The sequence below is a fragment of the Microbacterium enclense genome (assembly GCF_004022425.1).
Classification (GTDB): domain Bacteria; phylum Actinomycetota; class Actinomycetes; order Actinomycetales; family Microbacteriaceae; genus Microbacterium; species Microbacterium enclense_A.
In genome coordinates this window covers 1-56,861 of sequence record NZ_RBZY01000013.1, presented here as the reverse complement: position 1 = coordinate 56,861, position 56,861 = coordinate 1, and the positions used below count along the sequence as shown (strand labels likewise).

The window sequence follows — 56,861 nt, the reverse complement described above, 5'->3', positions numbered from 1 at the left end:
ACGCCGTCTGCACGAAGTACGCCCCCACTGCCACGGCGGCGAGGAGCGCCACGACGCACAGCAGCGTCAGCCACTCGAAGTTTCCGGCCTGAATGCGGCTGATGATGACCTTGGCGAGGGTGGCCACGAAACCGTAGATCACGCCCGCCGCCATGATGTAGAACAGCGCTTGCGCGCGACGCCGCACGAGGAACCAGAACGCCCCGAACACGACGACGACGACGGCCAGGATGCCGAGGATGATCAGCAGCTCGCGCGACGTCACGGCGTGCTCGGTGGCGAAGAACGCGGCGATCGTGACGAAGATGAAGATGCCGCCGACGCAGGCGGCGATCGCGATGAGCGACTGTCGCGTGGGTTTGAGCCGCGAGACGCGGGCATTGAGGATCGTCGTGATGACGAGGGCGATCGCGCCGAGCGGCTGCACGAGGATCAGCGGGGCGACCGAGAGCGCCGCGAGCTGGCAGACGATGGCGAGGCCGAGCATCACCGTGCCGGCGACCCAGGAAGGCCGGGTCAGCAGCGAGGTCAGCTGGGAGCGGGAGAGTCCGCCGGTCGTCTTTCCCGACAGGCGCTCGACCTTCTGCACACCGCGGTGCTGGTACTGCGCCCCGAACGACATGAACACGGCACCGAGCAGCGCGAGCGGGATGCCGAGCAGGATACGGGGATCGCGGAAGACACCGACGAGCTGGTCGATACCGTCGGTGAGGGACACATCGAGCGGGATCACCCTCCGACGATAGCCGCCGCGTCCCCGCATAGGCTGGTGACGTGGCCGTTCTTCCCATCCGCATCATGGGCGATCCCGTCTTGCACGCCCCCGCCGCCCGCGTCGACGAGATCACCGACGACATCCGTACCCTGGTCGCCGACATGTTCGAGACGATGGATGCCGCCCCCGGCGTCGGTCTCGCGGCCCCCCAGGTCGGGGTGGGTCTGCGGATCTTCACGTACAGCTACGAGGACGACGAGGGCCAGCCGTGGCGCGGCGTCGTCGTGAACCCGGAGTTGTGGATCCGTCCGATCGAACCCGGCTTCCCCGATCCGGACGACGAATCCGAGGGATGCCTGTCGTTCCCCGGCGAACGGTTCCCGCTGCGTCGGTCGGAGTCGGCATTGCTGACGGGCGTCGATCTCGACGGCGAGCCCGTCCGCATCGAGGTGTCGGGCTGGCGCGCGCGCATCCTCCAGCACGAGTTCGACCACCTCGACGGCGTGCTCTACGTCGATCGCCTCGACGAGGACGACAGCCGGGTCGTCGCGAAGATCGCCAAGAAGCGCAAGTGGGGCGTGCCCGGAAGCTCCTGGATGCCGGGAGTCGACGACATCGAGGCGTGACGCGCCTCGTCTCTGAAGGTTCACGTCGACCTCCTGGCATCCGCCGTCGATCCGCGGTAGGCACAGTGTCGGGGGTAGTCATGGACAGGCGCATCGTCGGTTGGCTGTCGATCTCGGCCGGAGCGGTCGTGTTCGTGGCATCCGTGGTCGCGCTGCCGTCCGGGGGCATGGCGAGTTCATACGCGGTCATCGGCATCGCGGCGGCGCTGGGAGCGGCGGTTTTCGGTTCGGCCGTCGTCCTGCGTGCCGCGAGCACCGCGCTATCGGCCACGAACGATCCGGACGCGGCACGACGGAGTGCTCGCCGCCTGAGCTGGATGCTCGCCGCCTATGGCTTCCTCGTTCCGATCGCCCTGCTCATCGGTGTCGGCCCCACGGTGATCAGCGGGGTACCGCTCCGAACGTCGCAATACGTCATGCTCGCCGCTGGGGCGGTCGCGCTGGCCGGGGGCATCACCCTCGTCATCGCGCTCTCGCGCTCCCGCGGGGGCGCGATCGTCGACCCCGAGCCCGCACCCGTCTCTGTGCCGTCAGGCGATCAGTGGCTCATCGTCACTCCCCGCGATCCCGGTGCAATGGTGCTCTACGGTATGTCCTCGGTCGTCCTTGCCCTCCTCGTGTCGTTCTCGTCGTTGCGGCTTCTCGTCGTCGCGATCGACAGCGGCCCTGCCGGGTGGGCGATCGCACTGGTGGTGATGGTCGTGCTCCTCGTCGTCGCCGTCTGGTGGTTGCGGCGCCGGTTTCCCCAGGTGAGTGTCAATCCGGGAAAAGGTGTCGTCCGTGCGGGTGCGCGGGAAGTCCCGGTGGATCAGTTGACTGCGGCGCGCCTCGTCGCATCGGTTGTCTGGCCGGGCGGCCCGCGGACCCTCTTCCTCACCCTGGAGGGACCGGACGGCTTCGAAGCGCCGTTGTTGCTGCGCCGCGGTGGCCGGCTCGCGATGACCGACGCACAGCGGGGCGCCGCCGTCGCCGCCGTACGGGCAGCGCCCATCCGGCTGCCGCACGCGCGAGAAGACCCGCAGGGCAAGTTCTCGCGCGTGACGCACCCGTCTCACGTGGACGCGGAGCAGGCAGCGCTGTTGGTCGAGAGTCCTCCGCGTGACGGTGACGAGCTGCCGGTCTCGATGGCGTGAAACGCCACGCGCCTCAGTAGAGTCCGCGACTCTGCAACTCCTGCTGCAGGATCGGCGCCAGCCGCTCGGCGAAGGCCGGGGTGAGGTGCGTCTCGTCGTATCGCACGGGCGTGTCTCCTGCGAAAGCGGGACAGACGCTCTCCCAGCAGGTGAACGGGAGCGCGCTGATGGCGGTGTTCCCGGTGGCCGCCGCTTCGGCCTCGGTGGCGGTCTCCATCTGGGTCCACACGTTGTCGACGGCGGCGAGGCACGCGGACGGCCCGGTCACCGGCGAATAGCACCGATCGAGGTCGGCCCCGTGCGGTGGCGGTGACAGGAACACGGTCCGCCCGGCCGGGGCCCATCCGCCGACCTCGGCGAACGTCGCGGCGGCCAGGCGCGCCGCGTCGAGCGACTCCCCCGCGACCGAGCGCCCCAGGGTGAACGCGTTCGAGACGATGACGAGGTCGGCGGGTTCGGCCGCGATCATCGCCCGCACCTGCTCCTTGCGCGAGTCGCAGGCGGCGGCCACGGCGGGATCGCGGCTCTCGATCGAGACGTCGGTGAAACGGCATCCGTACATCCCGACGGTGGTGGCGCGCCACGCTCCCCCGCTCTGCTCGGCGAGGGCGGCCAGGGTCGGGGCGTACGACATCGCGCTGGAGTCGCCGACGAGGTACACGTGACGGGATGCCGCGGGGTCGCCGAACGTGCACCGGACGGGGTCGGGTGCGGTCTCGGGGGTGAAGCAGTCGTGGGCCCGGTTGTCGGACGACGACGCGCGGATCGCCTCGTCGAGGCCGGGGTGCAGCTCGGGCCAGGAGTCTGCCGACACCGCGGCCGCGAGTTGCGCCTGCAGCGTGGGCAAGGCATCCGCCACCTCCGCGGGATCGGGAGCCGCCACGGAGGTGGTGCCGGGGAGGTGCAGGACGGGAGCGCCGTAGGCGACGAACACCGCGAGCACGGTGGCACCCGCGCCGATCGTGAGGACGGCGGCGGCGAGACCCATTCGGGCGGCGAACCGCTCCCGCCAGGCGATCCAGGCGCCGGGGCGGGCGTTCGTGGCGTCGGGGCGGGCGGGCGGCGCGTCGAGGTGGGCGTCCGGCGCGCGCTTCGGCGCGGGCGGCGTCGAACCGGCCGGCGGCTCGGGTGGCAGCGCGACCGTGGGGAGCGGATCCGGCGCGGTGACGAGGGCCTCGGCGTTCCGCGGACGCGCTCCGGGGTAGTAGCGCTGGCCCGGAACCCAGCCGGCGGGCCGGGATCCCGTGGCCGCGAGCCGTGGCGGGGGCGCCACCGCCGCGACAGGTGGGGACGCCCCCGCCTCGGCCGCCGTCGGCAGTGGATCCGCGTCGGGCTGCGGGGGCGTCGGTCGCCGCGACAACCACGGAGACCGGTGGAGGGGCTGCTCGACACCGAGGTACGTCGCGATTGTGAGCACCGCCGTCACGAGCAGGACGATCGGGGTCCACGCGGGTCCGGACGGGAGCAGGACCTCGGCGAACACGATGACGGGCAGATGCCACAGGTACAGCGAGTACGAGAGCGTGCCGACGGCGACGCTGAGCGGGTTCGTCAGAGGGAAAAGATGACGGTGGCGGGGATCCCCCGCGACACCCCCGGCGATGACGAGCGCCGCCGACGCCACGGGGAGCGCCGCCCACGGTGCGGGGAACGGCGAGGTCGGTTCGATGAGGGCGAAGGATGCCACGACACCGGCGAGCCCGGCCCAGCCGCACAGGCCGCCGAGAAGGACCGGCATCCGTCCGAGGATCGGTGCCGCGGCGGCGAGGACCGCGCCGACGGCGAGCTCGCCCACGCGGGCCAGGGTCGAGAAGTAGGCGCCCGTCGGATCGTCCGCGGTGAGGTGCACGGCGGCAACGGCGGAGCCTGCGACAAGTGCGACCGCCAGCAGGCCCGCCGTCGCGCGTCCCGCGGCGCCGCGCCGCATCGGTACCGGGAGCAGAGCGACCGCCGCGAGCAAGAGTAGCGGCCAGACCAGCGAGAACTGCTCTTCGATCGAGAGCGACCAGAAGTGCTGGAGGGGCGACACCTCTGTCGACGAGAAGTAGTCGCGTCCTTGAAGGCCGAACCGCCAGTTGGAAGCCATCCCGAGCGCCGATAGCGCGTCGATGAGCGTCTGCTCGGCGCGCGCCCGGTGGAAGACGGTGAAGCCCACGGCGACGACCGCGGACAGCACGAGCAGCGCGGCGGGGAGGAGCCGTCGAACGCGGCGCGCGAAGAACTCCCGCAGGTCGACGGTCCCGGTGGTGGAGAGGTCGCGCAGCAGGATCCCGGTCACGAGGAACCCCGAGATGACGAAGAACACGTCGACGCCCGCGAATCCTCCCGTCGGCCACCCGGTGGTGTGGCTCGCGACCACGCCGAGCACGGCGAGAGCGCGCAGCCCCTGGAGATCCAGGCGCACGGGGGTGGGAACGCGGGGCACGGCGGCTTCCTCTCCCGCCGTCGGGCACGGCGAAGAGAGCTTAGTGGAATCGCTCCCATCCGCGCGGTCCGCGGGGCTCGGTCACTCCACGTCGAAGCTGTGGATGCCGAGGGCCTCGCTCAGCGCCTCGCTCGCGTGGCGACCGCGCACGCTCGTCCCCTGCGAGTCGAGCGGGGGGCTGATGACGGCGGCGCCGAGGCGTCCGGGCGCGGCCAGGACGATGGCGCCGGACACGCTCGACTTCGCCGGGATGCCGACGGCCCGCATCCATCGACCCGAACCGTCGTAGACCCCGCAGGTCGCCATCACCGACACGACATCGCGTGCCACACGGGTGGGGACCGCTCGCTCGCCCGTGCGCGGATTGACACCGCCGCACGCGAGCGTCGCGCCCATGAGCGCCAGAGTCTCGGCATCCACGAGCGTCGCGCAGGCCCGGGCGTACACCGAGACGGCGTCGTCGGCACCGACCGCCATGGTCCCCTCGGCGCGCATGAGGTGCGCGAGAGCATGGTTGCGGTCGCCGAGCAGGTGTTCGTTGTGGGCGATCTCCTCGTCGACATCGAGGTCGCGCCCGGCGAAAGAGGCGAGCCCCCGCGCGATGCGGGCGGCACGGGCGTCGGGATCCGTGCCCTCGACGAGCGACGCCGTCAGCAACGCGCCGGCGTTGACCATCGGGTTCGGTGGGCGTCCGGTTCCGCTCTCGAGCTTGATGGCGTCGAACGCCTCGCCGGTCGGCTCGATCCCGACGCGGTCGAGAGCCTCGCCGTCGGTATCGAGAAGCGCCAGGGCGAACAGGAAGGGCTTGACCGCGGACTGCAGGCTGAAGGCCACGTCGCTCTGAGCGCTCGAGCGCACCTCACCGTCGGGCAGGGCGAGAGCGACCGCGCACAGATCGGGGTCGGCATCGGCGAGCTGCGGGATGCTGTCGTCGACCTCGCCGTCCGTCTCGGGGAGCACACGCGCGCGAAGGGCGTCGAGATCGTACGAGCGGGGGTCGGAGCGGGATGCCATGCCCCCAGCCTCGCAGTGCGGGCGCGGGAGGCGGATGGGATTGCGTTTCCGCCGGCTGTGCGCGTGGTCGGCGAGTCGTCGAAAGTTTCGCCGACGCGCGCTACGATCACCGCATGAGCGCCGCCACCGACGGGCCCCGCGTCCGCCTCGCCGACATCGCCACCGAGGCCGGAGTCTCGGTCGCGACCATCTCCAAGGTGCTGAACGGCCACGCGGACATCTCCCCCGCGACGCGCTCCCGCGTCGACGCGCTGCTCACCGCGCGCGGCTACACACGACGCGCCGCCGGCGAGAAGCCGCGCGGTGACCTGATCGAACTCGTGTTCCATGAGTTCGAGGCGAGCTGGTCGATGGAGATCATCGCGGGCGTCGAGGAGGTGGCGAAGGCGCACGGCCTCGCGGTCGTCGTGACCGAGAGCGGCGGTGTCCACTCCCTCGGGGAGGATTGGCTGGAGGGGGCTCTTCGCCGCCGCCCCGCCGGGATCGTGCTCGTTTCCTCGGCCCTCGGGGAGCGTCAGCGTTTGCGGCTCGCGACCCGTGGCATCCCCCTCGTGATCGTCGACTCCGCCGGCGACCCGCCCGCGGACATCCCCTCGGTCGGCTCGGCGAACTGGTCCGGCGGTCTGGCCGCGACGCGCCACCTCATCGAGCTCGGACACCGCAGGATCGCGGCGATCACCGGCCCCGGCGACATGCTGTGCTCGCTCGCGCGCCTCGACGGCTACCGCACGGCGATGGCGAGCGCCGGCCTCGACGTCGACCCGCGGTGGGTGCGGTTCGGCACGTTCTACGTCGAGGGCGGGCGCGACGCCGCGCGCGACCTCCTCGAGCTCGAGGACCGCCCCACGGCGATCTTCGCGGGCAACGACCTCCAGGCGCTCGGGGTGTACGACGCGGCGCGCGAGCTCGGCCTGCGGCTGCCGGACGAGCTGTCGGTCGTCGGCTACGACGACATCGCGCCCGCGCGCTGGGTCAGTCCTGCTCTGACGACCGTGCACCAGCCGCTGCGGCGGATGGGTGCGGAGGCGACGCGGATGGTCCTGGACACGGGCGTGCGCAGCTCCGCGGGTGTCGTCCCGCGAATGGATCTGGCGACCCACCTGGTGGTGCGCGGCAGCACGGCATCGCCGCGCTGAGGAGCGTCGGCGGGTCCGCGACGAGCGTGGGAGCGCACCCACGGAACTTTCGTGGTGCTTTCGTAACGTTTGCGTAACCACCCGTCCCGCGAGCCCGCGTCCAGCGCATAAGTTGTCTGCCACAACGAAACCGCGCAAAGGAGCGCTCGTGCACAGACGCATATCCCCTCTGGTCTCCCTCGCCGCCGTGGGAGCCCTCATCCTCGGCGGCGCCGCCCCCGCGGTCGCCGCCCCGACCACCATCAGCTCCGTGGACTTCGAAGACGGCACCACCGGTGCCTGGACGCGAAGCGGCGGGACCGACAGCACCCTGCGCGTCATCGATCTCGACGGCGGGAAGGTGCTCGAGGTCATCGACCGCGACGCCGACTACGTCGGCATCCAGACGCCGTCCGGCATCTTCGAGGCAGAGCAGACCTACGACTTCTCGCTCCGGATCCGCCTCGCCCCGGGCACGCCCGACACCAGCGCGCGCCTGGTGATGAAGCCGTCGTACACCTGGATCGGCAACACGCCCGTGACGGCCTCGAGCTGGACCACGATCACCGGCTCGTACACCGCCGCCGCGGGCGACGCCTCCGGACTGCAGGCCTACATCGGGACGTCCGACATCGCCGGCACGCCCGCCTACAGCTACTACATCGACGACATCGTCGTGACCACCGAGGCGGCGAGCGGGGGCGGCGAAGAGCCGGGCGCCCCGCAACCCGGCGACGTGCTCATCGACACGGACTTCGACTCCGGCGATCTCGACGGCTGGACCGCTCGCGCGGGATCGGACACCTCCGACCCGCAGATCACCATCGTCGATGGAGGTGCCGACGGCACGGCCGCCGCGGCGCAGGTCGGTCAGCGCACTCACGAGGGCGACGGCGTCCAGCGGGATATCACGGGGCTCCTCGAGCCCGGTAAGACCTACGCCCTGAGCGCTGCCGTGCGCTTCGCACCGGGGTCCGCGCCGGGTCAGGGACTCACCCTTTCGGCGCGCACGGTGTCGGGTGGCACGCAGAACTTCTCCAACCTCCTGCAGATCGAGAACGCCACCGCTTCGGGCTGGACGACGGTTCGCGGCGAGTTCACCGTCCCGACCTACGACTCGGCGGCGGAGATCTACGTCGAAGCCCGCTACAACAGCGGTAACACGTCGACGTTCCTCGTGGACCAGGTCCAGGTCTCGGTGCCGGAGGCGGCGCAGGTCGACACCGGGCTCACGCCGGTTCAGGACACCGTCGACTTCCCCCTCGGCGTCGCGATCGACTCGCGCGAGACCACGGGCGCAGCCTCCGACCTGCTGCTGCATCATTTCGGACAGATCACGCCCGAGAACCACATGAAGGTCGAGGCCTGGTACACGGGTCCGGGACAGTTCACGCGCAACGCCGAGGCGACCGCGCTGCTCGACTACGCGCAGGCGGAGGACCTCCGACTGTACGGGCACGTCCTGGTCTGGCACTCGCAGACCCCGGCATGGTTCTTCCAGGACGACGGTGGTCGGGAATTGACCGCGTCGGATGCCGACAAGCAGCTGCTGCGCGACCGGCTCCGCACGCACATCTTCGACGTCGCGGCATCCATCGCCGACGACTACGGGCTGTACGGATCCGACACGAACCCGCTCGTCGCGTGGGATGTGGTCAACGAGGTGATCTCCGACCAGGCGACGCCCGACGGACTCCGCACCAGCCGGTGGTACCAAGTGCTGGGCGAGGAGTTCATCCGCCTCGCGTTCCAGTACGCCGACGACGCGTTCAACGACGAGTACGCCGCTGCCGGGACCGACCGTCCGGTGAAGCTCTTCATCAACGACTACAACACCGAGATCGACGCGAAGGGCGCGCAGTACGCCGCTCTCGTGGAGCGGCTGCTCGACGCCGACGTTCCGATCGACGGTGTCGGTCACCAGTTCCACACCTCGATCAACACGCCCATCTCGGCGTTGCGGGGCGCGCTGGAGCGCTTCGAAGGGTTCGGACTCCTCCAAGCGATCACGGAACTCGACGTCACCATCAACCCCGCCGACGACCCCAACCGGGTGCGGCAGGGCTACTACTACCGGGACGTCTTCGACCTGATGCGGGAGTATCACGCGGCGGCTCCCGCGGCCGAGAAGATCTACTCGGCCACGATCTGGGGGCTCACCGATACGCGATCGTGGCGAGCAGAGCAGCAGCCGCTGCTGTTCACCGGCGGATTCGAGCCCAAGCCGGCGTACTACGGCGCGATAGACGACAGCTCGGGCCTGCCGTCGCTGATCACGACCGCGAACGTGTTCGAGGGTGACGTGCAGCCCGGGGCCGGCTTCACCGACGCCGCGGAATGGCGCAACCTGCCGTTCAACCCGCTGACGGCGAACGCCGGCGGCTGGCAGGCACGGTGGAACCCCGACCACCTCGCGGTCATCGTGCGCTCGACGGCGACGCCGGACCGCGTGGCCTTCACCTACCGCGGCCAGGAGTACTTCTTCGCTCCGGATGCCGCGGGCTCGGTGCCGGGCGCACAGGCGGTCGTCGATGGCGAGACGTACACGCTCGCCCATCTCCCGCACTCCGACGTTGCGGCCGGCCAGGGTGCCGACTTCGACGTGCGTGTGCTGACCGGTGACCAGGTCGTCGGGGCATGGAACTCGCCGGGCGCCACCGGGCGTCTGTCGTTCCTCGAGCCGCTGTCGTTCGTCCGCGTCCCGGAGCTGACGGCACCGACGGTGGACGGACAGATGGATGCCACCTGGGCCGACGTCCCCGCGGTGACCACCGGTCGCACGGTCGAGGGGTCTGCCGAGGGCGCGAGCGCGGAGGTGCGCACGCTCTGGGAGGACAACACGTTGTACGTGCTGTTCGACGTGACCGACGCGGTGATCGACCTCTCGGCGAGCGACCCGTGGCAGCAGGACAGCGTCGAGCTGTTCCTCGACCTCGGAAACACGAAGGCGGGGACCTACGGTCCCAACGACACGCAGATCCGCATCTCGGCCGACAACGTGCTGTCGTTCGGCTCGGGCAACACCGCGACGCAGCAGGCGCGGGTCGCGGCCAGCGCGACCGCGCGCACCGACACGGGGTACCGCGTCGAAGTCGCGATCGATCTGGTCGGGCAGTCTGGTGGGCAGAGCAACGTTCCCCTCGGTGGCGTCGACACCGTTCACGGCATCGACTTCCAGGTCAACGACGGCCGACCTGCGGGCCGGTTCGCGGTGAAGACCTGGGCCGATCCCACCGGTACGGGGTACCAGAACACTGCTCGCTGGGGCGTCGCCGAGTTCGTCGCCGCTGCGACCGACCCCGGCACCGATCCGGGAACCGACCCCGGGATGGATCCGGGGACCGACCCCGGCCCCGGTACGGACCCGGGGACCGACCCCGGCACGGAGCCGGGCACCGATCAGGGCACGCCGATCCCCGGCACGGCGAGCGGTCCGCTGCCGCCCTCCCGCGGCTCGGCGGATGCTCTGGCCACCACCGGCGGCACGGCATCGCTGGGTGCGCTCGTGCTGGGGGGTCTGCTGCTGCTGAGCGGCGCGGCTGTCGCCGTCCGCCGACGGAGTCAGCGCGCCTGATCCATCGAGTCGGGATCCGAAGGACGGGGGCGGCTGCGCACGCGGTCGCCCCCGTTCACGCGTCGTGTCCGCGGCGTTCAACCGCGTACGTCGCGGGAGCCGTCTTCGGGGAAAAGGTAAGGCCCGGGGTGGAAGCCCGGGCCTAGGGTGAGAGCCGCGTTAGATGGACGCGGGTCTCTCGCTCCCCGGCTTGGACTCGAACCAAGAACCTATCGGTTAACAGCCGATTGCTCTGCCAATTGAGCTACCGAGGATCATGCCCACCTGGCGGAGGGCAACCAGACGATACTAACAGCACCGCGGCGCAGCGAGAAAATCAGCCGGCCGAAATCCGTCGGTCGGGCGCGCCGTCGGGAGTCCACTGCAGACCGTCCGTGCCGTGGCCGAACGCGACGACGTGTCCTCCGCGGAGCACCAGCACATCGGCATCCAGATCCCGGGGCGCGTCGGCGTCGTTCGTCACCACGAGGGATGCCATCCCGCGCTCATCGCGGCGGCGCGTGAGGGCGTCACGCACCGCCTGCCGCACCTCGACGTCGAGGTTCGCGTACAGGTCGTCGGCCACGAACAGGCGCGGCTCCAGCACGAGGGCGCGGGCGAGGGCGACGCGCTGCCGCATCCCCGCGCTCAGCTCGTACGGGTACTTGGGAGCCGATCCGAGCGGCAACTCCATCTCGTCGAGCAGTGTCGCCACCCGCACCGCGAGAGCACGTGTGTTCACGCGGCGATCGCGCGCGGTGATCGGCTCGGAGATGACGTCGTGCACGGTCAACCGTGCCGGCAGGTTCGCCCCGGCCCCCTGGGGGAGGTAACCGGTGTGGAAGGTCCACTCGCGCACGGCGCGGCCCGGGTGCCGGGCCGAGATGCCGTGGACGCGCGCGTCTCCCCCGACGACCGACAGACCCTCGTCGGGGCGACCGGCTAGGAGCGAGGCGAGCGACGTCTTGCCGGAGCCCGTGGGACCCATGACGACGACGCTGTGCGCCGCGGCGAGGGTGAACGCGACGCCGTCGATCACCCGCACACCGTTGCGGGCGAGGGAGAGGTCGTCGGCGCGGATGGCGACGGCGGTGTCGAGGGTCCGGGGCATGTGGACATCCTCCCCGACGAAACGTGCCGACGCCACCCGATCGCGCTGCGACGTGTCAGGACGGGGTCAACCGTTGCCGGTCGGCATCCAATTCCCGCAGTCTGAGCCGCAATCGGCGTCCTTCTTCCGAATCGGCGGGCACGCGCTGGATCCCCCGCAGCAGCTCGTCCTTCTCGCGCTGCAACTCGCGGACCAGGATCCCCCGCGCGAGGTCGTTCGCCGAGGCGACCGCGCCTTCTTCGTTGCGGGCGGGGAAATCGGCGGTCAGCAGTTCGACGGCGAGCGTCCGGAAAGGCTCGCGCACCGCCTCGACGGCGGTCACGGCCCAGCCGGGTTGGGACAGATCGGTGGATGCCAGAGTGCTTCGGACCGCCTCGATGGCGGGGTGTCCGAATGAGGTCTGCAGGGCACGATGGAACAGGTCGGGTTCGATCCGGTGTCCGTATTGCAGGAACGCCATCATGGCCCCGCGTTCGAGGGCGACATCGCGCGTGTTCGGGAGCTGGGCCATCGTCACCGACACGGCGACGGGAGCCGGCGTCTCGGCCGCTCCCCCGCGCTGCGTCTCGCGCTTCTCGGCCCGGTCGGCACCGCGTGCTGCGCGCTCCACGGCGCTCTGCACCTCGGGCATGTCGAGACCGAGACGGCGCGCGAGCACCCGCACGTATCCGGGACGCAGCGCCGGGTCGCGGATGTCGGCGACGATGGGGGCGGCGGCGCGGAGCGCGCCCGCGCGGCCCTCCACGCTGGAGAGGTCGTAGTCCTTCAGCCGCTGATCGATGACGAACTCGAACATGGGCGCCTTGGTGTCCATGAGGGCGCGCACCGCCCCGTCGCCGCGCTGCAGGCGCAGGTCGCACGGGTCGAGGCCCTCGGGTGCCACGGCCACGTACGTCTGCGCGGCGAAACGCTTCTCGTCCGCGAAGGCGCGCAGCGCCGCCTTCTGACCCGCGGCATCCGGGTCGAACGTGAAGACCACCTCACCGGACGCGCTGTCATCGCCCATCACGCGGCGGAGCACCGTGATGTGGTCGCTGCCGAAGGCCGTGCCGCACGAGGCGATCGCCGTCGTGATCCCGGCGAGGTGGCACGCCATGACGTCGGTGTAGCCCTCGACGACCACCACGCGGTGTTCGCGCGAGATGTCGCGCTTCGCGAGATCGAGGCCGTACAGCACCTGAGCCTTCTTGTAGATCGGCGTCTCGGGGGTGTTGAGGTACTTGGGCCCCTGGTCATCGTCATAGAGCTTGCGGGCGCCGAACCCGATCACTTGCCCCGTGACGTCGCGGATCGGCCACACGAGGCGCCCGCGGAAACGGTCGTACACCCCGCGCTGGCCCTGCGACACGAGACCGGCCTGAACGAGTTCGTCGCGGGAGAACTTCTGCCCGAGCAGGTGATCCATGAGCGACGACCAGCCCTTCGGGGCGTAGCCGACGCCGAAGTGCGCCGCCGCTCCGGCATCGAAACCGCGGTCGCCGAGGAAGCGGCGCGCGGTGTCGGCCTCGGGCGACAGCAACTGCCCGCGGAAGTACTCCGCCGCCGCGGCGTTGGCGGCGTACAGGCGCGAGCGGCCGGTGGTCTCGGGAGCGGCGCCGCCGTCTTCGTAGTGCAGGGTGTAGCCGACGCGCGCGGCCATGCGTTCGACGGCTTCGGCGAAGGAGACGCGGTCCATCGCCCGGAGGAACGAGTACACGTCGCCCGACTCGCCGCAGCCGAAGCAGTGGTAGTAGCCGACCTGCGGCCGCACGTGGAAGCTGGGACTGCGCTCGTCGTGGAACGGACACAGGCCCTTCATCGACCCGACGCCCGCGGGCTTCAGCGCGACGCGCTCACCGACGATGTCGGCGATGTTGACCCGCGCCTTGACCTCGTCGATGTCGGCCTGCCGGATACGCCCCGCCATCAGGCATCCGCTCCCCGCGGCGGCCGCGCACCCGGGGCCCACACGCCGAGTTCGGCGGCATCCACGTCGCCCACGAGCCGCCCGTGCCAGGCGATCGCGAGCTGATCGGTGAGGCTCGCAACCTGGTCGACGACGACCCGACGGCGCGCGGCATCGTCGGCGGCGCTCTCGAAGTCGGGCAGGTGCAACGTATCGAGCGACCCCGGGTTCTCCCACAGGGCGGATGCCAGGCGCTTCAGCACGCGGCGCTGCTCGCGGTACAGCGCCTTGCGGCCGTCGATCGACACCACCGTCGCGCCGATAATGCCCTTGAGCACAGCCATCTCGGCCTCGACAACCCGCGGGACGACGACGTGCGCGCGGTATCGCGTGAGGTCGCGCACGGCGTAGGCGTCTCGGGTCGCCGTCGTTGCGGCGCGCGCGAAACGACCGATCAGGTCGGACGTGAGGTTCTTCAGCCGCGCCATCGCCGGACGCGAGCCGTCGAACGAGCCGATCCACTCGGGTAGACGCATGAGCCGGTAGAGCGCGTCGGCGAGCTCGTCGCGCGAGAAGTCGTACCCGACCCACGTCTGGATCGCGGTGAGCAGGGACTGGTGACCGGCCGGGGATGCCAGCACCTCGGGATCGATGTAGCGGTTGACGACCGCGTCCTCGAAGTCGTGCACTGAGTACGCAATGTCGTCGGAGAGGTCCATGACCTCGGCCTCGATGCAGCGCACGCGCCCGGGGGCTCCCCCTCGCATCCAGTGGAACACCGGCTCATCGTCGGGGTAGACGCCGAACTTGAGCCGCCCGCCCGGGTCGGGAAGCGGGGCGTCGGCCGTCCACGGGTACTTGCACGTGGCATCCAGGCTCGCCCGCGTGAGGTTGAGACCGAAGGAATGCCCGTCGGGCCCGATGACCTTGGGCTCGAGACGAGTGAGGATGCGCAGCGTCTGCGCGTTGCCCTCGAAGCCGCCGATGTCTTCCGCCCACTCGTTCATTGCCCGCTCGCCGTTATGGCCGAAGGGCGGGTGCCCGAGGTCGTGGCTCAGGCACGCGGTATCGACCACATCGGGCGAGAGTTCGAGCGCCGTGGCGAGTTCACGGCCGACCTGCGCGACCTCGAGTGAGTGCGTCAGGCGGTTGCGGGCGAAGTCGGCGGGGCTCGCGGGGCTCAGGACCTGCGTCTTCGCGGCGAGACGGCGGAGCGCCGCCGAGTGCAGCACCCGGGCGCGGTCGCGCGCGAAGTCGTCGCGCTGCGAACGGTGCTGCTCTTCGTAGAACCGGGCGGCGTCGACGTCGTCGTACCCGGACGGGCGTGCGACGCCCACCGCCGCCTCACCCGCCACTGTGGTGCAGTTCCGCGTCGGCGAGGGCGCGGCCGGCGGCGTCGCCGATCTCGCGGGAATCGAGCCAGCCGTCGGGCAGGGCCGGACGCTTCGGCGTCCCGGCGCGACCGCGCTGGCCCTCGGCAGCCGCGCCCGGGTAGGGCGCGTCGAGGTCCAGCGTGGCGAGGAGGTCGTCGATCTCGTGCAGCGTCGAGGCGGTCGCGAGGCTCGCCCGCAGCTCCCCGCCGACCGGATACCCCTTGAAGTACCACGCGACGTGCTTGCGGATGTCACGGCATCCGCGTCCCTCGTCCTCGAAGAACTCGACCAGCAACTCGGCGTGCCGGCGGAACGCCTGCGCCACGAAGCCGAGCGTCGCGTCGACGGGCTCGCCGGGTGCGGCGCCGGGGCGGCCCAGTGCGCGCGCGAGGTCGCCGAAGAGCCACGGGCGCCCGAGGCAGCCGCGACCCACGACGACGCCGTCGCAGCCGGTCTCATCCATCATCCGCACCGCGTCGGCCGCCGACCAGATGTCTCCGTTTCCGAGCACGGGGACGCTCGTCACCGTCTCTTTGAGCTTCGTGATCGCGCTCCAGTCCGCGTTCCCGGAGTAGAACTCGGATGCCGTGCGCGCGTGCAGCGCGATCGAAGCGACCCCCGCGCCCTCGGCGATCCGGCCGGCCTCGAGGTAGGTCAGGTGGTCGGCGTCGATGCCCTTGCGCATCTTGATCGTCAGCGGCCGGTCGCCGGCGGCGCGGACCGCGCGCTCGACGATCTCGCGGAAGAGCGTGAGTTTCCACGGCAGAGCGGCACCACCGCCACGACGGGTGACCTTGGGAACAGGGCACCCGAAGTTGAGGTCGATGTGATCGGCGTGGTCCTCCTCGACGATCATGCGCACCGCGGACTCGACCGTCGCCGGGTCGACACCGTAGAGCTGAATCGAGCGCGGCGTCTCCGACTCGTGGTGGCGGATCAGGCGCATCGTGGTGTCGTTTCGTTCGACGAGCGCGCGCGTCGTGATCATCTCGCTCACGTAGAGCCCGGCGCCGTATTCGCGGCACAGTCGCCGGAACGCCGTGTTGGTGATTCCGGCCATGGGCGCGAGTACGACGGGAGCGTCGAGTTCGATGGGGCCGATGCGCAGCGCGCGCGTCGGGGCCAGTGCCGTGGTCATCGTTCCATTCTCCCAGACCCCGCGCCCGCGCGGTGTCGCTGAGGGCGCGGGGCGGGCTGGGGAGGAGGGGTCACGCCTGCGCGGTCTCCGGCTCGCTCGCTGCGGCACGACGCTCGCCCCAGACCTGGCGGGCGATCTGCGTGAAGGCCTCGACGGGCTGGGCCCCGCTGACGCCGTACTTGCCGTCGATCACGAAGAACGGCACGCCGCTGATGCCGTACGCCTGGGCCTGGGCCTGGTCGGCGCGCACCGCGTCGCGGAACCGGCCGGATGCCAGCGCCTCGCGGGCGTCGTCGGCGTCGAGGCCGACCTCGACGGCGAGCTCGACGAGGTCGTCGTCGCGGCCGACGTGCTTTCCCTCGAGGAAGTAGGCCGACATGAGACGCTCGGACAGGTCCAGCTGGCGCCCCTGCTCCTTGGCGAAGTGCAGCAGCTCGTGCGCCTTCACGGTGTTCGTGTGCTGGAGGATGTCGAAGCGGTACGCGAGACCCGCCTCGGCGGCGACGCCGGTGACACGATCGAGCATCTCGCGCGCCTGAGCGGGCGAGATGCCCTTGTGCTGCGAGAGGTAGTCGACCTCGCCGCCGACGAAGTCGGCGGGGGTGTCGGGCGAGAGCTCGAACGAGTGGTACTCGATCTCGACGACGGGCGCGTCGTCGTCATTGGCGGTGGCGGCCAGGCCGTTCTCGAGGTTGCGCTTGCCGATGAAGCACCAGGGGCAGGCGATATCGCTCCACACGTCGATCTTGATGGCATCCGTCATGTCGCGTGAAACCTTTCGGGTGACGGGCTTATTCCGAAAACTGCCGTCAGTGCGTTGTCGGAGTGTCGACGGCGCCGCCGAAGCGCCGATCGCGGGAGACGTACGACCCGATCGCGTCCCACAGGTGCGCACGACGGAAGTCGGGCCACAGCGTGTCGAGGAACACCATCTCGGCGTACGCCGACTCCCACAGGAGGAAGTTCGACGTGCGCTGTTCGCCGCTGGACCGGATGAAGAGATCGACGTCGGGCATGTCGGGCTGGTACAGGTTCTTGCGGATCAGCTTCTCGCTGATCGCCGACGGCTTCAGGCGACCGGCGGCGACCTCCTCGCCCAGGCGACGCATGGCATCCACGATCTCCAGGCGACCGCCGTAGTTCACGCACATGGTGAGCGTTAGTCCGTCGTTGCCCTCGGTGAGACGTTCGGCGGCCTGCAGCTCGTTGATGACCGACCCCCAGAGGCGCGGGCGGCGGCCGGACCAGCGGACCCGCACGTTCCACTCGTTCAGCTGGTCGCGGCGGCGCTGGAGCACCTCGCGGTTGAAGCCCATGAGGAAGCGGACCTCCTCGGGCGAGCGCGTCCAGTTCTCGGTCGAGAACGCGTACAGCGACAGGTGCGTCACTCCGGCCTGGATCGCCCCCGCGACGATGTCGAGGATGGTGGCCTCGCCCGCGCGGTGCCCTTCGATGCGGGTCAGACCGCGACGGTTCGCCCAGCGACCGTTGCCGTCCATCACGATCGCGACGTGGGCCGGAACCGCCCCCTTAGGGAACGCCGGGGGGTACTCCCCCGTCCAATCGAGGGGGCGGTACGGCTCGGCGTTGCGGTGCGTGAACGGCTTCGGGGTCATCGACTCGATTCCAGGTGCGAGAGGGAACGGATGCCACGCTCCAGGTGGAACTGCGCGTAGGTGGCCACGAGGCCGGAAGCGGCGGCGGTGGTGCGGTGGGGGGCGGCATCCACGACGTCCCACTCCCCCGCGATGAGCGCGCGGAGCAGGGCGACGGTGTCGTGGGCGACCCGCGGCGACCCCGCGGGCGCGCACGCCGAACAGACGACGCCGCCCAACTGGGCGAGGAAGAAGTCGTGCTCGCCGACCGTGCCGCAGCGCGCGCACTCCCCGAGTCCGGGAGCCCACCCGGAGAGGGCCATGGCGCGGAGCAGATACGAATCCAGCACGCTGCGCGCCGCGTGGTCGCCGCGCGCAAGGGCGCGGAGCCCCCCGACCAGCAGCAGGTACTGCTGCGGCGTCGCCTCGGCTTCGTTCAAGCGGTCCGCCGTCTCGACCATCGCGCTGGCGGTCGTGTAGCGATCGTAGTGCTGCGCGATGTCCGCGCCGTACGCGCCGAGCGACTCGGCCTGCTGCACGATGTCGAGGTTCCTGCCCTGGTACATCTGCACGTCGGCGACCATGAACGGCTCGAGCCGCGAACCGAACCGCGACGAGGTGCGCCGCACACCCTTCGCCACCGCGCGGATCTTGCCGTGGCGACGGCTCAGGAGGGTGACGATGCGGTCCGCCTCCCCGAGCTTGTGGGTACGCAGGACCACGACTTCATCGCGGTAGGTGGGCACAGTCCATTATCCGCCCGCGACCCCGGGAGTCGGCGGTGCGCCGCGCGCGGGGCCGCGCTCCGTCGACAGGAGAATGGATGCCGTGAACCCACCCGTCTTCATCATCCCGCTGTGGGCAGACCTCACCGCCGTCGCCCTGGGCGGGGTGCAGGGCGCGCTGTTCGCCTCCGGCTTCCAGGGGCAGCGGCGTCTCGATCTCCTGGGCGTGGCGATCATCGGCATCCTGCTCGGGATGGGCGGCGGCCTGATCCGCGACCTGCTGCTCGGACTCACGCCCGCGACGCTCCAGAACAACTGGTACCTCCTCACGGCGGTCGTTGCCTCGCTTGTCGGAATGCTGCTCTCGGGGATCTTCCAGCGCCTGAACCGCGCGATCATCATGCTCGACGCCGTCGTCATCGGACTGTTCGGCGCGTTCGGCACATCGAAGGCGCTCGCGCTCGGGCTGCCGGAGGTGCCGGCGGTGTTCGTCGGCGTCGTGGCTGCGGCGGGCGGCAGCGTGCTGCGCGATGTGCTGATGGGACTTCCCGTCGCGATCATGCACGTCGGGTCGCTCTACGCGGTGGCGGCGGGCGGCGGATGCGCGGTGCTCGCGACGGTCGCGGCCTTCGGCGTGCCGCTCCCGGTGGCTGCGGTCATCGGTGTGGTCGTCACGACGGTCATTCGCGTCCTCGCGGTGCTGTTCGACCTCTCCCTGCCCGAACAGCGCAAGCTCTACCGCCGCAAGGTCGCGGTCGAGACCACCGGCATCCCGGTCATCCCCGACGCCGACGCGTGAGGGGTCGATAACTGTCGCTTCCGGTGCCGTCCGGCGACAGATATCGGCCCCTCACGCGATGACGATCAAACGCCGGCGAGGGCGCCGGAGCGCTCGCGCGTGCGGATCGCGCGGTTGACGCCCGACACGATCGCCTTCAGCGACGCGGTCGAGATGTCGTTGTCGATGCCGACGCCCCACAGGCGCTGGTCGTCGACCTGCAGCTCGATGTAGGCCGCCGCCTGCGCGTCACCGCCGGAGCTCAGCGCGTGCTCGACGTAGTCGTAGAGCGTCACGTCGAAGCCCTGGGCGCGCACGACCTCGAGGAACGCGGCCACCGGCCCGTTGCCGACGGCCGACGCGGGCTGGACCGACTCGCCGTCGCGCAGCGTCACCTCGAGCGAGACATCGCCCGACATGTCGCTCGACGAGCGGGTCGAGAGCAGCTCGAAGCGGCCCCAGCGCTGGTCGTCATCGGTGGTGGGCAGGTACTCGTCGGTGAAGATGTCCCAGATCTGGGCACTCGACACCTCGCCGCCCTCGGCGTCGGTGCGGGCCTGGACGACGCCGGAGAACTCGATCTGGAGCTTCCGCGGCAGGTCGAGCGCGTGGTCGGCCTTCAGCAGGTAGGCGACGCCGCCCTTGCCGGACTGCGAGTTCACACGGATGACGGCCTCGTAGGAACGGCCCAGGTCCTTGGGGTCGATGGGCAGGTACGGAACGGCCCATTCGATGTCGTCGACACCCTTGCCCTCGGCGGCGGCGCGGGCCTCCATCGCCTCCAAGCCCTTCTTGATGGCATCCTGATGCGAACCACTGAAGGCCGTGAAGACGAGGTCGCCGGCCCAGGGGCTCCGCTCGGGCACGGGCAGCTGGTTGCAGTACTCGACGGTGCGCTTGACCTGGTCGATGTCGCTGAAGTCGATCTGCGGGTCGATGCCCTGCGTCAGCAGGTTCACGCCCAGGGCGACCAGGTCGACGTTGCCGGTCCGCTCGCCGTTGCCGAACAGGCAGCCCTCAATGCGGTCCGCGCCGGCCATGTAGCCGAGCTCGGCGGCCGCGACCGCGGTGCCGCGGTCGTTGTGCGGGTGCAGCGACAGGATGACGTTCTCGCGGTGGTTGAGGTGACGCGACATCCACTCGATCGAATCGGCGTAGACGTTCGGGGTGGCCATCTCGACCGTGGCGGGCAGGTTGAGGATGACCTTGCGCTCGGGCGCCGGCTGGAAGATCTCGAGGACCTCGTTGCAGATGCGCAGCGCGAACTCCAGCTCGGTGCCGGTGTAGCTCTCGGGCGAGTACTCGTAGTAGACCTCGGTCTCGGGGATCGTCGCCTCGTACTTCTTGCACAGGCGCGCACCTTCGAGTGCGATGTCGACGATGCCCTGCTGATCCGTGCGGAAGACGACCTCGCGCTGCAGCACCGACGTGGAGTTGTACAGGTGCACGATGGCCTGCTTCGCGCCGGCGATGGACTCGTACGTGCGGGCGATGAGGTGCTCGCGGGCCTGGGTCAACACCTGGATCGTGACGTCATCGGGGATGAGGTCTTCCTCGATCAACTGGCGGACGAAGTCGAAGTCGGTCTGGCTGGCGCTCGGGAACCCGACCTCGATCTCCTTGTAGCCCATCTTCACGAGCAGGTCGAACATGACCCGCTTGCGCTCGGGGCTCATCGGGTCGATGAGGGCCTGGTTCCCGTCGCGCAGGTCGACGGCGCACCAGCGGGGTGCGGTCTCGATGCGCTTGCTCGGCCACGTGCGGTCGGGCAGCTCGACGCGGATCTGCTCGTGGAACGGACGGTACTTGTGCACCGGAGCGGACGTGGGCTTCTGCGTGTTCTTCATGAGGGTGTCGCTTCTCTTGTCTGTCTGAAGGGGCCGACGACGAGCTCCGCGACGAGGAAGGCCCTTAGAACGAGGACTCGTCGCGGCAGCTAAGAAGAAGCAGGCCACTGAAGCGCATTCTGCGATCGTAGCACTCGCTCACGGCACGGCCGGCGCGGGTGCGACTCACGGCAGGAGCGCGACCTTGCCGCCGGGGTGCCCCTGCATCACGAACCGGACCGCCTCCGCTGCGTCGGCAAGCGGGAACATGCGGGCGACGGGGACCTCGAGAACACCGGATGCCGCGAGCTCCAGGACGTGTGCGCGGGCGATGTCGCGGAAGCGGGCGCTCGCGGGCCGCGACCCGGCGATCCACAGGATGCCGTCGGACTCGGCGCGCTGCGGGGACACGATCGTGACGATGCGGTCGCGTTCTGCGACGAGCGCGAGCGAGACGTCGATCGCCTCGTCCGTGCCGACGGCGTCCCACGCCGCGGCGACCGGCCGGCCGGCGGCCGCCTCGACGACGCGCTCCTGCAGCCCGTCGCCGTACGCGATCGGGATGCCGCCGAAACGGCGGACCCGCTCCGCCGACTCCGCGGAGTCGCGACCGACCGTGCCGATGACCCGGATGCCGAGCGCCCGCGCCTGCTGGAGGAGCGACACACCCACCGCGCCCGACGCGGCGTGCAACAGCACCGTCTCGCCCTCGACCGCACGCGTGACCTGGATCATCTCGGCCGCGGTCGTGCCGGCGAGCAGGAGGTTCGCGGCTTCGGCGTGCGAGAGCGTTGCCGGCTTGGCGAACACGTCGCGCGCGCGGATGGTGAGCTCGGTCGCGTAAGCGCCCTGGACGCGGAACGCCACGACCTCATCGCCGACCGCGAGGTCGCCCGAGCCGCCGACCGCGTCGGGGCCGACCGCCGTGACCTCGCCGGAGAGTTCGTACCCGATGGCGACGGGGAACTCGGCACCGGGTCGCGCGGACGCGACGTGCTTGGCGTCCGCGGGGTTGATCCCGGCGGCACGGACGCGGATCGTGACCTCGCCCGGGCCCGGGTGCGGCACGTCCACCTCGTCGAACGTCCAGTCGTCGACCGGACCGGGCCGGTGCGCCCTCCATTGCTTCGCCATCGTGAGTCCTCTCGCCGCGAGCGCCCGGCTCAGAAGCCGAGACGACCGAGCTGCTTGGGGTCGCGCTGCCATTCCTTGGCCACGCGGACGTGCAGGGACAGGTACACCCGGCCGCCGACGAGCGGCTCGATGCCCTGGCGTGCGCGGGCTCCGACGCTCGCCAGTCGGGAACCCTTGTGGCCGATGATGATGGCCTTCTGACTGTCGCGCTCCACGACGATGTTCGCGAACACATCGGTGAGGTCGCTATCCTCGCGCGGCGCGACGTCTTCGATCGTCACCGCGATGGAGTGCGGCAGTTCATCGCGCACGCCGTCGAGCGCTGCCTCCCGGATGATCTCGGCGATGCGGTCCTCGAGCGACTCGTCGGTCACGACGTCGTCGGGATAGAGGGCGGGCCCCTCCGGCATGAGGGCGAGCAGCTCGTCGCTCAACACGTCGAGCTGGTCGCGCGTGACCGCGGACAGCGGGATGACGGCCGCCCAGTCCTCGCGCAGCGCGTCGACCTCGATGAGACGCTCGGTGATCTGCTCGCGGGTCGCGGCATCCGTCTTCGTCACCAGCGCGATCTTCTTCGCGCGCGGGTAGCCGGAGAGCGACTCGGCGATCCGCCGGTCGCCCGGGCCCACCTTCTCGGTCGCCGGTGCGCAGAACGCGATCACGTCGACGTCGCCGAGCACCTGCTCCACCAGGTCGTTCAGGCGCTGCCCCAGGAGTGTCCGCGGACGATGGATGCCAGGCGTATCGACGACCACGAGCTGACCGCCCGGACGGTTGACGATGCCGCGGATCGCGCGGCGGGTGGTCTGCGGCTTGTCACTCGTGATCGCGACCTTTTCGCCCACGAGCGCGTTCGTGAGAGTCGACTTGCCCACGTTCGGGCGGCCGACGAACGTCACGAAGCCGGATCTGGTGTCGCTCATCTGTCGTTCCTCTCGCGGGCGGAACCCGCGGGCGCCGTCTCGTCGGTTTCTTCGTCGTCGTCCTCGGCGCGCTCGACGATCACGGTCGCGATACCGCGGTTGCGTCCGCGCGACGCTCCACCGGTCATGATCAGACCGGAGTGTTCGGCTGTGGCGCCGGGTTGGGGGATCCGGCCGAGGGCCTTGCCGAGCAGGCCACCGATCGAGTCGACGTCCTCGTCGTCCAGCTCGAGTCCGAACAGGTCGCCGACCTCGTCGAGCCCGAGACGCGCACTGACGCGGAACCGGCCGTCGTCGAGCGGCACGACCTCTGTCGAGGGGGCGTCGTACTCGTCGGAGATCTCGCCGACGAGCTCCTCGATGAGGTCTTCGAGGGTGACCAGGCCTGAGACCCCGCCGTACTCGTCGACCGCGAGGCACACGTGCACGGCATCCTTCTTCATCTGCTGCAGAAGGGTTTCGGCCTTCATCGTCTCGGGGACGAACACCGCCGGACGTGCGATCCGGCGGATCGGCGCGTCGCGCCAGCCGGCCTCCTCGCGGAATCCGAACTGCACGAGGTCCTTCAGGTACAGCATGCCGACGACGTCGTCGGCCTCGTCGTCCGCCAATGGGACGCGCGAGACACCCTTGTCGAGGAACAGCGCCAGCGCCTCGCGCGTGGTGGCCGTGGCATCCACCGTCACCATGTCGGTCCGCGGCACCATGACCTCGCGCACATAGCGGTCGGTGAAGTCGAACACCGAGTGGATGAGCTCGCGATCGTCTTCCTCGATGAGCTCGTTCTCGGCGGCTTCGTCGATGATGCTGAGCAGTTGCTCCTCAGAGGCGAACGAGGTCGAGTGCGAGACGCCGGGCGTGATGCGGTCGCCCACGGCGACGAGACCGTGTGCCAGCGGGCCGAGCAGGATCCGCATGCCGCGGATGACCGGAGCTCCGCCGCGGAGAAGCCCGGTCGCGTGCTGGCGGCCGACGGCCCGCGGGCTCGCGCCCACGGCCACGAACGAGATGCCCGTCATGAGGACGGCCGCGGCGACGAGGGCAAGCCAGATGTTGTCGAAGAGCAGCATGAAGGCCGCCGCGACAAGGACCGCGGCGGTCGTCTCGGCCAGAACGCGGATGAACACCACCGCGGTGACGTGCGCGCTGGGGTCATCTGCGATGCGCTGCAGAGAGCGCGCGTTGCGTCCGGCCGCGCCGAGCTCGACCAGGTCGGCACGGGAGGTGACGCCCAGCGCTGCTTCGGACGCCGCCATGAAGCCCCCGAAGGCGACGAGGACCAGCGCGGCGACGAGAAGAAGAGCCTCGGTCATGCGCGGCGGCGGCGCTCGACGGCCTGGAAACCGCTGATGAGCTCGCGCTGCAGACCGAACATCTCGCGCTCCTCATCGGGCTCGGCGTGGTCGAAGCCGAGGAGGTGCAGCAGGCCGTGGGTGGTGAGGAGGATCAGCTCGTCCTGCGTGGAGTGCTTCGCGGTGACGGCCTGGGTCTCGGCCACCGCGGGGCAGAGCACGATATCGCCGAGGAGTCCGGCGGGGGTCGGCGCGTCCTCGGTTCCGGGGCGCAGCTCGTCCATCGGGAAGCTCAGGACGTCGGTGGGACCGGGCTCGTCCATCCACTGCACGTGCAGGGATTCCATGGCGCCCTCGTCCACGAGCACGATGGCGACGTCGGCATCCGGGCTGACATGCAGTTCGGCGAGGTTGTACTCCATCAGACGCAGCAGCACCTGCTCGTCGACGTCGTGGCCGGATTCGTTGTTGATCTCGATCGTCATGAGCGGTTTCGTCTCGGGAGGTGATCGCGCGGACCCGCGGGACGGGCTGCGCTGCGGCGTTCGGCACGACCGGCGAACTCGGAGGCCTCGTCGCGTTCGCGGCGGGCGACGAGACGTTTCTCGTCGTACTCGCTGTACGCATCGACGATACGACCCACGAGCGTGTGACGCACGACGTCGGCGCTGGTGAGGTACGAGAAGTGGATGTCGTCGATGTCGCCGAGCACGCGCGTGACGAGACGGAGCCCCGACGCGCCCTGCGGGAGGTCGATCTGCGTGATGTCACCGGTGACCACCATGCGCGTGCCGAACCCGAGGCGCGTGAGGAACATCTTCATCTGCTCGGGCGTGGTGTTCTGGGCCTCGTCGAGCACGACGAACGAGTCGTTGAGAGTGCGGCCGCGCATGTAGGCCAGCGGCGCCACCTCGATCGTGCCCGTCGCCATGAGCTTGGGCACGATGTCGGGGTCCATCATCTCGTTCAGCGCGTCGTACAGCGGGCGCAGGTACGGGTCGATCTTGTCGGTGAGGCTCCCGGGAAGGAATCCCAATCGCTCCCCCGCCTCGACCGCCGGGCGCGTGAGGATGATGCGGCTGACCTCTTTGCGCTGCAGCGCCTGCACGGCCTTCGCCATCGCGAGGTAGGTCTTGCCCGTACCCGCGGGACCGATGCCGAACACGATGGTGTTCTCCTCGATCGCATCGACGTACGCCTTCTGCCCCAGGGTCTTGGGACGGATGACCTTGCCGCGCGACGACAGGATCGCCTCGCCGAGCACCTCGGACGGACGGGGGCCGCCGTCGGAGCGCAGGATCCGGCTCGAACTCGACACGTCGGCCGGGTCGAGTCCTTGACCGTTGCGCGTCATCGTGAGGAGTTCGTCGACGAGCCCCTTGGCCGCGGCCACCGCGGACGCGCCGCCCGTGAGGGTGATCTCGTTGCCGCGCACGTGGACGTCGACGTCGGGGTGCTCCTTCTCGACCACGCGCAGCAGGCGGTCGTGGGGGCCCAGGAGCTGGACCATGGCGACGCCGTCGGCGTACAGCCGCTCGACGACGGGTTCTTCGGGGGAATCAGCCACCCGTGCTCTTTTCGTTCAGTCCGCCCGCGAGGACGTGGGCGTGTACGTGGAAAACGGTCTGACCGGCACCGGCGCCGGTGTTGAAGACGAGTCGGAAGTCGCCGTCGGCGTGCTCGGCCGCCACGGCGTTCGCCAGACCCACGATCTCGGTCAACAGATCGGGGTCGCCCGCGGCCAGCTCGACGACGTTGCGGTACTGCTCGGTCTTGGGGATCACGAGCAGATGCACCGGTGCCTGGGGCGCGATGTCGCGGATCACGAAGGCGTTCTCGGTCTCGGCGACGATCTCTGCGGGGATATCGCCCTGGAGGATGCGCGTGAAGATCGACGGCTCGGTCATGGCATCCAGTCTATCGACGGGCTCCGACAGCGGGACGGGCGCGCTACCAGCGGCCCGCAGTCGCCGACAGCACCGAGATCGCCGCGGCGCCGGCGGTCGAGGTCCGCAGGACCGTGTCCCCCAGGCGCACGAGCCGGGCACCGACCTCCCCCAGGGCCGCGAGCTCCTCGGGGGCGATCCCGCCCTCCGGGCCCACGACGAGCACGATGTCGCGGTCGTCGACCGAACCGGATGCCACGGCTGTGAGCCGCTCGTCGGCGGAGGGCTCCAGCACCAGCACGTGCGCGTCTTTGGCGCGGGCGACGAGGTCGGCGAGACGCGCGACCCCCTCGACCTCGGGGATCCACGCCCGGTGCGCCTGCTTCGCCGCTTCGCGGACGATCATCCGCCAGCGCGCGAGCCCCTTGTCGGCCTTGGCATCCCACCGCGAGACACTGCGCGCGGCCTGCCACGGGACGATCGCGTCGACCCCCAGCTCGGTCGCCGCCTGCACCGCGAGCTCGTCGCGGTCGCCCTTCGCGAGGGCCTGCACGAGCACGATGCGCGGCGTCGGCGCGGAAATCTCCGCGCGGGCCTTGACGAGCACGTCGACCTGCTTCGGTGCTGCTGCCGTCACGACGCCCTCGAGCCAGACTCCGCGACCGTCACCGAGGGTCACGGCCTCGTCGACACGGACGCGCCGCACCGCTGCGGCGTGGTGCGCCTCGGGCCCGGTCAGCACCACGACATCGCCGACACCGGCGGTCGACGCGTCATCGGTGACGAAGTGCAGCGCCACGATCAGTGCCGGAAGCGGTCGCGGAACTTCGTGAACAGGCCCTGCTGGTGCTCGGCCAGGCGCGGCTGCGGGGCCTTCGTCCGCTTGGCGAAATCCTCGATGAGGGCGCGCTCCTTGTGGTCGAGGCGCGTCGGTGTCACGACGTGCACGCCGACCTTGAGATCGCCGCGCTGGCTCCCGCGCAGCGGTGTGATGCCGCGGCCCTTGATGGTCAGCACGTCGCCGGACTGCACGCCGGGCCGCACCTCGAGGTCCACCGCGCCGTCGAGCGACTCGATGGTGGTGGTCGTGCCGAGAATGGCATCCGGCATCGACACCTCGAGGGTCGCGAGCAGGTCGTCGCCCTCGCGACTGAAGGCGTCGTGCGAGTCGACCGTGATCTCGAGGTAGAGATCGCCGTTGGGGCCGCCCGCGGGACCGACCTCGCCCGAACCGGGGAGCTGCAGGCGCAGCCCCGTCTCGACGCCGGCGGGGATGTCGACCGAGACGGTACGGCGGGCGCGCACGCGGCCCTGGCCCTGGCATGTGCCGCAGGGGTACGGAATCGTCGTGCCGTGGCCCTGGCAGACGCTGCACGGCTGACTGGTGACGACGTTGCCGAGGAGACTGCGGACCGTCCGCTGCACGTGGCCGGAGCCGTGGCAGATGTCGCACGTGACCTCGCTCGTCCCGGGCTGCGTGCACGCGCCCTGGCACGTCTCGCAGAGGACGGCGGTGTCGACCTCGAGGTCGCGGTGCACGCCGAAGACGACGTCGCCGAGCTGCAGGTTCACGCGCACGAGGGCGTCCTGTCCGCGCTCGCGTCGGGAACGCGGACGCGGACCGCGGCCCCCGCCGCCCTGCGCCCCACCGAAGAACGTCTCGAAGATGTCGCTGAAGCCGCCGAAGCCGGCCGCTCCCCCGCCGCCGAACGGGTTCTGGTCACCGCCCATGTCGTAGCGGCGACGCTGCTCGGGGTCGCTCAGGACGTCGTAGGCGTGGGTGACGAGCTTGAAACGCTCGGACGCGTCGTCGCCCGGGTTGACGTCGGGGTGGAGTTCGCGTGCGAGACGCCGATAGGCGCGCTTGATGTCGTCGGGGCTGGCGTCGCGCGCGACGCCGAGGACCTCGTAGTGGTCAGCCACAATCGCCTTCCTGCCCGCTCACGCGGGGTCGATCCGTTTCGGTGCGGGTGTCGTCAACGAGCGGTGTCGTCGTCTTCGAGCATCCGGGTCAGGTAGTGCGCGACGGCGCGGACCGCCGCGAGGTTCGAGGAGTAGTCCATCCGGGTCGGGCCGAGCAGGCCCACGCGCGCACCGCCGGCGGTGCCGTCGTAGCGGCTGGCGAGGACGGATGCCTCGATCAGGCCGAACGGTTCGTTCTCGCGGCCGATGCTGGCCGAGAGACCCTGCTCGTCGGCGACCATCTCGCTCATGAGCCGCAACAGCGTCACCTGCTCCTCGATCGCCTCGAGGAGCGGGTAGATGCTGCCGCGGAAATCGGATTCGCGCTTGGCGAGCGTCGCCGCGCCGGCCATGACGAGACGGTCCTGGCGGAACTCGTCGAGTTCTTCACCGACGATGCGCAGCACGGCGTCGGCGATCGCGTCGAGCGAGTTCCCCGGCCGCGGCGCGTCGGCGCTGGCGACGGCCTGCGCGCAGTCCGCGACGCTCCTGCCCACGAGCAGCGCGCCGACGCGGGCGCGCAGTTGCACGACATCGCTCTCGGTGGGCTCGAACGGCACCAGGGCGATGCGCTGCGAGACACGGCCGGTGTCGGTGACGAGGATCACGAGCACGCGCGGCCCGCCGAGAGCCACGAGCTCCACGTGCGTCAGATTCGCGCGGGCGAACGAGGGATACTGCACGATCGCGACCTGGCCGGTCAGCTGCGTGAGAGCCCGGACGGTGCGCGCGAGGAGGTCGTCGAGGTCACCGGCTTCGTCGAGGAACGACGTGATGGCGCTGCGCTGCGCCGTCGAGAGCGGTCGCAGTTCGGCGAGGTGGTCGACGAAGACGCGGTAGCCCTTGTCGGTGGGTACGCGGCCCGACGACGTGTGGGGCGCGACGATGAGGTCTTCGTCCTCGAGCTGCGCCATGTCGTTGCGGATCGTCGCGGCCGACACCCCGAACGCATGCCGCTCGACGATGGCCTTGCTGCCGACGGGTTCGCGCGTGTCGACATAGTCCTGGACGATTGCGCGGAGCACCTGCAAGCCGCGTTCGGACACCATGGCCGGCTCCCTCCTTCTGGCACTCCGGACACCTGAGTGCCAATTCTAGAGCACCCGCCCGCCCCCGAGTCGGAAGCGCGCTCAGGCTGTGAGCGCCCGCACCACCGCGTCGGCGAGCAGCCGGCCGCGACGCGTCAGCACGATACGCCCGCGCACGGCATCCGGCCCGTCGACCAGGCCGTCGGCGATGAGGGATGCCACGGCCTTCCGGCCCTCGCCGAGGAGCTCCGACACCGGGAGGCCGTCGCGGATGCGACTGCGCAGCAGCACGGATTCGAGGCGTCGGGCGGTGTCGTCGGGCCGCTCGCGCGCTGCGGCCGGCGACTCCCCGGCGGCGAGCCGCTGCGCGTAGGCCGCGGGGTGCTTGACGTTCCACCAGCGGAGCCCCGCGACGTGGCTATGGGCTCCGGGGCCGAAGCCCCACCAGTCGGTGCCGCGCCAGTACGCGAGATTGTGGCGCGAGCGGTGGGCGGTGTCCGTGGCCCAGTTCGAGACCTCGTACCAGTCGTAGCCCGCGCCGCCGAGGAGGTCGTCGGCGAGCTCGTACATGTCGGCCTGCAGGTCGTCGGAGGGCTCCTCCACCACGCCCGAGCGGATCTGTCGCGCGAGCTTCGTGCCGTCCTCGACGATCAGCGCGTACGCGGAGACGTGGTCGGGGCGCAGCGCCGTCGCGGTCTCGAGCGACGCGCGCCAGTCGTCGAGCGACTCCCCCGGCGCACCGTAGATCAAATCCAGCGACACATCGAGTCCGGCGCGGCGCGCGGCGGCGACCGCGGTGGCGACGTTGCGCGGGTCGTGGGTGCGGTCGAGCACCGCGAGCACGTGCGGCTGCGCGGACTGCATGCCGATGGACAGGCGCGTCACGCCGGCGGCGGCGAGTGTCTCGGCGACGGCGTCGTCGACGGTGTCGGGGTTGGCTTCCACGGTGACTTCGGCGCCGTCGGCGATCCCGAACTCGTCGCGCACCGCCCCGAGCATCCGCGCCAGGTCGCCGGGCGGCAGCAGGGTCGGCGTTCCTCCCCCGAAGAACACGGTGGATGCCTCGCGCCGACCGCCCGCGGCATCCATCACCGCGCCCGCCAGACGCACCTCGGCGGCGAGCGTGTCCGCGAAGTCCTCCTGGCGCGCACCGCGGAGTTCGCTCGACGTGTAGGTGTTGAAGTCGCAGTAGCCGCACCGCACACGGCAGAACGGGACGTGCAGGTACACGCCGAACGCGGTGGCGGCGTCGACCGTCAGATCGTCGGGCAGGCGCCCGTCGGTCGGGGCGGGGTCTCCGAGGGGAAGCGGGCCGCCCATCAGTCGGTGTACAGCGGCGAGATCGCGCGCAGATACCGCTGGAAGAGACCGCGTCGACGGCGGCGGACGAGTCCGTGGAACAGCCGGTACGACGGGGCGGTCGGACGGTCGAAGGCGCGGACGACGAACCAGACCTCGTCGTTGTCGCGCCATTCGACGGCGAACAGCTCTTCACCGCTGACGATGGAGTGCCCGACCGTGCCGAGGATGTATCCGATCCGGCGCGGCTCCTCGAACACCGAGATCACACGAAGGTGTCCGTCGACGCGGTGCCCGTCGACCTTGCCGTGCACGCGCACGCTCGTACCGGGGCTGACGAACGGGGTGCCGTCGGCGGCGAACCGCTGCTCGGAGGCGAGCCGACTGGGCGCGATGGGAGCGCCGTCGGCATCGAAACCGACCCCGGCGTACCCGCCGTCCGTCGCTGGACGCACGTCGCTGATGCTGAGCTCGCCCGCGCGCAGAGGCGCCCACGACAACAGCAGCTCTCCGGCCGCGGTGAAGCGCTCTTCGCCGCTACCGATACGCCACGCGTCCTCGGCGGGGACCGAGTGCTGGGGCGGGTACTGCATGAGGTCGTGCGCCTGAGTGGCACCGACCGCGGCGTAGTCGACCGTGTCGTCGGTGAAGTTCTGGCGGCGCATGATCTCCGGTCTCCTCGGGCGGGTTACTTCTTCGTCTCGACGTCGCCGGACAGGGCGGCGATGAACGCCTCCTGCGGCACCTCGACCCGGCCGACCATCTTCATGCGCTTCTTGCCCTCTTTCTGCTTCTCGAGCAGCTTGCGCTTACGGGTGATGTCACCGCCGTAGCACTTGGCGAGGACGTCCTTGCGGATCGCGCGGATGGTCTCGCGCGCGATGATGCGCGCGCCGATCGCGGCCTGGATGGGCACCTCGAACTGCTGACGAGGAATGAGTTTGCGCAGACGCTCGGCCATCAGCGTGCCGTACGCATAGGCCTTCTCGCGGTGCACGATCGAGCTGAAGGCATCCACCTTCTCGCCCTGGAGCAGGATGTCGACCTTGACCAGGTCGGCGGTCTGCTGACCCGCCGGCTCGTAATCGAGGCTCGCGTAGCCCTGGGTGCGGCTCTTCAAATGGTCGAAGAAGTCGAAGACGATCTCGCCGAGCGGCATGTTGTACCGCAGCTCGACGCGGTCTTCGCTGAGGTAGACCATGCCGAGCAGCGTGCCGCGTCGCGACTGGCAGAGTTCCATGACCGTGCCGACGTAGTCCTTCGGGAGAAGGATGCCGACCTTGACCACCGGCTCGGACACCTCGGCGACGCGCCCGTCGGGGTACTCGCTCGGGTTGGTCACCGACACCGTCTCACCCGTGTCGGTCATGACCTCGTACGTCACGGAGGGGGCGGTGGTGATGAGGTCGAGGCCGAATTCGCGCGAGAGGCGCTCGGTGATGATCTCGAGGTGCAGCAGCCCCAGGAAGCCGGCGCGGAAGCCGAAGCCCAGGGCGACCGAGGTCTCGGGCTCGTACTGCAGCGAGGCGTCCGAGAGCTTGAGCTTATCGAGGGCTTCGCGCAGCTCCGCGTAGTCGCTGCCGTCGATCGGGTAGATGCCCGAGAAGACCATGGGCTTCGGGTCGGTGTACCCCGCGAGGGCTTCGGTGGCGGGTTTGCGGTGGTTGGTGATCGTGTCACCGACCTTGGACTGGCGGACGTCCTTGACGCCGGTGATGAGGTACCCGACCTCGCCGACGCCGAGACCCCGGGTGGGCACCGGCTCGGGGCTCGAAACGCCGATCTCGAGCAGTTCGTGCGTCGCGGTCGTCGACATCATCTGGATGCGCTCGCGCGGCGACAGCGACCCGTCGACCATGCGGACGTACGTCACGACGCCGCGGTACGCGTCGTACACGGAGTCGAAGATCATGGCGCGCGCCGGGGCGTCGGCCTGACCGACCGGTGCCGGAATCTGCTCGACGATCCGGTCGAGCAGGTCTTCGACGCCCATGCCCGTCTTGCCGCTCACGCGCAGCACGTCTTCCGGCTTGCCGCCGATGAGACCCGCGAGTTCGGCCGCGTACTTCTCGGGATCGGCGGCCGGCAGGTCGATCTTGTTCAGCACCGGGATGATCGTGAGGTCGTTCTCGAGCGCGAGGTAGAGGTTCGCGAGCGTCTGGGCCTCGATGCCCTGCGCTGCGTCGACGAGGAGGATCGCGCCTTCGCACGCGGCGAGCGACCGGCTGACCTCGTAGGTGAAGTCGACGTGGCCGGGAGTGTCGATCATGTTGAGCGCGAAGGTCTCGCCCCCGGCGGCCCACGGCATGCGCACGGCCTGCGACTTGATCGTGATGCCGCGCTCGCGCTCGATGTCCATACGGTCGAGGTACTGCGCGCGCATGTCGCGGTCGGCGACGACGCCGGTGATCTGCAGCATGCGGTCGGCCAACGTCGACTTGCCGTGGTCGATGTGGGCGATGATGCAGAAGTTGCGGATCTGCGCCGGCGGCGTGGCGGACGGCTCGAGGGGCTTCAGGGCGCGCGGTGACATGTTCCGTCGATTCTACGGGCGACGGGCGACATCGCCGTCCGCGGCCCCGAACCGAGCGCGTATCCCGGGCGGGTGCACAGGCGGCGTTCGTAGGGTGGATGCCATGACGGTCCAGGTCGTGCTCGTGCACGGCATCCGCACGTCCGCCACGATGTGGCGCGCCCAGGTCGAGCATCTGCGACAGCGCGGGAACCCGGTCACCGCCGTGGATCTCCCGGGGCACGGAACGCGCCGCGATGAGACGTTCACGCTCGACGCGGCGTTCGCGACGATCGATCGGGCTGTTCGGGATGCCGCGACGCGCGGCCCGGTGCTGCTCGTCGGTCATTCGATGGGTGGCCTGCTGTCGATCGAGTACGTCGGCCGCGAGGATCGGCCACCGGTCGCGGCTTTCATCGCGGCATCCTGCACGTCGATTCCGCGCGGGGTCGGACTCGCGGCGTACCGCTTCTTCGCCCGTCGCTTCGACGGCCTGCCCGATCGCGGCCTCGGGCTGACGACCTACGTCCTCGAGCGGACGCTCCCGTTCGAGACGCGCGAGGACTTCGGCGCGGGCGGGTATGCCTTCGACGCGCAGGACACGGCGCTGCGGAGCCTGTCGGTGCTCGACCTGCTCGCGGCGCTGCGGCGCATCGACGTGCCGCTCTGGTTCGTCAACGGGCAGTGGGACCAGCTGCGGGTCAACGAGAAGCTGTTCCTGTCCGTGGCCCGCGACGCCGAGCTCATCGTCGTGCCGCGCACGACGCACCTCGTCACTGCGATGCGCCCCCGCGTCTTCAACGCGGTCCTCGACGTGGCGCTCACCACGGTCGAGGCGGCGACCTGATAGACTCGACCCTTGGCTTGCGTGTGGGGTTTTTCCCGACCTCCACGACCGCCGGTGCAGCGTCCCTCTACCGCTCGCCCGGCACTTCCAACACTCACTCAAACGAAAGACCGTCGACGTGGCGAATATCAAGTCGCAGATCAAGCGCAACAAGACCAACGAGAAGGCGCGCGAGCGCAACAAGGCCGTCAAGAGCGAGCTCCGCACCCACGTGCGCCGCACGCGCGACGCCATCCTCGCCGGTGACAAGGAAGCCGCCGAGAAGGCGCTCGTCCAGGCCGGCAAGAAGCTCGACAAGGCCGTGAGCAAGGGTGTCATCCACCAGAACCAGGCCGCGAACCGCAAGTCGGCCATCGCGAAGCAGGTCGCCGCTCTCTGAGCCGCATCCTTCGACAGCCCGTCCCGCACCGCGGGACGGGCTTCGTCGTTTGCGGGGGCACGGTGTCGCGGGTCCGGGCGTGCGGCGGGGTTCCGGGCGTTGCTTGTGGCCCTGGGGCCACTTCTGGCGCCCCGGGGCCACGGCAGGCCGCGCTTGAGCCCGCGCGCTCTGGGCGTGAAGTGGGGGCGCGGCGATCGGTGTGCAGCCGTGCAGGAGCGGCGACCCCGGAGCGATCGGCGCCGCGGCGATGCCGTTCTCCAGCGGCAGGTCAGCGGCCGTAGGGCTGGCGGGTGGCGATGATCGTGATCATGCGCTCGAGGGCGAACACCGCGTCGCGCGAGGCGCCCTTGACCTCGGCATCCGCCCGCGCGGTGGCGTGGATGGCCAGACCGAGGGTGGCGGCGCTCCAGCCGACGAGGTCGCGGCGCGCGCGATCGACCTGCCAGTCCTTCATGCCGAGGCGTTGAGCCAGCGCCGAGGACGACTCGCGGTTCCCCGCCACGCGCGCCATGGTCCGCAGCTTCAAGGCCACGGCCGCGACCAGCGGAACGGGATCGGCCCCGGATGCCAGGGCGTGGCGCAGCGCGAGGAGGGCCTGACCGTAGTGCCCGGCGATGGCGGTATCGGCGACGGTGAACGCGGAGGTCTCGACGCGGCCGCCGTAGTACCGCTCGACGGTGCGTTCGTCGATGTCGCCCGGGACGTCGGCGATCAGCTGTTGGCAGGCGGCCGCGAGCTCGGTGAGGTCGTCGGCGAACGCCGAGACGAGGGACCGGAGCGCCACCGGGGCGATCTTCTTCCGAGCCGCCTTGAACTCGCCGACGGCGAAGTCGAAGCGGTCGGAGTCGCGCTTGATCGCCGGGCAGGCGATCTCGATGCCGCTCCCCTGGCCCGCCCGGATGGCGTCCAGGAGCTTCTTGCCGCGGACGCTCGCGCCGGTGTGCCGGAGCACGACGGTCGCCCCGTCCTGCGGGTGTTCGAGGTACGCGAGTGCCTCGGTGAGGAACGTGTCGGAGCACTTCTCGACGCCGCCGACGCGCACCAGGCGCGGCTCGCCGAACAGGGAGGGCGAGGTGACCGCGAGAAGCGTGCCAGCGGCGTAGTCGTCGGCACGGACGTCGGTGACCTCGAGGCTCGGGTCTTCGCTCTTGAGGTACTCGCGGATGCCCGCGGTCGCGCGCTCGGCGCACACCTCTTCGGGGCCCGAGACGAGCACGATCGGCGCCGGCTGCGGCGTGCGCCAGCCGATCTGCGGGATCGCCGACTTCGCCTTGGCGGGGGCGGAGCGTCGGGGTGCCGGAGTCACTCCCCCAGCCTACCGAGCGGGTCGGACACGGATGCCGGATGGAGCCGCGACGCCCGGCTGTGCGCCTCACGCACCCATCGCTCGCCGCCTCACTGTCGCTGGCGCCACAGCGTCAGTCTGCCGTTCTCGTCGCGCCAGACCGCGAGAATGCCGTCCGTGTCGGTGCGTGCAGCGACCGTACCGGTCTCGCGGAGGAGATCGAGCAACCGCGCGGTCGGGTGTCCGTAGGTGTTTCCGGCACCGACCCCGATCAATCCGACGTCGGCATGCAGCCGGCGGTAGAGCTCGGGGTCCTGGTCGGCGCTGCCGTGATGGGAGACCTTGACGATGTCGGCACGCGTGATGTCGACGCGCCGCAGGACGGCCGCCTGGGGCTCGGCTCCGAGGTCGCCGAGCATGACCGTGCGCGGGAAGCCCGGGCCGGTGACGTCGATCGCGACGCTGGCATCGTTGCCCGGTTCCATCCCGGGCACGGGGCCCAGAGCCTGCCAGCGCGTCTCACCGAGTTGCCCCGTCATCCCCAGCGTGGCGGCGACCAGGCGGGCGCCGCCGGCGGCGTACCGATCGAGCAGTCTCTGGTCGGCCGGCTCGCCGGAGGGACCGTGAACGACGACGTCCGCCCTCCCGACGAGGGCGGGGGACCCGCCGACGTGGTCCTTGTCGAAGTGCGTGAGGACCACCAGGTCGAGCCGGTCGACCCCGAACGTCCGCAGGCATTCGGCGAGCGGTTCGGGCTCGGGTCCGGTGTCGACGAGGGCCGTGGCCGTGCCGGATCGCCAGAGAGTGGCATCCCCCTGCCCGACGTCGCACATCGCGACCTGCCACTCCGCGGGCACCGTCAGCGGCCCGGCGATCGTGCGGATGGTGCTCGTTCCGCTGGCCGCGCCGATCAGGATGGCGACGATGAGCGTGGCCAGTGCGGTCAGACGCGGCACCCGGCTCGGGCGGGCGATGGCGACCGCGATGGCTGCTCCGACCGCGGCGAGGAGTGCCGCTCCGGGAAGACCGTCCGGCCACGGGAGGTTCTGCGCCGCTGCCGACGCCGTCGTGTGTGCGACTCCGGCGATCCAGGCGGCGGGGATCCACGCCAGAGCCGTGAGACCATCCCGCAGCCACGGGAACGGTGCGATGCACGCGAGGGCTCCCGCGATCGTCGCCGGTGCGGCCGCCGGGTCGGCGAGCAGGTTGGCCGCGATACCGAGCAACGGGACGTGCGGGTCGATCAGCACGATGAGCGGACCGCACACCAGCTGGGCGGACGTCGGCACCGCCAGGGCGAGGGCGAGGGGCCGCGGCATCCCCCGCGCCAGCCCGTCGGCGAGCGGGCGCGCGAGGACGAGCAGCGCGGCGGTGGCCGCGGCGGACAACGCGAATCCGAGGGACCGGCACAGCCAGGGATCCATGACGAGCAACACCGTCACCGCGGCGGCGAGGACGGCGATCCCGACGATGGGTCGACCGAAGCCCAGAGCCAGGATGCCGATCGCGCTCATGGCTGCCGCCCGGACGACGCTCGGCTCGGGGGTCACGAGCACGACGAATCCGGCGAGCACGAGAAGAGCGCCCGTGACACGCAGCCACCGGCGTGCTCCGCACGCGGCCAGAACGGCGAAGGCGGCGCCGACGACGAGGGCGCAGTTCGCTCCCGACACCGCGTTCAGATGTGACAGCGACGAGATGTTCATCGCCTCCTCGGTCGCGGGCTCGAGGCTCGACGTGTCGCCCACGGCCAGCCCGGGGATCAGGCCGGCGCCCGGCTGCGGCAGGCCTCGCGTCGAGGCGACGAGTCCGTCGCGCAGGGTCTCGAACGCGGCCCACACGCCCTGCGGCGGTGGGGCGCGCCCGACGTCGGTCGCGCGCAGCACCAGAACCGCCCGTTCGGCCGGATCGGCCGGGATCGCGCGGCCGGACAGTGTCAGCTCGCTGCCCTGTCCGACGGCGGACAGGCTCTCGTGGCCCTCGGCATCGACCCCGATGCGCGCGGGGATCGCGCCGCGGACCGTCGTCTCCCCCGCCGTTACCTCTGTCACGGTTGCGTCGAACCACGCCCCGCCGTCGGCGCTCCCCGACAGGTGGCCGGTCACCGTCACCGTCACGCGCAGATGGCGACCCCCGTCCACCGCGAGCTGAGCGACGGCCTCCCGCGTGGGCTCCAGGGTGGCGACCGTGCCGGCGCTGGCTGCGGCGCAGGCCAGGGCGACCGCGAGGACCGCGACGATCGGATGCCGGAACCGCGCGAAGCACACGACGGCACCGCCGACAGCCGCGACGAGACCGGCCGCGAGGATCCATGCCGGCGACATCGCCGTCGCGACGGCGGCACCCACCCAGGTCGCGGCCGCGACGGCGACCGGCCGCCACGCCCGTCGCCGCAGGGCACGCCGTTCGCTCATACCCGGACCAGATCCCGCAGGTTCGCGAGCATCTTGTCGCCGATGCCGGGCACCGACCCCAGATCGTCGACGCTCGTGAAGCGCCCGTTCTCGTCACGCCAGGCCAGGATCCGGTCGGCCAGCGCCGGTCCGATCCGCGGGAGCCCGTCGAGCTGTTCCCGTGTCGCGGTGTTGAGGTCGAGCGGACCGGACGCGGCGGTTCCGCCGCCCGCTGCGGCGGGAGGCTCCGCCCCCACGACGGGGACGACGATCTGCTCCCCATCCGTCACCGTCCGCGCGAGGTTCACCCCGTCGCGCGCGGCGTCATCGGCGAACCCGCCCGCGCGGGCGATGGCATCCGCCACCCGGTCGCCCACCTCGAGCCGATACAGGCCCGCCGCGCGAACGGCCCCCGCGACGTGCACGTACACGCCGGCCGCCGGGACGGCGGTCTGCTCACCGCTCGAAGAAGGCGCCGCTGTGACCGTCTCGGCACCCGTCGCTCCGCGGAAGATCCCGATCCCCACCGTCACCGCGAACGCCACGAGCACCAGGACGATGACCGCACCGACGCCGAGGCGTTGGCGCGGTCGGAGACGCGCGGGAGGCGTGTCGGTGTCGGGGTCGGCGGTCACCCTCACACGCTAGGAAGAGCCGGCGCGCCCCCGGGCGACCTCGAGCCCGATCGGTGGACCGCTCCGCAAAGTGCTCCGTTGGGGAGGAGCCTCAACGACGCATGCCACGTCCCCCGCGCTCGGCAAAGCACGGGGACGTGGCATCCGTCCCGAAGATCTACTTCGTCGAGAAGCTGACCACCTTCGGCGGACGCACGACCGCGCGCACGATCTCGCGGTCGCCCAGTGCCCGCCGCACCTTCTCGTCGGCGCGGGCGGCCGCCTCGAGCGCGTCGGCGCCGATCTTCGCCGAGACCTCGAGGGTGCCGCGCACCTTGCCGTCGATCTGCACGACCGCGGTCACGGTGTCTTCAACGAGCAGCGTCGGGTCGGCCTGGCGCCAGGTCTGCAGGCCGACGAACCCGTCGTAGCCGAGCGTCTGCCACATCTCCTCCGCCGTGTGCGGGGCGAACAGGTCGAGCGTCATCGCGATGACCTCGGCGGCCTCGCGGACGGCGGGGTCGCTCGGGCCGGCCGCGCCGTCGATCGCTTTGCGGGTGACGTTCACGAGCTCCATGAGACGCGCGACGACGACGTTGAACTTCGTCTGCTCGATGAGGTTGGGCGCCTCTGCCAGCAGGCGGTGGGTGACGCGGCGCAGCGCCGGGTCGCCCTCGGCCCAGACCACGTCGGTCTCGCTGTCGACGTCGTGCGCGATGCGGAGGGCCCGGGCGAGGAACTTCGCAGCCCCCGTGGTCGAGACGTCGTTCCAGTCCTTGTCGTCCTCCACCGGCCCCGCGAAGGCCAGTGCGACGCGCAGCGCGTCGGCGCCGTGGGCGTCGAGCTCCTCCTGGAAGAGCACGAGGTTGCCCTTGCTCTTCGACATCTTGGCGCCGTCGAGGATCACCATGCCCTGGTTGATCAGGCTCGAGAACGGCTCGGTGAACTCCACCAGGCCCATGTCGAACAGCGCCTTGGTGATGAAGCGCGCGTAGAGCAGATGCAAGATCGCGTGCTCCACGCCGCCGATGTAGAAGTCGACGGGACCCCACTTGCGCGCCTCGGGCAGCGAGAACGCCTCGTTCGGGTCGGTGGGCGAGAGGAACCGCAGGAAGTACCACGAGCTGTCGACGAACGTGTCCATCGTGTCGGGGTCGCGCAGCATCTTCTGCCCGGTCTCTGGGTCGGTCACCTCCACCCACTCGGTCGCCGCCCCGAGCGGGGACGCGCCCTTCGGCTTGAGGTCCAGACCCTCGACCGACGGCAGCACGACGGGCAGCTCGTCCGCGGGCACGGGCACGATCGTGCCGTCCTCGGCGTGCAGCATCGGGATCGGGGTGCCCCAGTACCGCTGGCGCGAGATGAGCCAGTCGCGCAGACGGTAGGTCTTGGCGGCGCGGCCGACGCCCTTGGCCTGGAGCTCGTCGATCATGCGTGCGATCGCGTTGCGCTTGGACAGACCGTTGAGCGAACCGGAGTTGATCATGCGACCGTCGCCGGTCAGCGCGATGCCGGTCTTGACGGGATCGAGGTCGTCGACGTCGCCCAGCGGGTCGATCGGCACGCCGTCCTCGTCGACCTCGATCACCGGGATCGCACCGGTGACCGGAGCGTTGGTGTCGACGACGACCTTCACCGGCAGGTCGAACGCCCGGGCGAAGTCGAGATCGCGCTGGTCGTGCGCGGGCACGGCCATGACCGCGCCGTGACCGTAATCGGCCAGCACGTAGTCGGCGGCCCAGATCGGCAGTTTCTCGCCGTTGATCGGGTTGACGGCGTAGTGGCCGAGGAACACGCCGGTCTTCGGACGGTCGGTAGCCTGGCGCTCGATGTCTGTCGCGCGCTGCACCTCTTCGAGGTACGCCTGGAACCTCTGCCGCACCTCGATGTCGGCGGATGCCGCGAGCTCGGCCGCGAGGTCGGACTCGGGCGCCACGACGAAGAACGTCGCACCGTGCAGGGTGTCGGGGCGGGTGGAGAAGACCGTGATCTTCTCGTCGCGGCCCTCGATCTCGAAGGTGATGTCGGCACCGATCGAGCGACCGATCCAGTTGCGCTGCATCTGGATGACCTTCTGCGGCCAGAAGCCCTCGAGCTGGTTCAGGTCGTCGAGCAGCCGGTCGGCGTAGTCGGTGATGCGCAGGAACCACTGCGTCAGCTTCTTCTTGACCACGACGGCGCCGCTGCGCTCGCTCGTGCCGTCGGGCAGCACCTGCTCGTTTGCGAGCACGGTCTGATCGACCGGGTCCCAGTTGACGAGCGCGTCCTTGCGGTAGGCGAGGCCCTTCTCGTACAGCTTCTGGAACAGCCACTGGTTCCAGCGGTAGTACTCGGGATCGCTCGTATGCAGCACCCGGCTCCAGTCGAACGAGACGCCGTAGTGCTTGAGGCTCTCCTTCTGCTGCGCGATGTTCGCGTAGGTCCACTCCACCGGGTCGGCCCCGCGCTTGATGGCGGCGTTCTCGGCCGGAAGGCCGAAGGAGTCCCACCCGATGGGGTTCAGGACGTTGTACCCGCGGTGGCGCCAGAACCGCGCGACGATGTCGGAGTAGAGGTAGTTCTCGGCGTGCCCCATGTGGAGGTCCCCCGACGGGTACGGGAACATCGCGAGCACGTACTTGCGCGGACGCGTGTCGGCGTCGCCGCCGGCACGGAACGGGTCCTTCTCGGCCCACGCCTGCTGCCACTTCGCCTGGATCTCGTGGGGGTCGAAACCTCCGTCGGCGGACGGCACGGAAGAGGGGTTCTGAGACACGGGTGAGACCAATCGTGAAAGTCGGGAGGCCACGAGGGCCAGCGTCCAGGCTACCGGACCGCGCAGAGCGCCTTCCGGCACCGCGTGCCCGTCACCATCCCGGCGGAACGAGGGCCCCCACGGCCGCGAGCGGAGCCCGCGCCTTGATCCCCACCTCGGCGACCTCGGATGCCGCGACCGAGCGCCACGTGATCCCTCCGCCGGCGCCGACCCAGGTGGCATCCGGCTCGACGACGATGCTGCGGATGACCATCGCGAGATCGGCGGATCCGTCGTCGCCGACCCACCCGAACGCGCCGGAGTAGACGCCGCGGGGCCCGCCCTCGAGGCCCGCGAGGATCTCCATCGCCGACGCCTTCGGAGCACCGGTCATGCTGCCCGCCGGGAACGCCGCGTCCAGCAGCTGGCCGATCGTCGTCCCGGGGCGGAGCGTGCCGGAGACCTCGCTCACGAGCTGGTGCACCGTCGGGTAGGTCTCGACCTCGAGCAGCCGGTCGACGCCCACCGACGACGGCACGCACACGCGCGACAGGTCGTTGCGCATGAGGTCGACGATCATGACGTTCTCGGCGCGCTCCTTGGCATCCGTTCGAAGGTCGTCGGCGAGGGCCGCATCCCGGAGGGGATCGGGATGCCGTGGGCGCGTGCCCTTGATCGGATGCGTGTGCACACGCCCCCCGCGCACCTCGAGGAAGCGTTCGGGTGACGCGCTGACGAGCGTCGTGTCGCCGATGCGGACGAAACCGGCGTGGTGCGACGCGGCGCTTCGCCGCAGCCGGCGGAAGGCGGCGACGGCATCCACCGCGCCTGGGACGGTGAAGCGCGTGGTGAGGCAGAGCTGGTACGCGTCGCCCGCGGCGATCCGCGCTCGGCACGCCCCGATCAGTTCGACGTACTCCTCGGGAGTGTGGCGAGCGGATGCCACGCCCCCGGGCCGCACCTCCGGAACCGGTGGCGCATCGGGAACCGCGGTGGCCGCGTCGGCGAGCGCGGCGGCATCGGCGGAGAACGCCCAGACCCGTCGCGACGCGTGATCGAATGCGAGGAGAGCATCCACACGGAGCCACGCGGGTTCGCCCTCGTACGAGACCCAGCCCACCCATCCCCCGCGGAATGCGGGGCCGCCGTCGTGGTGGAACGCGGGGGGTGTGGCATCCATCGCCATGGGCGCGTCGGGGGCGGCCGGGGTCCCGGTACCGAGGTAGCTCCAGCCGGAGGGGGCGCCGACGCCCGCGTCGAGCCAGAACGCGCCCGGCGCGGTCGCGAAGAGCGCGGCGAAGACGTCGTCGGGATCCCGCCACCGCGGCAGGACGACCGGGGAGAAAGGACGCGGCACGCTCCCAGGCTAAGCCGATCCCACGGCCCTAGGCTGACGGAGGTGAACGAGATCCTCACGTGGCTCCTCGACGTCGTGCAGAACGTCGACCCCGTGGTGCGCACGCTCGTCGCCGGTGTCGCGATGATGCTCGAGACGAGCGTGCTCGTGGGTCTTGTCGTGCCCGGCGACACCGTCGTCATCGTCGCGGGGACCGCGATCGCCTCTCCCCTCGAGGGCGTGGTGCTCGGCGTCGCCGTCGTGCTCGGGTCGCTCGCGGGCGAGAGTCTCGGATTCTGGTTGGGCCGGTACTTCGGACCGCGCATCCGTGCCTCGCGGATCGGGCAGAAGCTCGGCGACCGCAACTGGGACCGCGCCGACCGGTACCTCCGCCGGCGCGGCGGACCCGCGATCTTCCTCTCGCGCTTCCTCCCCGTGCTGCACTCGCTCGTGCCCCTGACCGTCGGCATGAGCGGCTACCGCTACCGCCGGTTCCTGGCGTGGACGGCTCCCGCGTGCATCGTCTGGGCGAGCCTGTACATCTCGGTCGCGGCGACCGCCGCGGGCACGTACCGCGAACTCGCCGATCGGATCCACTACGCCGGCTACGTGTTCGTCGGCATCATCGTGGTGTTCCTCGTCCTGGTCTACGTCGGCAAGAAGGTGCTGGAGCGTATCGAGCGTCGGCATCTGGCCGAAGAGCGCGACTCTCTCGAACCGGCGGGCGATGACGTGAAAGACTAAACGGGATGCCTCGTTCCCCTCGCGCCAAAGTGCTCTGGTTCGCCCGCCTCGAGTACCGCTTCCACGCCTGGCGCGAGCACCGCGCCCGCGCGCGCGGACTGCGGCCCTCGGCCACCGGATTCCCCGGGTATGGCACGGAGGAATGGGTGCGCGTCCTCGGGCGCGTGCTGATCACGCCGCCGGTGAAGCGCACCTCGACCGGTGAATTCGCGAGCCTGCGCGGCTGGCGCAGCTTCGCGGCGGTGCCCGTCGGGTCTGCGAAGGTCACCGTCACCATCGAGGGCGTTCCGCACGAGATCGTCGCCGACCGCGGTGGCGTGATCGACGCGAAGCTCCCCGCCACGTTGCCGCCCGGCTGGCAGACCGTCACGATGACCGTGGAAGGCAGCGAACCGACAGAGACGCGCGTGTTCATCGTCGGAACGGATGTGCGCTTCGGCGTCGTCAGCGACGTCGACGACACCGTGATGGTCACCGCGCTCCCGCGTCCGCTGCTCGCCGCGTGGAACTCGTTCGTCCTCGACGAGCACGCCCGGCAGCCCGTGCCGGGTATGGCCGTCATGCTCGAGCGCCTGTCGCGCGAACACCCCGGTACACCGGTCATCTACCTGTCGACGGGCGCCTGGAACGTCGCCCCGACGCTCACCCGGTTCCTGCGCCGACACCTGTTCCCGTCGGGGTCGTTCCTGCTCACCGACTGGGGACCGACCCACGACCGGTGGTTCCGCAGCGGACGGGCGCACAAGGAGAGCAACCTCCGCCGCATCGCCGCGGAGTTCCCGAACGTGAAGTGGTTGCTCGTCGGCGACGACGGTCAGCACGACGACGCGATCTACACGCAGTTCGCGATCGACCACCCCGACAGCGTCGCCGCAGTCGCGATCCGCCGCCTGTCGCCCGCCGAAGCGGTGCTCGCCGGTGGCCGCACGGTCGTCGACGACCACTCCGCCGCGGACGTGCCGTGGGTCAGCGAGTCCGACGGTGCGGGATTGCTCGAGCGCCTCGAAGCCGTGGGCGTCATCACCCGCGACGCCTGAGGCGGTGTTCGCTGCGCGGCACCGCGTGGCCGCGTGTCCGAGGTCCCGCGTACGCTCGAAGCATGTGCGGTCGATTCGTCGTGGCCAATGTGGCATCCGAGCTCGTGGGCGTGCTGCGCGTCGACGTCGAGACCGATGAGCTGCCTCCCCCGTCGTACAACATCGCGCCGACGGCATCCGTCGCCATCGTGCTCGACTCGGTGAAGACCGAGCCTCCCGTGCGGCGCCTCGAGGTCGCGCGGTGGGGGCTCGTTCCCGGCTGGGCCAAGGACGTCAAGATCGGCGCGCGGGCGTTCAACGCGCGGTCGGAAGAGATCGAAGACAAGCCGATGTTCCGCAACGCCCTCATCAAGCGGCGCGCGGTGATCCCCGCCTCCGGGTACTACGAGTGGAAGACGACCGAGGCAGGTAAGACGCCGCACTACATCCACCCCGCCGACGGATCGCCCCTGTTCTTCGCCGGGCTCTACGAGTGGTGGAAAGACCCGGCGAAAGCCGACGACGACCCCGCGCGCTGGGTTCTGAGCTGCACGATCCTCACGCGCGACGCGATCGGTCGCCTCGGATCCATCCACGACCGGATGCCGTTGTTCATGGACCCCGACTTCGCCGACGCGTGGCTCGATCCGACGACCGAGAACGTCGGCGACATCCTGGATGCCGCGATCGACGCCGCCCCCGACGTCGCCGAGACGCTCGACGACCACGTCGTGTCGCCCGCTGTGGGGAACGTGCGCAACGACGGCCCCGAACTCATCGAGCCGGTCGGATGACGGCACTCCTCGAGACGGCGGTGCTCTCCCGCGCCGGTTGGACCGCGCTGGCCGAGGCCCACGCGGAGCGAGCCGACGCACTCACCGCCGCGCACCGTGCCCGCGCCGCCCGGGGCCAGAAGCATCCGGTCGAGGACTTCCTCTTCACGTACTACTCGTACAAGCCGGCGATCCTGCGCCGGTGGCATCCAGGCCCCGGGGTCGTTCTGGCTGACGCCGACGAGCGTGCAACGTGGCGCTGGTACCGCCCCGCCGCCGACGGCGTGGAGGTGGATGCCGAACTCTTCCGCCGCGACCGCGGCTCGCTGTACCGCGGCGTGGTGAATCTGCTCCGCGCCACCGCCGCCCGCCCGGCGCAGTTCGGCTGCTTCGGGCTGCACGAGTGGGCCATGGCCTACCGCGCCGACGAGGTGCGCCATGCGGTGCCGCTCCGTCTGGGATCCCGTGGGACGGATGCCGTGGTCGAGGCGCACGACCTCAAGTGCACGCACTTCGACGCCTTCCGGTTCTTCACCCCGGACGCGGTTCCGCGCAATCGCGGCCTTCTGTCGCGCGACCTCCAGATCGACGTCGAGCAGCCCGGATGCCTGCACGCCGGCATGGACGTCTACAAGTGGGCGGTGAAGCTCGGGCCACTCGTGCCCGGCGCGATCCTGCTGGACGCGTTCGAGCTCGCCCGTGACATCCGCACTCTCGACATGGAGGCGTCGCCGTACGACCTGACCGACTGGGGGTACTCCCCCGTCGCCATCGAGACCCCGGAGGGCAAGGCGCAGTACGTCACGCGCCAGCGGGCGGTGAGCGAGCGGTCGCAGGTGCTGCGCGCGTCGTTGCTCGCAGCCGTCACGTCGGGAGTCGACACGCCCGATGGCGCCGATTTCCTGCGTCCTGAATCCGTGTAGTAAGCTCATGGAGTTGCCTCGAACGGGGCGAGAACAGAAAACGGGCCTGTGGCGCAGCTGGTAGCGCACCTGCATGGCATGCAGGGGGTCAGGGGTTCGAGTCCCCTCAGGTCCACCGAAGAAAGCCTCCGTCTCGGCGGGGGCTTTCGCCATTCCCGTCGCGGTCAGCCGAGCAGCACCACGTCGAACTCCCGCACCACCGCGCGCACCTCGTCGAGGTAGCGCCGTGCCTGGTCGGTGAGCGGGATGGCGTTCTGCGCGATCCACCCGATCTCGATGCGCTCGTCCACGTCCAACGGCACGGCGACGATCTCGGGGTCGAGGTCGTCGCTGATGATCCCGGTCGAGATCGTGTAGCCCTCGAGACCGATCATGAGGTTGAAGATCGTCGCCCGGTCCGAGACGCGGATCTCCTGCTCGCTCGACAGGGTCGAGAGGATCTCCTCCGCGAAGTAGAACGAGTTGTTCGTGCCCTGGTCGAAGGTCAGTCGAGGAAGTCCCGCGAGGTCGTCCAACGTCACGCGCTCCCGCGCGGCGAGGGGGTTCTTCCGCGAGACGAAGATGTGCGGGTCGGCCAGGAACAGCGGATGGAACGACAGTCCCGAGTCGCGCAGCAGCTTGTCGATGACATCCCGGTTGAAGTCGTTCCGATACAGGATGCCGAGTTCGCTCCGCAGGGTCCGGACGTCCTCGATGATGTCCCACGTTCGTGTCTCGCGCAGCGAGAACTCGTACCGCGCCGCGCCGCTCGCCTTCACCATGCGCACGAACGCATCCACGACGAAGGAGTAGTGCTGCGCGGAGACGCCCAGCAGGCGCCGCGACGGCGGACGGTCGAGGTAGCGCTGCTCGAGGAGGGCGACCTGCTCCACGACCTGCCGTGCGTAGCCCAGGAACTCGACACCGTCCGATGTCAGTGTGATGCCACGCGCCGAGCGGACCAGCAACGATCGACCCACGCGCGCCTCGAGGTCTTTCATCGCCGCCGACATCGTCGGCTGCGAGACGTACAGCAGATCGGCGGCGGCGGAGATCGACCCCTCCGCCGCGACCTCGATGAAGGATTGGAGTTGCTGCAGCGTCACGCCGCTCGGTCGACGGGCCATAGGCAAACACTATAGGAGCGGATAGTCGAGACGGATTACCCGATGGATGCCACGGGCGAGCACCATGGGAACACTGATGACCGCGCGGCGGTCTGCCGACGCGCGAGAGGAGCTCCGGGATATGTCCACCTACTTCACGTTCCAGATCTCGACCACCCGATTCGACGAGAACTACTCCCCGTCCGAGAGTTCGCGTGCCACGACGAACTTCGCCAACCTGGCGCGGGGTGCGGATCGGCAGGAGAACCTCCGTGCCGCTCTGGCGATGATCGACCGGCGGTTCAACGACCTTGCCCGCTGGGACAACCCCGAGGGTGAGCGCTACACCCTCGAGATCGACATCGTCTCGGTCGACCTCGAGTTCGCGGCATCCGGGGACGACCAGCGCTTCCCGCTCCTGGAGGTCCTCGATCTCGTCGTCCTCGATCGGACCACCGGTGCGCGCCACCACGGGATCATCGGCAACAACTTCTCGTCGTACCTTCGTGACTTCGACTTCAGCGTGCTGCTGCCCGCCGCCAGCGCGGCCGCCGGCGGCTTCACGGTGCCCGACGACTTCGGCGCGCTGCACGGCAAGCTCTTCCAGCACTTCCTGGAGTCCCCCGCCTATCGCGCGCGTTTCGACGTCTCACCCGTGATCTGCATCAGCGTCTCGACGAGTAAGGCCTACCAGCGCACCGACAACCGGCATCCCGTGCTCGGGGTGGAGTACGTGCAGGACGACTACTCGCTCACCGACGAGTACTTCGGGAAGATGGGTCTGCAGGTGCGGTACTTCCTGCCCGAGGGCAGCTCGGCGCCGCTGGCGTTCTACTTCCGCGGCGACCTGCTCAACGACTACACGAACCTCCAGCTCATCGGGACGATCAGCACGATGGAGACGTTCCAGAAGATCTACCGGCCCGAGATCTACAACGCCAACTCCGCCGCCGCTCACGTGTTCCGCCCGACGTTGGAGAGCGGCGACTTCTCGCGCACCCGCGTCGATTACGACCGCGAGGAACGCTCGCGTCTCGCCCTGACGCAGGGGAAGTACGCCGAGGAGCACTTCGTGAAGCCCCACGGCGAGATGCTCGCCCGCTGGGCCGGTCTCTCCCCCGCCCTCGTCCACTGACCCGACGGAGCCCCGTACGCATGAGTGCCTTGATCCCCACCGCGGCCGTCGGCAGCCTCCCCAAACCCTCCTGGCTCGCCGAGCCCGAGAAGCTCTGGTCCCCGTGGGCACTCGAGGGCGACGCCCTGGTCGAGGGCAAGCAGGACGCCCTGCGCACCGCGGTCCACGAACAACGGCAGCGTGGCATCGACATCGTCAGCGACGGCGAGCAGACCCGCCAACACTTCGTGACGACCTTCATCGAGCACCTCAGCGGTGTCGACTTCGAGAATCGCGAGACGGTGCGCATCCGCAACCGCTACGACGCGAGCGTCCCCACCGTCGTCGGACCTGTGGAGCGCCCGCGGCCTGTTTTCGTAGAGGATGCCAGATTCCTCCGCTCCCAGACCGACCAGCCGATCAAGTGGGCGCTGCCGGGACCGATGACGATGATCGACACGCTCTCGGACCGGTACTACCGCAGCCGCGAGAAGCTCGCGTGGGAGTTCGCCGGCATCCTGAACCGGGAGGCGAAGGAACTCGAGGCCGTCGGTGTCGACATCATCCAGTTCGACGAACCCGCGTTCAACGTCTTCTTCGACGACGTGCGCGAGTGGGGTATGGCGGCGCTCGAACGAGCCGTCGAGGGGCTGCACGCCGAGACCGTCGTGCATATCTGCTACGGCTACGGCATCAAGGCCAACACCGACTGGAAGGCCACGCTCGGACCCGAGTGGCGCCAGTACGAGCACTCGTTCCCCCTGCTGCAGCAGTCGAGCATCGACATCGTGTCGCTCGAGTCGCACAACTCCCGCATTCCGATCGAGGTGATCGAATTGCTCCGCGGGAAGAAGATCATGCTCGGCGCCATCGATGTCGCGTCTAACGAGATCGAGCGCCCCGAGGAGGTCGCCGCGACGCTTCGGCGAGCCCTGGACCACGTGGATGCCGACAACCTCATCGCCAGCTCCAACTGCGGCATGGCGCCGCTGCCGCGCGACGTCGCCCTCGCGAAGCTCAGTGCGCTGAGCGCGGGTGCGGCGATCCTGCGCCAGGAACTCGCGGGAGCGCTCGTCTGACACGCGCGAAGGGCCGCCCCTGTAGGGGCGGCCCTTCGGTGTCGGCGTCAGTCGGCGGAGGCCGGAGCGGGAAGCTCCAGCGGCACCACCGGGCAGTCCTTCCACAGCCGCTCGAGACCGTAGTAGACCCGCTCCTGCTCGTGGAAGACGTGGACGACGAGGTCGCCGAAGTCCAGCAGCACCCAGCGGGACTCCTGACGGCCCTCGCGGCGCAGGCGCTTGTGCCCGGCTTCGAGCAGCTTCTCCTCCACCTCGTCGGCGATCGCGGCGACGTTGCGCTCGTTGCGTCCGGTGACGAGGAGGAAGATGTCGACGAGCGGCAGAGGGTCGGAGACGTCGAGGGCGACGAGGTCTTCACCGGCCTTCGCGTCGGCGGCGATCGCGGCGATACGCGCCATCTCGATCCCGTTGGGGCTGGCGGTCATCCGAAGACTCCTGTCGTGAAGGCGAGGACCAGCGCGACGGCGACCGCCACGGCGAGAGCGCCGGTGGTGATGATGAGACCGATGACGAGCTTGCTGCCCTTCTCGGGTGCCGGAGGGCGGATGATCTCACCGGGTTGCTTGACGGTGCTGATGGCGGCGCTGGCCGCGATGGGGGTCGGCGACGAGGCGGGCGGGAGCTCGCCGTCGAGAAGAACCATGTCGACGTCGCGACCGTCGGTCGTTCCCGGGGCGTGACCGGCCGAACCGAGCCCTTCGGGGAGTTCGAACGTGCCGGTGATGAGCACCTCTCCGGTCGAGGTGACGGGGCCGACGAGCGGAACACCCGCCGGCGTCTGCGACAGGATCAGCGCGTTCGGGGTCGAGACCGAGCCGGTCGCGGCAGCGCTGCGCGAGATGAGCTGGTCGAAGGAGGGCGGCAACGAGACCTCGGGGGTCTGACCCGCCAGCAGGTCGGAACCCAGGGCCGGGTTCACCGTGGACACGGCCTCCTGCGACGCGTGTGCCTCGTCGACCGCGGCGGGGCGGAAGATCGCGGGGCTGACGCCCTCGCTCGTGTCCGAGATGTCGTCGGCGGCGTCGGCCGCCGCGGCGGCACTGGTTTCCGACGTCACCGCATCCGCGCTCTCCGCTTCGGACGCCGAGGTGTCGAGTTGGGTATCCGCGGGAGCGGCGGTGACGTCACCGGTCTGCGCCGCGTGCGGTTGCCCGAGGTCGGGCGCGATGACGGGAACCGAGGCGGTGCGGATGCGCTCCTGCTCGCGGACCTGACGACGCGTGAGGCGGGTCACGCCGAGGTCGCCACCGTCGTGCGCGGGGAACGACGCGGAGACAGGCGGCTGCACGGGGGCCTGGTCCGGCCGGTCAGCGACGGGTGCGGAGGCGTCGGGCGCCTCCTCCACGGGCGCTTCGGGCGCGGGCGCCTCCGCCTCGGGCGCCTCGGGCGCGGTCGGCTCGACCTTCTCCGCCCTGCCCCGGCCGAACAGGCTGCCGAGCACGCCGGGCTTCTTCGCGGGCGTCTCCTCTGTCGCGGCAGGTTCGTCTGTGGGCTGCGGCTTCGCGGCTCGTTCCGGCTCGGCGGACTCGGTCTCGACGGGCGTGACCTCGGCGGGCGTCGACTCGACGGACCGCGGTTCGAGGGCGGAGTCGGCGGGGGGTGTGGCATCCCCGCTCGTCGACGGCGATGCGGCCGCGGCTTCGTCGTCGACCGGGGCGTCCTGCGGCGGGGCGATGATCGGCGTCGCTCCGGTGTTGCGGAGTTCGCGCAGCTGACGCCGCGTCAGCGGCGGGGTCTCGGGGGTCTCGGATGTGCTCATGCAGGGCTCCGGTAGAGGTGGTGCTTCGCGATGTACTGCACGACGCCATCGGGCACGAGGTACCACACGGGGTGTCCTCGGCGCACACGGGCACGGCAGTCTGTGGACGAGATGGCCAGCGCGGGGATCTCGAGCTGGCTGACGTCGTCGGTGGGGAGGCCCTCGGTCGTCAGCACGTGCCCGGGACGGGACACGGCGACGAAGTGGGCGAGGTCCCACAGCTCTTGATGATTGCGCCACCCGAGGATTTGCGCGACGGCATCGGCGCCGGTGATGAAGAACAGGTCGGCACCGGGGCGCTCGCGCTTCAGGTCGCGCAGGGTGTCGATCGTGTAGGTGGGTCCGGCCCGATCGATGTCGACGCGACTGACCGTGAACTGCGGGTTCGAGGCGGTCGCGATGACCGTCATGAGATAGCGATGCTCGCTCTCGGTGACGTCGGCCTTCTGCCACGGCTCACCGGTGGGGACGAAGACGACCTCATCGAGGTCGAACGACTGCGCGACCTCGCTGGCGGCGACCAGGTGACCGTGATGGATGGGATCGAACGTCCCACCCATGACCCCGATGCGAGGGGCGCGCGTCACCGACATACGGTGGGCCTCAGTGGCCGTGCGCCTCGGGGGTGGGCGTCCCGTGGGTGGCGGTGTAGGCCGCGGCCTTGTGCGCGTGGCGGTTCGACACGTTCCGGTACGACAGGGTGACCAGGCTCAGAGCGACGAACCCGATGAAGGCCACGGCGCCGATCCAGAAGGTCTCGGCCTGCGGGTTACCGCCGTGGTGTGCGCCCTCTTCAGCGGCGAGGGCGATCAGCGAGGCGAAAGTCATCAGTGCTCCGTTCGAGATTTCTGCGCGAGGCGCAAGGTCATTTTAGCGGTCAGGCCCGGACCTGGCCGTCGCCGCGCCCGAGCCACTTGGTGCTGGTGAGCTCAGCGAGTCCCATGGGGCCGCGCGCATGCAGTTTCTGGGTGGAGATCCCCACCTCGGCGCCGAACCCGAATTCGCCGCCGTCGGTGAACCGGGTGGACGCGTTCACGAGGACCACGGCCGAGTCCACCTCCGCCAGGAATCGGGAGGCGGATGCCTCGTCGTCGGTGATGATCGACTCGGTGTGATGCGTGGAGTATCGGCGGATGTGCTCGAGCGCCGTGTCGAGGTCGTCGACGACGCGCACGGCGAGGTCGAGACTCAGATACTCCGTCGCCCAGTCGTCCTCCGTCGCCGCGACCACTCGGTGGTCGTAACCGGCGGCGGTCTCGTCGCCGTGCACGCGGACACCGGCGGCGGCGAGCGACCCGAGGAGCTCGGGCAGCAGGCGGTCGGCGGCATCCCGATGCACGAGGACGGTCTCGACCGCGTTGCACACGCTCGGACGCTGGGTCTTCGCGTTCAGCACGATGTCGCGGGCCCACTCGGCGCGAGCCGTGGCATCCAGGTAGACGTGGACGACACCCGCCCCGGTCTCGATGACGGGGACGGTCGACTGCGTGACCACCGTGTCGATGAGTCCGGCGCTGCCTCGGGGAACGAGCACGTCGACGAGTCCGCGGGCGTTCATCAGCGCGCGAGCGCCGTCACGCCCGAAGTCGTCGACGGTCTGGATCGCCTCGGGCGACACGCCCTCGCGTCGCAACGCACCGCGCATGACCTCGACGAGCGCCGCGTTCGAGCTCTGCGCAGCCGACCCGCCGCGCAGGACGACGGCATTACCGGAGCGCAGGGCAAGGGCGGCGATGTCGACCGTCACGTTCGGACGCGCTTCGTAGATCGATCCGACGACGCCGAACGGCACCGCGACCTTCTCGAGCTGGAGTCCGTTCGGGAGGGTGCGACGGTCCAGCACGCGTCCGACCGGGTCGGGGAGCTCGGCCACGTCGCGCACCGCCGCCGCGAGGGCTGCCACACGAGTGGCGTCCAACCGGAGCCGGTCGAGCAGAGCGTCGCCGATGTCGGCATCACGTCCGCGGTCGAGATCGTCGGCGTTCGCCGCGATGATCGCCTCGCTCGCTGCGTCGATCGCGTCCGCTATCGCGCGAAGAAGGGCGGTCTTCGCCGCGGAATCGAGGAGTCCGACCTGGCGAGCTGCCTCTTTGGCCAGGCGCAGGCGTTCGTCGACCGAAACGGCGGTGAGGGTCATCGCGTCAGTCTACCGCCGCGCGGACCGCGCCCACGGGTCCGGTGGCGAGGGTGACGGGGTCGGGGTTCGGGGCGAACCAGGTGCCGACGGCGGCGCCCGCGAGCGCCTCCGCCACGAGATCCGCGCTCGTGACCAGGACGCCCACGCCGGCGGCGGACGCGAGCTTGGCGGCGGACGCCTTCGTCGCGGCTCCGCCGGTTCCGACGCCGTTCACCGTGACCGAGCCGAAGACGTACTCCGACAGGTCGTCGCCCCATTCGACGTCGGTGATCGGGCGTGCTCCCGACTCGCTGGGCGGCGCGGTGTACAGGCACTCGATGTCGCTGAGGAGGACGAGCGCGTCCGCGCCGATCAGTTGCGCGACGAGCGCGGCGAGCCGGTCGTTGTCGCCGAAGCGGATCTCGTGCGTCGCGACGGTGTCGTTCTCGTTGACGATGGGCAGGATGCCGAGCCCCAGAAGCCGCTCCATCGCTCGGCGCGCGTTCGAGCGGTGGGTGGCGTTCTCGAGATCGCCCGCTGTCAGCAAGACCTGTCCGGCGAGGAGGCCGAACCGGTCGAGCGAGGTCTGGTAGCGCCACATCAGCACGTTCTGCCCCACCGCGGCCGCAGCCTGCTGCGTCGCGAGGTCGTTCGGACGACCCTGGAGGTGCAGGAGCGGAAGGGCCGTCGCGATCGCGCCGGACGACACGAGCACCACCTCGACGCCGCGCTCACGCGCCCCGGCGAGAGCGGCGACGATGAGATCGATACGGAACGCGCCATCGCCGCTGATCGACGACGAGCCGACCTTCACCACCACGCGGGATGCCGCGGGCACATCGGCGCGGACGCGTGCGGTCATCGCTCGTCCTCGTCCTCGAAGCTCAGAGCGGACGAGTCGCCGTCGGGCGAGATCCCCGCCGCACGCGCCGCGCGGCGCTCGGCCTCGAGCTCTGCGCGGGCGTCGGCCTTGGCATCCATGCGCTCGTGATACCGCTCACGGCGCTCGTTGCTCGTGCGGCGTGTGCTCTGCAGCAGGCGCGGGTCGGTACCGCGGGGTGCCGTCATGAGCTCGGCCGCCGACGACAGGGTCGGCTCCCAGTCGAAGACGATGCCATCGCCCGGTCCGATGACGACGGTCGCGCCCGCCACGGCACCGGCGCGGAACAGCTCGTCCTCGACGCCCAACCGCGCCAGGCGGTCGGCGAGGTAGCCCACGGCTTCCTCGTTCTGGAAGTCGGCCTGCTGCACCCACTTGACCGGCTTGTCGCCGAGGATGCGGTAGACGGGTCCGTAGGTGCCGCCCTCGACCTTGATCGTGAAGTCCTTCTCGGAACCCTGCGGGCGGATGACGATGCGCTCGGCGGGGGCGTCGTCGATCGTGGCGACACGGTGCTGCTCGACGATCTCGCCCAGGGCGAATGTCAGTTCGCGCAGTCCCGCACGGCTCACCGTGGAGATGTCGAACACGCGGAATCCGCGGGCTTCCAGTTCGGGTCGAACGAGCTCGGCGAGATCGCGCGCCTCGGGGACGTCGAGCTTGTTCAAGGCGACGATCTGCGGGCGCTCCAGGAGGGGAACCTGCCCGTCGGGCACAGGGTAGGCGTCCAGCTCCGCGAGGATCACGTCGAGATCGGTGAGCGGGTCACGGCCCGGATCGAGCGTCGCGCAGTCGAGCACGTGCACGAGGGCGGTGCAGCGCTCGACGTGGCGGAGGAACTCCAGGCCGAGGCCGCGGCCCTCGCTCGCGCCCTCGATGAGGCCGGGGACGTCGGCGATCGTGAAGCGCACATCGCCGGCCTGCACGACGCCGAGGTTGGGGTGCAGCGTCGTGAACGGGTAGTCGGCGATCTTCGGCCGGGCGGCGGAGACGGCCGCGATGAGACTCGACTTGCCCGCCGAGGGGAAACCGACCAGCGCGACGTCGGCGACGGTCTTCAGCTCCAGGACGACGTCGCCCTCCCACCCGGGCGTCCCGAGGAGCGCGAAGCCGGGCGCCTTGCGCTTCGGGGACGCGAGGGCGGCGTTGCCGAGTCCTCCGAGACCGCCGGGCGCCACGACGAACCGCATCCCCGGGGTGAGCATGTCGACCAGCACGGTGCCGTCGGGATCCTTCACGACGGTGCCGAGCGGAACCGGGAGCTCCTGTTCTTCGCCGGCGGCGCCCGAGCGGTGGTCGCCCATGCCGAACCCGCCGTTGCCCGCGGAGCGGTGCGGCGAGTGGTGGTAGGACAGCAGCGTCGTCACCTGCGGATCGGCGACGAGCACGACGTCGCCGCCGTGTCCGCCGTTACCGCCGTCGGGGCCGGCCAGCGGCTTGAACTTCTCGCGGCGCACCGACACGCAGCCGTTGCCGCCCTTTCCCGCACGCAGGTGCAGGGTGACGCGGTCGACGAAGGTGACCATGAGAGATCCTTCCGGGTGGGGCCGGCGATGCCGGTGGGAAAAACGACGAGGGGGCGGGCAGTGCCCACCCCCTCGGGAACGCCGTGCTGCGGGATTACTCCGCGGCGGCGGCGACGATGTTGACGACCTTGCGGCCGCCCTTCTGACCGAACTCGACGGAGCCGGCGGCGAGGGCGAACAGCGTGTCGTCGCCACCGCGACCGACGTTGGCGCCGGGGTGGAAGTGCGTGCCGCGCTGGCGGACGAGGATCTCGCCGGCGTTGACGGCCTGGCCGCCGAAGCGCTTCACGCCGAGGCGCTGTGCGTTGGAGTCACGACCGTTACGGGTGGAGCTTGCGCCCTTTTTGTGTGCCATCTCTGCGTCTCCTGGCTCTTACTTGATGCCGGTGATCTTGACGCGCGTGAGGTCCTGGCGGTGGCCCTGGCGCTTCTTGTAGCCGGTCTTGTTCTTGAACTTCTGGATCACGATCTTCGGACCGCGCTCCTCACCGAGGACCTCGGCCGTGACCGAGACCTTCGCGAGCTTGTCGGCGTCGGTCGTGACGGTCTCGCCGTCGACGAACAGGACGGCGGGCAGCTGGATGCTCTCGCCGATCTTCGCCGCCTGGCGGTCGAGCACGACGATCGTGCCGACCTCGACCTTTTCCTGCCGGCCGCCGGCGCGCACAACTGCGTAAACCACTTCACACCTGTTTCGTTCGGGAGCGCACGGCTCCGGTTGTCTGATGACGTTCGGGAGGGCTTGACGCCCTGAGTCTCGGTGCGATCCGGCCGGCCGAAGCCTGCGGGGTCTCGCGCCAACTGCGCGGACACGACGCACCAAAGGACGAGTTTAGCTCACCCAGCGGCATCCGGCAAAAGCACCGGGACCGCGTGTCGGTCGTAGGATCACGGGGTGGCGATTCTCATCGACGACCCGCAGTGGCCGGCGCACGGTCGGCTGTGGGCACATCTCGTGAGCGATGCGAACCTCGCCGAGCTGCACGCCTTCGCGGCTGCGGCCGGAATCCCGCGCCGCGCGTTCGACCTCGACCACTACGACGTCCCCGACGACCGGCACGCCGACCTCGTGGCCGCCGGCGCCGAGCACGTGGGTGGCCGCGAACTCGTCCGCCGGTTGCGTGCGTCGGGCCTGCGCATCACCGCCCGAGAGCGCCGCGCCCGCTGAGGTGCTGCGAGCCCGCGTGAGGGGTCAATATCTGTCGCTTCG

The 56,861-nt window shown here is 70.3% G+C and carries 52 protein-coding genes and 2 tRNA genes (1 of these 54 running past the window's edge); 15 read left to right on the top strand and 39 right to left on the bottom strand.

Annotated features, from left to right (window positions below):
• Positions 1-733 carry the 5' portion of a DMT family transporter gene (locus D8Y23_RS05155; RefSeq protein WP_128217100.1) on the bottom strand. It extends 230 nt beyond the left edge of the window, so the window shows 733 of its 963 coding nt (coding positions 1-733); its start codon is at positions 731-733; its stop codon lies off the left edge, out of view.
• 41 nt (positions 734-774) lie between these two features.
• Between D8Y23_RS05155 and def the strand changes: the two genes are divergently transcribed.
• Entirely contained in the window at positions 775-1,341 is a 567-nt protein-coding gene (gene def, locus D8Y23_RS05150) for a peptide deformylase (protein WP_128217099.1), read from the top strand.
• 80 nt (positions 1,342-1,421) lie between these two features.
• Positions 1,422-2,474, top strand: coding sequence for a hypothetical protein (locus D8Y23_RS05145; RefSeq protein WP_128217098.1), 1,053 nt, complete (start codon positions 1,422-1,424; stop codon positions 2,472-2,474).
• 13 nt (positions 2,475-2,487) lie between these two features.
• On the opposite strand, the gene D8Y23_RS05140 is transcribed toward D8Y23_RS05145, so the two are convergent.
• Positions 2,488-4,899, bottom strand: coding sequence for an acyltransferase (locus tag D8Y23_RS05140; protein ID WP_128217097.1), 2,412 nt, complete (start codon positions 4,897-4,899; stop codon positions 2,488-2,490).
• Between the two features lie 81 nt (positions 4,900-4,980).
• Entirely contained in the window at positions 4,981-5,913 is a 933-nt protein-coding gene (gene glsA, locus D8Y23_RS05135; RefSeq protein WP_128217096.1) for a glutaminase A, read from the bottom strand.
• Between the two features lie 113 nt (positions 5,914-6,026).
• Between glsA and D8Y23_RS05130 the strand changes: the two genes are divergently transcribed.
• Together D8Y23_RS05130 and D8Y23_RS05125 are read left to right on the top strand one after the other, a co-directional pair.
• Complete coding sequence (locus tag D8Y23_RS05130) at positions 6,027-7,049, top strand: LacI family DNA-binding transcriptional regulator (RefSeq protein WP_128217095.1); 1,023 nt, start codon at positions 6,027-6,029, stop codon at positions 7,047-7,049.
• Positions 7,050-7,197: 148 nt separating this feature from the next.
• Positions 7,198-10,602 carry an endo-1,4-beta-xylanase gene (locus D8Y23_RS05125; protein ID WP_164878145.1) on the top strand — a complete coding sequence of 1,135 codons (3,405 nt, stop codon included), beginning with the start codon at positions 7,198-7,200 and terminating at the stop codon, positions 10,600-10,602.
• A gap of 181 nt (positions 10,603-10,783) precedes the next feature.
• Here the strand turns inward: D8Y23_RS05125 and D8Y23_RS05120 are convergent.
• The 8 genes from D8Y23_RS05120 to recO all read right to left on the bottom strand — a co-directional run bounded on the left by D8Y23_RS05120 (position 10,784) and on the right by recO (position 18,429).
• Positions 10,784-10,856: transfer RNA gene (locus tag D8Y23_RS05120), tRNA-Asn, on the bottom strand.
• A gap of 62 nt (positions 10,857-10,918) precedes the next feature.
• Entirely contained in the window at positions 10,919-11,692 is a 774-nt protein-coding gene (locus D8Y23_RS05115; RefSeq protein WP_128217093.1) for an ATP-binding cassette domain-containing protein, read from the bottom strand.
• Between the two features lie 55 nt (positions 11,693-11,747).
• Positions 11,748-13,598, bottom strand: coding sequence for a DNA primase (gene dnaG, locus D8Y23_RS05110; RefSeq protein ID WP_128217092.1), 1,851 nt, complete (start codon positions 13,596-13,598; stop codon positions 11,748-11,750).
• Positions 13,598-14,932 carry a deoxyguanosinetriphosphate triphosphohydrolase gene (locus tag D8Y23_RS05105; RefSeq protein ID WP_128217091.1) on the bottom strand — a complete coding sequence of 445 codons (1,335 nt, stop codon included), beginning with the start codon at positions 14,930-14,932 and terminating at the stop codon, positions 13,598-13,600. Before D8Y23_RS05105 ends, dnaG begins: the two co-directional genes overlap by 1 nt.
• A complete protein-coding gene (gene dusB / locus D8Y23_RS05100) occupies positions 14,922-16,088 on the bottom strand; it encodes a tRNA dihydrouridine synthase DusB (RefSeq protein WP_128217090.1) in 1,167 nt (388 codons plus the stop codon). Before dusB ends, D8Y23_RS05105 begins: the two co-directional genes overlap by 11 nt.
• A 70-nt stretch (positions 16,089-16,158) precedes the next feature.
• On the bottom strand, positions 16,159-16,851 hold the full coding sequence (locus tag D8Y23_RS05095; protein ID WP_128217089.1) for a DsbA family oxidoreductase: 693 nt from the start codon (positions 16,849-16,851) through the stop codon (positions 16,159-16,161).
• A gap of 46 nt (positions 16,852-16,897) precedes the next feature.
• Positions 16,898-17,704, bottom strand: coding sequence for an isoprenyl transferase (locus tag D8Y23_RS05090; protein WP_128217088.1), 807 nt, complete (start codon positions 17,702-17,704; stop codon positions 16,898-16,900).
• Positions 17,701-18,429 carry a DNA repair protein RecO gene (gene recO, locus D8Y23_RS05085; protein ID WP_128217087.1) on the bottom strand — a complete coding sequence of 243 codons (729 nt, stop codon included), beginning with the start codon at positions 18,427-18,429 and terminating at the stop codon, positions 17,701-17,703. Before recO ends, D8Y23_RS05090 begins: the two co-directional genes overlap by 4 nt.
• 82 nt (positions 18,430-18,511) lie before the next feature.
• Between recO and D8Y23_RS05080 the strand changes: the two genes are divergently transcribed.
• A complete protein-coding gene (locus D8Y23_RS05080; protein ID WP_128217086.1) occupies positions 18,512-19,207 on the top strand; it encodes a trimeric intracellular cation channel family protein in 696 nt (231 codons plus the stop codon).
• Between the two features lie 65 nt (positions 19,208-19,272).
• Here D8Y23_RS05080 and leuA read toward each other — a convergent pair whose 3' ends face one another.
• From leuA to lepA, 13 genes are all read right to left on the bottom strand, one after another.
• Positions 19,273-21,033 carry a 2-isopropylmalate synthase gene (gene leuA / locus D8Y23_RS05075; RefSeq protein WP_128217085.1) on the bottom strand — a complete coding sequence of 587 codons (1,761 nt, stop codon included), beginning with the start codon at positions 21,031-21,033 and terminating at the stop codon, positions 19,273-19,275.
• A 165-nt stretch (positions 21,034-21,198) separates the two neighbouring features.
• A complete protein-coding gene (locus D8Y23_RS05070) occupies positions 21,199-22,146 on the bottom strand; it encodes a quinone oxidoreductase family protein (RefSeq protein ID WP_128217084.1) in 948 nt (315 codons plus the stop codon).
• Positions 22,147-22,175: 29 nt separating this feature from the next.
• Complete coding sequence (gene era / locus D8Y23_RS05065) at positions 22,176-23,069, bottom strand: GTPase Era (RefSeq protein ID WP_128217083.1); 894 nt, start codon at positions 23,067-23,069, stop codon at positions 22,176-22,178.
• A complete protein-coding gene (locus D8Y23_RS05060; protein WP_128217082.1) occupies positions 23,066-24,382 on the bottom strand; it encodes a hemolysin family protein in 1,317 nt (438 codons plus the stop codon). The genes era and D8Y23_RS05060 overlap by 4 nt, the downstream gene beginning before the upstream one ends.
• Positions 24,379-24,846 carry an rRNA maturation RNase YbeY gene (gene ybeY, locus D8Y23_RS05055; RefSeq protein WP_128217081.1) on the bottom strand — a complete coding sequence of 156 codons (468 nt, stop codon included), beginning with the start codon at positions 24,844-24,846 and terminating at the stop codon, positions 24,379-24,381. The genes D8Y23_RS05060 and ybeY overlap by 4 nt, the downstream gene beginning before the upstream one ends.
• On the bottom strand, positions 24,843-25,871 hold the full coding sequence (locus D8Y23_RS05050; protein WP_205796863.1) for a PhoH family protein: 1,029 nt from the start codon (positions 25,869-25,871) through the stop codon (positions 24,843-24,845). The genes ybeY and D8Y23_RS05050 overlap by 4 nt, the downstream gene beginning before the upstream one ends.
• A 49-nt stretch (positions 25,872-25,920) precedes the next feature.
• Complete coding sequence (locus D8Y23_RS05045) at positions 25,921-26,268, bottom strand: HIT domain-containing protein (RefSeq protein ID WP_128217079.1); 348 nt, start codon at positions 26,266-26,268, stop codon at positions 25,921-25,923.
• Between the two features lie 43 nt (positions 26,269-26,311).
• A complete protein-coding gene (locus D8Y23_RS05040) occupies positions 26,312-27,046 on the bottom strand; it encodes a 16S rRNA (uracil(1498)-N(3))-methyltransferase (protein WP_128217078.1) in 735 nt (244 codons plus the stop codon).
• A gap of 2 nt (positions 27,047-27,048) precedes the next feature.
• On the bottom strand, positions 27,049-28,170 hold the full coding sequence (gene dnaJ / locus D8Y23_RS05035) for a molecular chaperone DnaJ (protein ID WP_128217077.1): 1,122 nt from the start codon (positions 28,168-28,170) through the stop codon (positions 27,049-27,051).
• A gap of 53 nt (positions 28,171-28,223) precedes the next feature.
• A complete protein-coding gene (gene hrcA, locus D8Y23_RS05030; protein ID WP_128217076.1) occupies positions 28,224-29,258 on the bottom strand; it encodes a heat-inducible transcriptional repressor HrcA in 1,035 nt (344 codons plus the stop codon).
• Between the two features lie 81 nt (positions 29,259-29,339).
• The gene (hemW, locus tag D8Y23_RS05025) at positions 29,340-30,557 is read right to left on the bottom strand and encodes a radical SAM family heme chaperone HemW (protein WP_128217075.1); all 1,218 of its coding nucleotides are present in this window, start codon (positions 30,555-30,557) and stop codon (positions 29,340-29,342) included.
• Entirely contained in the window at positions 30,557-31,201 is a 645-nt protein-coding gene (locus tag D8Y23_RS05020; RefSeq protein WP_128217074.1) for a DUF1990 family protein, read from the bottom strand. Before D8Y23_RS05020 ends, hemW begins: the two co-directional genes overlap by 1 nt.
• A gap of 23 nt (positions 31,202-31,224) precedes the next feature.
• On the bottom strand, positions 31,225-33,069 hold the full coding sequence (gene lepA / locus D8Y23_RS05015) for a translation elongation factor 4 (RefSeq protein ID WP_128217073.1): 1,845 nt from the start codon (positions 33,067-33,069) through the stop codon (positions 31,225-31,227).
• A gap of 103 nt (positions 33,070-33,172) precedes the next feature.
• Here lepA and D8Y23_RS05010 point away from each other — a divergent pair, with 103 nt between their 5' ends.
• Both D8Y23_RS05010 and rpsT read left to right on the top strand, forming a co-directional pair.
• Positions 33,173-33,895 carry an alpha/beta fold hydrolase gene (locus tag D8Y23_RS05010; RefSeq protein ID WP_128217072.1) on the top strand — a complete coding sequence of 241 codons (723 nt, stop codon included), beginning with the start codon at positions 33,173-33,175 and terminating at the stop codon, positions 33,893-33,895.
• Between the two features lie 118 nt (positions 33,896-34,013).
• Positions 34,014-34,274 carry a 30S ribosomal protein S20 gene (rpsT, locus tag D8Y23_RS05005; protein WP_128217071.1) on the top strand — a complete coding sequence of 87 codons (261 nt, stop codon included), beginning with the start codon at positions 34,014-34,016 and terminating at the stop codon, positions 34,272-34,274.
• A gap of 268 nt (positions 34,275-34,542) precedes the next feature.
• On the opposite strand, the gene holA is transcribed toward rpsT, so the two are convergent.
• The 5 genes from holA to D8Y23_RS04980 all read right to left on the bottom strand — a co-directional run bounded on the left by holA (position 34,543) and on the right by D8Y23_RS04980 (position 42,657).
• Positions 34,543-35,580: a DNA polymerase III subunit delta gene (holA, locus tag D8Y23_RS05000; protein ID WP_128217070.1), complete on the bottom strand. Its 1,038-nt coding sequence runs from the start codon at positions 35,578-35,580 to the stop codon at positions 34,543-34,545.
• An 89-nt stretch (positions 35,581-35,669) separates the two neighbouring features.
• The gene (locus D8Y23_RS04995; RefSeq protein ID WP_128217069.1) at positions 35,670-37,973 is read right to left on the bottom strand and encodes a ComEC/Rec2 family competence protein; all 2,304 of its coding nucleotides are present in this window, start codon (positions 37,971-37,973) and stop codon (positions 35,670-35,672) included.
• Positions 37,970-38,587 carry a ComEA family DNA-binding protein gene (locus D8Y23_RS04990; protein ID WP_128217068.1) on the bottom strand — a complete coding sequence of 206 codons (618 nt, stop codon included), beginning with the start codon at positions 38,585-38,587 and terminating at the stop codon, positions 37,970-37,972. Before D8Y23_RS04990 ends, D8Y23_RS04995 begins: the two co-directional genes overlap by 4 nt.
• A gap of 157 nt (positions 38,588-38,744) precedes the next feature.
• Complete coding sequence (gene leuS, locus D8Y23_RS04985; protein ID WP_428844466.1) at positions 38,745-41,300, bottom strand: leucine--tRNA ligase; 2,556 nt, start codon at positions 41,298-41,300, stop codon at positions 38,745-38,747.
• A gap of 112 nt (positions 41,301-41,412) precedes the next feature.
• Positions 41,413-42,657, bottom strand: coding sequence for an anthranilate synthase component I family protein (locus tag D8Y23_RS04980; protein ID WP_240663793.1), 1,245 nt, complete (start codon positions 42,655-42,657; stop codon positions 41,413-41,415).
• A 42-nt stretch (positions 42,658-42,699) separates the two neighbouring features.
• Between D8Y23_RS04980 and D8Y23_RS04975 the strand changes: the two genes are divergently transcribed.
• From D8Y23_RS04975 to D8Y23_RS04955, 5 genes are all read left to right on the top strand, one after another.
• A complete protein-coding gene (locus tag D8Y23_RS04975) occupies positions 42,700-43,380 on the top strand; it encodes a DedA family protein (protein WP_128217066.1) in 681 nt (226 codons plus the stop codon).
• A gap of 5 nt (positions 43,381-43,385) precedes the next feature.
• A complete protein-coding gene (locus D8Y23_RS04970) occupies positions 43,386-44,417 on the top strand; it encodes an App1 family protein (protein ID WP_128217065.1) in 1,032 nt (343 codons plus the stop codon).
• A gap of 62 nt (positions 44,418-44,479) precedes the next feature.
• Positions 44,480-45,190, top strand: coding sequence for an SOS response-associated peptidase (locus D8Y23_RS04965; protein WP_128217064.1), 711 nt, complete (start codon positions 44,480-44,482; stop codon positions 45,188-45,190).
• Positions 45,187-46,092, top strand: coding sequence for a 3-methyladenine DNA glycosylase (locus tag D8Y23_RS04960; RefSeq protein WP_128217063.1), 906 nt, complete (start codon positions 45,187-45,189; stop codon positions 46,090-46,092). Before D8Y23_RS04965 ends, D8Y23_RS04960 begins: the two co-directional genes overlap by 4 nt.
• A 42-nt stretch (positions 46,093-46,134) precedes the next feature.
• Positions 46,135-46,207, top strand: a tRNA-Ala gene (locus D8Y23_RS04955).
• 49 nt (positions 46,208-46,256) lie between these two features.
• On the opposite strand, the gene D8Y23_RS04950 is transcribed toward D8Y23_RS04955, so the two are convergent.
• Positions 46,257-47,198 carry a LysR family transcriptional regulator gene (locus D8Y23_RS04950; RefSeq protein WP_128217062.1) on the bottom strand — a complete coding sequence of 314 codons (942 nt, stop codon included), beginning with the start codon at positions 47,196-47,198 and terminating at the stop codon, positions 46,257-46,259.
• A gap of 121 nt (positions 47,199-47,319) precedes the next feature.
• Here D8Y23_RS04950 and D8Y23_RS04945 point away from each other — a divergent pair, with 121 nt between their 5' ends.
• Entirely contained in the window at positions 47,320-48,312 is a 993-nt protein-coding gene (locus D8Y23_RS04945) for a putative oxygenase MesX (protein ID WP_128217061.1), read from the top strand.
• A gap of 20 nt (positions 48,313-48,332) precedes the next feature.
• Positions 48,333-49,370 (top strand): methionine synthase, encoded by a 1,038-nt coding sequence (locus tag D8Y23_RS04940; protein WP_128217060.1) that lies wholly within the window; start codon positions 48,333-48,335, stop codon positions 49,368-49,370.
• A gap of 47 nt (positions 49,371-49,417) precedes the next feature.
• Here D8Y23_RS04940 and rsfS read toward each other — a convergent pair whose 3' ends face one another.
• The 9 genes from rsfS to rplU all read right to left on the bottom strand — a co-directional run bounded on the left by rsfS (position 49,418) and on the right by rplU (position 56,333).
• On the bottom strand, positions 49,418-49,795 hold the full coding sequence (gene rsfS, locus D8Y23_RS04935; RefSeq protein WP_128217059.1) for a ribosome silencing factor: 378 nt from the start codon (positions 49,793-49,795) through the stop codon (positions 49,418-49,420).
• Positions 49,792-51,129: a hypothetical protein gene (locus D8Y23_RS17060; RefSeq protein WP_240663791.1), complete on the bottom strand. Its 1,338-nt coding sequence runs from the start codon at positions 51,127-51,129 to the stop codon at positions 49,792-49,794. Before D8Y23_RS17060 ends, rsfS begins: the two co-directional genes overlap by 4 nt.
• Complete coding sequence (gene nadD, locus D8Y23_RS04925; RefSeq protein ID WP_128217058.1) at positions 51,126-51,722, bottom strand: nicotinate-nucleotide adenylyltransferase; 597 nt, start codon at positions 51,720-51,722, stop codon at positions 51,126-51,128. The genes D8Y23_RS17060 and nadD overlap by 4 nt, the downstream gene beginning before the upstream one ends.
• A gap of 10 nt (positions 51,723-51,732) precedes the next feature.
• Complete coding sequence (locus D8Y23_RS04920; protein ID WP_128217057.1) at positions 51,733-51,957, bottom strand: hypothetical protein; 225 nt, start codon at positions 51,955-51,957, stop codon at positions 51,733-51,735.
• A 49-nt stretch (positions 51,958-52,006) separates the two neighbouring features.
• On the bottom strand, positions 52,007-53,266 hold the full coding sequence (locus D8Y23_RS04915) for a glutamate-5-semialdehyde dehydrogenase (protein ID WP_128217056.1): 1,260 nt from the start codon (positions 53,264-53,266) through the stop codon (positions 52,007-52,009).
• A 4-nt stretch (positions 53,267-53,270) separates the two neighbouring features.
• Positions 53,271-54,107 carry a glutamate 5-kinase gene (gene proB / locus D8Y23_RS04910; protein ID WP_128217055.1) on the bottom strand — a complete coding sequence of 279 codons (837 nt, stop codon included), beginning with the start codon at positions 54,105-54,107 and terminating at the stop codon, positions 53,271-53,273.
• Positions 54,104-55,651, bottom strand: coding sequence for a GTPase ObgE (gene obgE, locus D8Y23_RS04905; RefSeq protein WP_128217054.1), 1,548 nt, complete (start codon positions 55,649-55,651; stop codon positions 54,104-54,106). Before obgE ends, proB begins: the two co-directional genes overlap by 4 nt.
• A gap of 94 nt (positions 55,652-55,745) precedes the next feature.
• Positions 55,746-56,006, bottom strand: coding sequence for a 50S ribosomal protein L27 (rpmA, locus tag D8Y23_RS04900; RefSeq protein ID WP_022878252.1), 261 nt, complete (start codon positions 56,004-56,006; stop codon positions 55,746-55,748).
• 18 nt (positions 56,007-56,024) lie between these two features.
• On the bottom strand, positions 56,025-56,333 hold the full coding sequence (gene rplU, locus D8Y23_RS04895) for a 50S ribosomal protein L21 (protein WP_164878144.1): 309 nt from the start codon (positions 56,331-56,333) through the stop codon (positions 56,025-56,027).
• Between the two features lie 213 nt (positions 56,334-56,546).
• Between rplU and D8Y23_RS04890 the strand changes: the two genes are divergently transcribed.
• A complete protein-coding gene (locus tag D8Y23_RS04890) occupies positions 56,547-56,819 on the top strand; it encodes a DUF4031 domain-containing protein (protein WP_128217053.1) in 273 nt (90 codons plus the stop codon).
• Positions 56,820-56,861: the final 42 nt, after the last annotated feature.

What these genes read in the sequence shown, in the direction of transcription:
- D8Y23_RS05145 (WP_128217098.1), top strand. Translation starts at nt 1,422, where the DNA reads ATGGACAGGCGCATCGTCGGTTGGCTGTCGATCTCGGCCGGAGCGGTC.
- glsA (WP_128217096.1), bottom strand. Translation starts at nt 5,913, where the DNA reads ATGGCATCCCGCTCCGACCCCCGCTCGTACGATCTCGACGCCCTTCGC.
- D8Y23_RS05130 (WP_128217095.1), top strand. Translation starts at nt 6,027, where the DNA reads ATGAGCGCCGCCACCGACGGGCCCCGCGTCCGCCTCGCCGACATCGCC.
- D8Y23_RS05115 (WP_128217093.1), bottom strand. Translation starts at nt 11,692, where the DNA reads ATGCCCCGGACCCTCGACACCGCCGTCGCCATCCGCGCCGACGACCTC.
- dnaG (WP_128217092.1), bottom strand. Translation starts at nt 13,598, where the DNA reads ATGGCGGGGCGTATCCGGCAGGCCGACATCGACGAGGTCAAGGCGCGG.
- dusB (WP_128217090.1), bottom strand. Translation starts at nt 16,088, where the DNA reads ATGACCACGGCACTGGCCCCGACGCGCGCGCTGCGCATCGGCCCCATC.
- D8Y23_RS05095 (WP_128217089.1), bottom strand. Translation starts at nt 16,851, where the DNA reads ATGACGGATGCCATCAAGATCGACGTGTGGAGCGATATCGCCTGCCCC.
- D8Y23_RS05090 (WP_128217088.1), bottom strand. Translation starts at nt 17,704, where the DNA reads ATGACCCCGAAGCCGTTCACGCACCGCAACGCCGAGCCGTACCGCCCC.
- leuA (WP_128217085.1), bottom strand. Translation starts at nt 21,033, where the DNA reads ATGAAGAACACGCAGAAGCCCACGTCCGCTCCGGTGCACAAGTACCGT.
- D8Y23_RS05070 (WP_128217084.1), bottom strand. Translation starts at nt 22,146, where the DNA reads ATGGCGAAGCAATGGAGGGCGCACCGGCCCGGTCCGGTCGACGACTGG.
- era (WP_128217083.1), bottom strand. Translation starts at nt 23,069, where the DNA reads ATGAGCGACACCAGATCCGGCTTCGTGACGTTCGTCGGCCGCCCGAAC.
- D8Y23_RS05060 (WP_128217082.1), bottom strand. Translation starts at nt 24,382, where the DNA reads ATGACCGAGGCTCTTCTTCTCGTCGCCGCGCTGGTCCTCGTCGCCTTC.
- ybeY (WP_128217081.1), bottom strand. Translation starts at nt 24,846, where the DNA reads ATGACGATCGAGATCAACAACGAATCCGGCCACGACGTCGACGAGCAG.
- D8Y23_RS05050 (WP_205796863.1), bottom strand. Translation starts at nt 25,871, where the DNA reads ATGGTCCAGCTCCTGGGCCCCCACGACCGCCTGCTGCGCGTGGTCGAG.
- D8Y23_RS05045 (WP_128217079.1), bottom strand. Translation starts at nt 26,268, where the DNA reads ATGACCGAGCCGTCGATCTTCACGCGCATCCTCCAGGGCGATATCCCC.
- hrcA (WP_128217076.1), bottom strand. Translation starts at nt 29,258, where the DNA reads ATGGTGTCCGAACGCGGCTTGCAGGTGCTCCGCGCAATCGTCCAGGAC.
- hemW (WP_128217075.1), bottom strand. Translation starts at nt 30,557, where the DNA reads ATGGGCGGCCCGCTTCCCCTCGGAGACCCCGCCCCGACCGACGGGCGC.
- D8Y23_RS05020 (WP_128217074.1), bottom strand. Translation starts at nt 31,201, where the DNA reads ATGCGCCGCCAGAACTTCACCGACGACACGGTCGACTACGCCGCGGTC.
- lepA (WP_128217073.1), bottom strand. Translation starts at nt 33,069, where the DNA reads ATGTCACCGCGCGCCCTGAAGCCCCTCGAGCCGTCCGCCACGCCGCCG.
- D8Y23_RS05010 (WP_128217072.1), top strand. Translation starts at nt 33,173, where the DNA reads ATGACGGTCCAGGTCGTGCTCGTGCACGGCATCCGCACGTCCGCCACG.
- D8Y23_RS04995 (WP_128217069.1), bottom strand. Translation starts at nt 37,973, where the DNA reads ATGAGCGAACGGCGTGCCCTGCGGCGACGGGCGTGGCGGCCGGTCGCC.
- D8Y23_RS04970 (WP_128217065.1), top strand. Translation starts at nt 43,386, where the DNA reads ATGCCTCGTTCCCCTCGCGCCAAAGTGCTCTGGTTCGCCCGCCTCGAG.
- D8Y23_RS04965 (WP_128217064.1), top strand. Translation starts at nt 44,480, where the DNA reads ATGTGCGGTCGATTCGTCGTGGCCAATGTGGCATCCGAGCTCGTGGGC.
- D8Y23_RS04960 (WP_128217063.1), top strand. Translation starts at nt 45,187, where the DNA reads ATGACGGCACTCCTCGAGACGGCGGTGCTCTCCCGCGCCGGTTGGACC.
- D8Y23_RS04950 (WP_128217062.1), bottom strand. Translation starts at nt 47,198, where the DNA reads ATGGCCCGTCGACCGAGCGGCGTGACGCTGCAGCAACTCCAATCCTTC.
- D8Y23_RS04945 (WP_128217061.1), top strand. Translation starts at nt 47,320, where the DNA reads ATGTCCACCTACTTCACGTTCCAGATCTCGACCACCCGATTCGACGAG.
- D8Y23_RS04940 (WP_128217060.1), top strand. Translation starts at nt 48,333, where the DNA reads ATGAGTGCCTTGATCCCCACCGCGGCCGTCGGCAGCCTCCCCAAACCC.
- rsfS (WP_128217059.1), bottom strand. Translation starts at nt 49,795, where the DNA reads ATGACCGCCAGCCCCAACGGGATCGAGATGGCGCGTATCGCCGCGATC.
- D8Y23_RS17060 (WP_240663791.1), bottom strand. Translation starts at nt 51,129, where the DNA reads ATGAGCACATCCGAGACCCCCGAGACCCCGCCGCTGACGCGGCGTCAG.
- nadD (WP_128217058.1), bottom strand. Translation starts at nt 51,722, where the DNA reads ATGTCGGTGACGCGCGCCCCTCGCATCGGGGTCATGGGTGGGACGTTC.
- D8Y23_RS04920 (WP_128217057.1), bottom strand. Translation starts at nt 51,957, where the DNA reads ATGACTTTCGCCTCGCTGATCGCCCTCGCCGCTGAAGAGGGCGCACAC.
- D8Y23_RS04915 (WP_128217056.1), bottom strand. Translation starts at nt 53,266, where the DNA reads ATGACCCTCACCGCCGTTTCGGTCGACGAACGCCTGCGCCTGGCCAAA.
- proB (WP_128217055.1), bottom strand. Translation starts at nt 54,107, where the DNA reads ATGACCGCACGCGTCCGCGCCGATGTGCCCGCGGCATCCCGCGTGGTG.
- obgE (WP_128217054.1), bottom strand. Translation starts at nt 55,651, where the DNA reads ATGGTCACCTTCGTCGACCGCGTCACCCTGCACCTGCGTGCGGGAAAG.
- rpmA (WP_022878252.1), bottom strand. Translation starts at nt 56,006, where the DNA reads ATGGCACACAAAAAGGGCGCAAGCTCCACCCGTAACGGTCGTGACTCC.